Below are 57,671 nucleotides of genomic sequence, written 5' to 3' on the forward strand. Positions count from 1 at the left end.
TTCAAAGTGCTGCCTGCCGGGGCGATCAGGGCTACCGATGTATTGGCTGGGGTGGCCTGGCTGCCATCGGAAAGATCATCGTTAGCCAAAAGGTTTACCACTGCATCGCTGCCAGGCGTGTTGCCGGCGTCTGAATCGTCGGTGGCAACCGGAGGAAGCTGGCTGATCCCGAAGTTGAAACCTACCAGATTATTATTGTTGGCATCGGCTACGGTCACCGTCTGCAACAGATTAGGCGAATTGTCGGTTTCCGACACTGCAAACCAGGTCGGTGGTAACCCAGGTGCAGGCGGAGCGGCCCCCACCGTGCCAGCGGTAGTGCTGAGGCGTACCGAAAAATTGTCGGAGGTGTAAATGTTATCGGTAAAGGAATAGCTTCCATCTGCCTGCACCGGCACAGAGGCGAATACGGTCCCGGCAGGGCCCACCAGTATAGCATGCAGCTGTCCGGTAGCAGACCCCGAACCTCCGATTGCCGCGCCATTCACCCCTCCCGTTGGGCCATCGATATCGTTAAATACGTTACCGGAAATGCTGGTCGGACAGCTTTTAAAACTCACAGATCTTACGCTATAGTCATCCCCGCCATCCCCGCCGGGAGAGTTTACTTGATACTGCACGCTAAAAGTACCGGTATTAGGAATACTCGCCGGCAGAGTAATGGTGACGGTTGTAAATACACCATTAGCAGGAATGGTCGCGTGTGAAGAGGTAGCCCCCGCAGCGGTCGCAACAGTAGCATTAGTCGTTTGCCCTACCACTGTCAGGAAAGTAGCATAGGTAACCCCGCCGTAAATAATTCTGAAAGAAGCTGGCTGTGAATTCGCAGTGGTACCTACACCATTGATCCCGTCACTAGGCCGAATACTAATGGTTACTACAGCCCCATTGCCATCCAGGTTAGCGTCTGCTACCGGACGGCTTAACGTCTGGGTTACCACTTCGTTATTGAACTGGGTAGAAGTCGATGTGGCAAAAACTGAACCCGTTCCTGAACCCGTCCAGCCCAACCCTCCATCAGTTCCCGTAGCAGGAGTAATACTGGATACCGGAAAATTCCCATTGGGCGATGCCCCGTTAAAATCGTAAAAATTAGTGGTTGGCGTTATTTTTTCCAGCTGCAACGCAGGTACACACTGTGCAAAAGAACCTGACGTCCTCAATACTGCCAAAAACAACCCAAGAATAGCTGTAAAGGTGCTAAATTTCATTTTTCATCATCATTAAGTGTGACATAAGATTTTGTTAATAGCCTATTGCCCGATACCCGGGCGCACTTCAGAGACGTTGCTTCTATGTATTTTTGAAAAGCAACCGTAAGAATTAGGAAGGGTGTAAGGTTTTCCACCGGGTTGAATGTAAACTCTGCCGCCGCGATCGGCGGTCAGGGCAAAAATTCGAGCGTTACCCCGCAGACATTCATGGATCGGTATATTCCTCGTAGTCAAAAACAACCAGGATTCGGGTGCCTGGAAAAATGCTGGCAAGATCCGCCAACTACCTCGATTACACCTGACTGGCAGCAAAAACGGTCAGCCATTAGGCAATTACAATCGTCAAGCTTTCTTCATTTTGTTGGAAAATTAAGGGGTTAGGAAAAATCTACATAAACGGTCGTTACGGCAAAGAAGCACGCCACAAAGGAAGCTCATAAAAAAAGCAACCGTCGTTTAAGATTTTTCATTCTATGCCTTAATTTTTGACATCATGCGATAGAATTAATTACTGCCTCCAAACACGTGTTTCGCATTTGTTCGGACTATTTCTACTAACGATACCATATAAACGCAGACTGTTAGAGATTACCGCCACATGAAGGCCCCCTCTAACTTTGAAACAGACTTCTCTTCACGGCTCCGCGGATTCTGCCAAAAGGTCATCCGTCATTTTGTGCATTTGCATGCAGTGGTGACGAAGCATAGCTATGCTCATATCGGAGCCTTCGAGCAGAGTGAGCAGTATTTCATATTCAGCAATGATCTTTTGATGGACGCTTACGATTTCTCCTAATATCAGAATGATGTTGCCTTCCCAATCAATGGTGATGGCTGCCGTGCCGTCGGGACGTATGATGCCAGTCATACAGCATTTGAGCGCATCATAAAGATTTGCGATCTCTTTCTTCAGTACAGAGCAAATCATATAGTCCCGGCTTAGCAACTGTCGCAAGGGAAAAGGAATTTCCTGACGCATGGCTGTGCTCAGCAGTTGTCGCTGCGTTTTATAAAGTCGCCAGACATTCAGTACATGCTTTACAATCTCTTCCACATTCTCCATAATAGATCAACCTTTCGGGATTGGAATTGCATTATTTCGGCCTTCTCAGCAGCTAATTTCCCGCCGAAGGAACGAGCTGTCTTAGTACGGCGATACTGGGGACATTCAGTTTCCTGAGTATCCGCTCCTTAATGTCGGTGATCGTACTGGGGTTTCGCTTGACGGTCCGGGCTATATTCTCATAGCTTTTTCCCTGTATAAGCATTTGGGCTACCTCTTTTTCGACCGCCGACAGTGATGCGATCAACGTCGTTACTACTGCTTGCCTCCCTGGCCCGATATTGGCTGACAATTGGGTAATCACATGGGTTTCGACGTATTTGTTGCCTTTTTGCACGGTCCTGAGGCATTCAAGCAGGTCTTCTAATCTCGCATCTTTGGACAGAAAGCCTTTTACCCCTTTCTTGAGATAGTTTCTCACCATGTGTAGAGGCTGTTCACTATAAACCACCAGTCGGCTTGCCGGAAATAACTCTTCAAGTGACCCAATTTCAACCCAATGGCGCCGTTCCGATGAGCGGTCCCGGATCAACAGCAGGATAACGTCCGGCGAGTACCCTGGTTGCTGTTTTTTCAATTCCAAAATATCTGTCGCCACCACGGATTCAATCGGGTCTGGTTGCCCCTTGAGCACCAACTGCAACGAATCTGTTAAAAGCCAAAAGTCGTCGATAATCAATAATTTCATCACTTGCCCTGGTTTTTTGTTTCATAAACACTTCGGAGAGATTCCGGAAAGACTTCAAACCGGCGGCAAAGGTCTGACAATACCAGTCTACGAGCCTATCCCAACGGGTTGTCGAAACTTCCCCGGCTGCGCCTGTACATACCCATTCAGCACAGGCGTAGCTTGCTTACAAAAAAATGGGAGCGGATCAGAATAACATACTTAAATTATTCAGTTTTATATAAAATTTATTCTATAAACATGATGTTGACTTTTAGGTTTTACTTATTCCTGTTCCCCACCGGGTCCGCACCCTACCGGTACAAGTCCTTTCATTAATCTCTACCAACATTTGCTGTTGTAACTCATAACCCTTTTTCAGCCAGCATGGCAATGGCCCTGCGACTCAAAAAAGCATCTCATCTATTTTTGCAACAAGTTCCCTTCGACCGCCCACTGAAACGATCGCCCGGAGTAGTTATGCATTCACTTTCCGCTTCAACTCCATTTAGTTATTCCACGGGCACCAAATGTCTTCGGCCCCATTAGCACTGGCCAATTGGAGGTAGAATTACTACCCAAACAAGTGTGAATTTTTACATTCAGGTAAGCAAAAATATTAACCCGGTCGAGCCGCGTGGCATTGATACTTTTGACCAGCCGTTTAACCAACCTGCCCCCTTTACATCAACCTTCGGACTACGGTCTCCCAAACAGAATAAAATCGAGACCATTCCGAATGCCGGAGGTTCGCAGCACTTCCGATCACTGATGAAACGCGACCGGCGGCGTTCCCGGCTAACTCAATGCAAATCAAAAGACCAAATAAACCCATCTTTATGAAACAAACATCTACAATCCAAGCTGGTAGCCATGCAGCCGTTCCTCAGGGATACATCTCCGGCACGCTAAATCCGTCAAGAACAAAAGGGTCTCTGAAAAGTCTGCTCTCTGTTTTTCTGATGGCCATGATGGTAACACGCGCCTTCTCCGCAGTTCCTATTGTTCCAAACAAATCAAGGACAATCACCGACATCGGTACCGCCGCAGCCAATACCGGCAGCGTGAATAACCTGCTGAGCGGAGTGACCGATCCCGACGGCGGCACCAGCTTCAGTATAACCAGCTTTACCGTTAATGGTGTTGCCACCGCTGTTCCGGGCAGTTATGTGATACCTAACCCCAACCCCTCTTTCCCCGGTACCAACATCGGCTCCATCACGATCAACGCCAATGGTACCTATACGTTTGCACCTGCCCAACTGGCGGCATCACCGGGAACAATGCACTACAACAGCAATTACGGCCCCGTTCCTCCCATTACGTTTACGGTTTCGGACGCTCAGAATGAGACTGCAACCGGAAATTTGCTCATCACAGTCAATCCATTCAACGAAGGCCCTGCCAACATTATCCCTTCTTACGCCACAACTGAAGATACCCCACTGACCTTAAATACATTACAGACAAATGGAATACCCAAGTTGTCGGAGATAGACGATGCCGCGGAAATCAATGGGGTGATAACCGTTTCGCTTTTTATTTCCCAGGATGACCTCTCCTTCGCAGGTTCAATGGGCAGCATATCGGCCACCGCCGGCCACGGGCTGACCGTCACCGTCAGAAACGACAATAACGGCCTGACGGACGGCAAAGCAGATACGGTCGGCGTCACCCTCACAGGCCCCATCAACGAGGTGAATGCCTATCTCGCCGATCCGACAGGTAACGGCATCATCTGGACTCCCCCAAGCGACTACAATACTTCCACCGGATGCATACCGCCTTACCGGCTCACCATGCTGTCCAACGATCATGGAAACACAAGCAACGGAGCGCCCGGCACCCCAAGAACAGACCGGACAACCAGAATAATCAGCATTCCATCCCGGGTCGACATTACCAACGACGCATTGGTCACAACATACAATACGGCAAAATCTTTCAATGTACTCACAGGAACTGACGGGGCGACACCGGATAATTTCGAAAACCCTGACAGGTATGTGAGCCGCATCAATGGCACCGAAATAACCGACGGCCAAACGGTCGCGCTGCCCAGCGGTAACAGTATTACGATTAACCAGAACGGCGAGGTGGTCTTTACGCCAGCCGCGGGTTACAGCGGAATGGACAGTTTTCAGTACAGCGTGCGATCGGGTCCCTGCGAAGAAACCGCCACGGTCACGATCGATGTCGGACCTATGCCGGTTAAACTCATTACCTTCCGGGCGGAGGCTGAGCAATCCGCTGTGCTGCTTTACTGGTCTACCTCGGAGGAAATAAACAGCGCCTTTTTTGAAGTACAACGGTGCAGCGACGCCGTGACATGGAAAGCGGTAATCCGTATCAATGCTGCCGGCGACAGTAAAGCGATCATAAACTACTTTTATCAGGACGTTTTACCACACCCCGGAACCAACTATTATCGACTGAAAATGGTGGATGTCGATAGCAGCTTCACTTACAGCAGTATAAAACCTGTGCGTACTTTTCAAAAACAAGCCATACAACCCGCGTATCCCAATCCTGCCAATGCTTTCTTAAAAGTACCGGGTATTTCTTCTGGGACCTTACGGCTGCAGAATATGAACGGGACGGCGTTCGAAGTCAGTGTCATCCAAGAATGGGCCAATATAGAAACCCTCCCTGCCGGGATTTATGTGGTGAGCATACCGATGACCGACAAAACGTTTGCTCCACAACGGCTGGTCATTGCCCGATAGTTCAGCGCGGTTAAAATCGACCTGAGGTAAAGGGGTTTGCATGTGCTGGTATGGGCAAACTTCGCAACAGGGCGTGTTAACCCAAAACCAGTTGAATCACCGTGTTCTTTTCACCGGGGACCTGTACGATGATTTCGATTCCAAGCAGCACGCACAGGTCTTTGACGATAACCAATCCAACTCCCTTTTGCCCGGGATTTTGAGAGGCATGCATCCAGTCTTCGTAGGACCTGTAATTTTTATTCAGCCAGCTTAGCTGGTCCTGCGGGATGCCGCCTCCATCGTCCTCGATAGTGATCTGTGTTCGCCCTCCATCCATGCCGGCAGTTATCCTGATTTGGGACTGACTAACTTTTAACGCATTGTCGATCAGGTTATGAATAATAATAGAAAGCAAGTTCGGATCAGTATATACGGTAAGGGCCGGATCGATCACCTTTTCAATTCTTACTTCCCGATGTGCTGCAATTCCGGAAAACAATTCCGTCACCGAACGTACCAGTTCATCGACATGAACCCCATGCATATCCCGGCGCTCCGCAGGCGATTTGCTTTGCAGTTTAATGTAATTCAGAATGTTTTTGGTAAGGGTGTTCAGCCGCTGGGAAGTGTCCAGCGTCTCATCGCTCATTCGCACGATCAATGGGTCAACCCCGGTTTGTTTGTGTACAAATGCATTGAATTGTCTTAGTGAGAAACCGATGTAATGCAATGGCGTCTGAATATCGTGATTGACAGCCGCGATGATCTGACTGATCACCCGGTAATGTCGTATCAGGCTCGCTTCCCGTTCTTTTCTGACGAGATGTGCCGATCTCCACCTGACAGACATCAGGAACAGGCCAGCACCAGCCATCACCACCAGTGCCCGAAACCACCACGTTTCATACCAGGCACGCGGGATATGCAGATGTACGGTTTTATAGGTATAGTCATTTGTACCAAAACCCGCTACATTCCTTATTTTTAGTGTATAATCGCCGTGGGGAATTCTGGGGACTGTAATGATGTAATCCTGGTTAACGGGTAGCCAATTTACGGTCCTGCCTTCCCCGGCCAGTGAATAATACATCCGGATATTTTTCTGATTACCCAGATATGGCGTGGTGACCGATAACCGCAGCTGCTCGAAATCACGCGATATTTCAAGCGTGTCTTTCACCTCCAATTCTTTGGTATCCTCCTGAACAGCGCTGACAAATATATTATGGACGGGAAGCGCTGCGCTGATAGCCTCGGGTTTATACCAAACCAGACCGTCCATGGAAGGCAGCGACACTGTTCCGTCCGGCAAGGTAAGCGCGCATGGTTGGCAGCCACCATTAAATTCATTCGTTTCAAAGCCATCTCGCTTGTCATAATACAGGTAGTACACCTGCTCGCTCTTACCGGAAGCATAATCCAATAGCTGTTTTTTTGCCACCTGGAAAAGCCCGCGATTGGTGCTTATCCAAAAAAAGCCCTTTTTATCCTCCACAATACAATGCGCCGTAGCCAGGATGCGGTCATGATCCAGCGGAAATTTAACTACTTTGTCTTTCTTCAACAGATAAATGCCGTTTCCATAGGTAGTTATCCAGCTACCGTCACGGGTTGTGTAAAAGCTTCTGACACCTATGTTCTCAAAGGGCTTGACGGCCTGAGAAGTTCCCGTGTGCATATTGAGCCTGAAAAGACGGTCCTCCGTCCCTACAAGCATCGTTTCGGGATCTTCCCTACCCATGATCCATATCCCGCTGACCCCTAATCTAAACATCCGTCGCGGTATATAGCTCGCCCCGGATCTGACGATCGTATATATTGCATCGGAGTCACATCCAACCCAGAGCTTGCCCTCAGGGTCGAGAAAAAAGGATTTCGCCTTCTCAGGCATTCTTACGTGCTCAAGTACCCTTCTCCCCGTTTGATCCAACTTGTACAGATCAAACCCGATCCCCATCCATAAGGTCTTGTCCTGATTTTGAACCAGGGCAAATTTGTACCCAAATTTCTCCATAAACGGTGATACCCTGCTAGCAGAAATGTGAGTCTCCCCTGCAACAGATGAAAAAAGATAACCCTGTGACGTAAGTACAGACCGGCCAGGGCCAGCTACCTGCGCATAGTATACGTTGTCGGCGTTATCCTCATTTAGCCTTTGTGTATGAAAATCATTCTTTTTAAAAACCAGCAATCCCTTTGTGGTGCTTCCCAAAAAAAGGACCCCGCTGTTCTCATCGAAGAGTGCAGTGATGATACGAAGGTCATCGAGGTCAAAATCCTTCAAGAGCAGGCTGGTCGTCAAATGGCCCGATGGCGAGGGCTTCAGACTATAAAAGCATTTGTTCAGGTAAAGAAACGCCTGGCGTGAAACGTTATTCCAAAACAATTCAGGAATACCCTTTTTGGGAAACTGGCTGTTCGTCAGAATGTCTCCCTCTATAATAACATCCCGTTTTTTTTCACCTACTGTCGTGAATTTCCCGCTGGCATCTACCGCATAGGGCAGTGAGCCGATCAGGAAAAATTGCCGGAACGGCCCCTCAGACGTAAAAGACCGTTTGCCGCGTTGATAGCAGGTAATACCCTTTTTATGCCAGAGATAATAAGTGCCGTTATCCGATGGGGTAAAGTAATGTTCCCTGGAAGGATCTACCGGGTACTGGGCGGGAAGGCTGGCCAGAATGCTGTTATACCTGAATTCATTTCCCGCAAAGGGGTTATATTTTTTGTATTTGCTATAAAAATTGGTGTCTACACGAACCAGTCCGTTTCCAAGAATGCCGATACATTCGTTTTTCTCCGACAAAGCATAAAACTGGTAATGGCTGTTCCCCTGATCTTGCCCGACAGCCGGTACGAATCCGCGGATGCGGTTGTTCGTGATAGGAATTACCGACTTTTCAAAGGTCAGAAAACGGTGTCCGTCGAAACGGACCAGCCCGGCTTCGGTTGTCAGCCATATGAAGCCATTGCCGTCTTGCGCAATCGCTTTGACACTGTTCTGGGGAAGCCCATTTTCGTCGGTGAAGTGTTGCAGCCAGTACCCGGCTGGCTGCTGTTGACCCATTACCGGTAAAAGCGACAGCCAAACCATGCAGAGCAATACCATAGAGGGGAGCAAGTCCGCCTTCTTTCTGTCGCATGAAAAATACCTTGGGAGTTTACTGGCCACGGGAAGGCAGACTATTGGTTCACTTGAAAATACTTTGTCAGCTCGATCACATTGTTGATCCCAAGCTTTTCGAAGATTTTGGATTTATAAATACTGACCGATGAGGCTGAAAGGCTAAGCTGTTCCCCAATTGCTTTGGTGGATTGCCCTCTCATCAAAAGCTGGGCTACATCGAGCTCCCTTCCCGAAAGTTTCTCAGCAGCCGTATCCTGGCTCTCTTTTGAAAATAACAGCTGCCGAAATGTCTGTTGCATCACCTGTGGGCTTGCATAGGTGCCTCCACTCAGCACTTGATCCACCGCCTTCGTAAAATCGTCGTTGAACGCCGTTTTTGAAATATAACCATTTGCACCCGCTTTCAGGAAAGGCAGCGCATACACCTGCTCGTCGTAGCTTGAACAAACCAGGATTGGGATCCCGGGCTGTCTTAGCCTGGCCGAATGGATCATCGTAACCTTGTCGCCACCGGGAAGGTTAATATCCATGATCAACAGATCGAACCTGCGTTTTTCAAGCATGGCAATGGTTTTGGTAAAATCGCCTGCGCCGGTAATTTCCACCTGGGGTATATGCTCCATCAGCAAAAACTGAATGCCCGCCAGTACCAGCGGATGGTCTTCTGCAATGATGATCTGAATGCTCATGCTAAAAAGATAAAAAACGAACGCCTGGAAATTGTGCGGGACAATATATATAAAATCATTATAGCAATACTTCTACGGAGCATTTAATTCATTTAATTAAACATATAATTTTTTAAATGCCAAAATTCAAACATTCGCAATGTCGGCCCTGCTTATACGCAATACATTTGTTCTACAAATGATCCTGAATACTACGTAATGCTAACATATTTGAAAGGATTTGTTGTGCACAATTAGTCATTCCAGGCTAGCCATGTGTTGCCCGCAAGTTCAGAAAGGCATTCTTTGAAAGAAAAACATACTGCGATCCAAAGACACCTGGCATAGCAGCTTATTCGCAATAAAAAATATAACCCTCCGGCATAACCCTATTTACATGTGTCAAAGCGCAATAGAGTCCTATTGACATGGTTTAATCTCCAATCGTTTTCGGCTAATAAAAAATCTACCACATGAGAATGAAACTTTACCACAACTTTATCGCTATTCTGGCGGTGCTTAGCATTCAGAATGCAACCGCCCAGACCGGATTCTTCTTGCCGGCGGACGCAAATGCACGGACCAGTCAGTCTGTTCCAAAAAAAATCTCCAGGCTTTCTTTTTACCGCTTAAAAACGAACGACCTGCGAAGCTATTTGTTCAGCGCTCCTTTGGAATTTAAAAATAAGCAGGCCCTTGGTTTAGCGCTTGAAATTCCGCTGCCCAACGGCTCTTCCGAGACTTTTTCCGTGTTTGAATCACCCATTCTAGCGCCTGAAATCGCCGCCAAACACCCCGAAATAAAGACGTATGCGGGGCAAGGAACGACACACAAAGAATATTCGGTCCGCATTAATCTCACTGCCACAGGATTTAATGCGATTATCCTGGGGGTTGAAAATGACGCCGTCTATTTCGAAAAAATAAACACCGATACCTCGGATCATATTTACAGAAGCTACTTTTCCCGGGATGCGGTCAGTCCGAAAAGTGACTCCCTGAAAACACCGGGCAACCGCTGTGGTACGCTCGACGGCGAAAGCCACAGGAGCCCGCTAAAACCAGGCGGAAAAAACGAAAGGAGTAACGCAACAGCAGCAACTGGCGCCACTTTGAGAACATTCCGGCTTGCAATGGCAGCTGACGCGGAATTTACGGCCCAAAAAGGCGGAACAGCCGCACTCGCCTTCGCTGCGCTGACCAACTATGTCAATAACATGAATGCCGTATACAGGAAAGAGCTGAGCGTATCTTTTGTGCTGGTCAGTGACGAAACGATCGTTTATACCGATCCGCTGACAGACCCTTATACCAACAACGACCAGGGAGTGATGCTCGACGAAAATCAGGCAAATCTCGATAACGTGATTACAGCCGGTTACGACGTCGGTCACGTACTGGGATATCTGGGAGGTTCTGGTGGCGGAGTGGCCGTAAGGGGCTCGGTCTGCGATCCGGGCACCAAAGGACAGGGTGTTTCTGGCGTGGGGGATGGCTCTTATGCCGATGTGTTTGATCAGCAGCTGATCCAGCACGAAGTTGGGCACCAGTTCGATATGAGCCATAGCTATAACAGCAATGTCCCGGTGTGTACCACCCGGGCTCACGATACCTCAGTTGAACCGGGATCAGGGACGACCATTATGAGCTATGGGTACACCTGCAGCAACAGTACCCCGGGAGATGGCCTGGTAGGCAATGACGACTATGAAGCACCTTACGCGCCGATCCTGAATTTTCACACGGTCAACTATGATCAGGCCAATGCTTTCATTGAAACACTCTCCTGCTACACCGCCACGGCCACCAATAATGCAATCCCGGTTATCAACACCATGCCGTCAAGCTGGACGATCCCGAAGTCGACCCCTTTCGCGCTTAGCGGTTCAGCTACAGACGCCGATGCGGCGGATGTGTTGAGCTATTCCTGGGAAGGAACAAACATCAGCAACGAACCCGACAAAGCAGCACTCACCGCCGCAACGATTTCCGACCCTTCACGGCCGCCTTTTTTCAGGTCTTACGCGCCGGTTTCCAACAGCGGCACACGGTATTATCCCAGATTAGCGTCGATCCTCGATGGTTCGAACTATGCCATAGGCGACAAATTGCCGTCTGTGGGTGTCGCCACTACGCACAAACTTACCGTCCGGGACAACAATAGCGGCGTGAGCGCCGCCGAAGTAACCGTCAACATCGATGGCGGCTCCGGGCCGTTTTTGATCACAAATGATACGCCGGGCAGTTTGCTTGGACCCATTGGAAACTACCCTCTTGGTGGGGCGATGACTGTCACCTGGAGTGTCAATGGCACAGCGGGTGCACCGGTTAATTGCACATTGGTTGATATTTTCCTGTCAACTGATGGCGGACTGACCTTTCCTACAACCCTGGCGACCGCAACCGCCAACATCCTGGGAACGGCGGCGGTCATTTTACCGCTGATAGACACTGACAAGGCACGGATTAAAATCGCGTCCAGCACCAGCACCGCTCTGGGTAACACGCCAAACATCTTTTTTGATATCTCCAACGTCGATTTCACTATCGGCACCCCGATGCCGGTGACCCTGATATCCTTTAATGCAAGTCTGAATGCCGAAAATTCCGTACAGCTTAACTGGGAGACTTCCGAAGAAACGAACAATGCCGGATTTGATATTGAAATGAGCCTGGATGCCCGGAAATTCGTCAAAGTAGGTTTTGTGGATGGCAATGGCAATTCGAAATCGGCCCACCAGTACCGGTATTCTGTTTCCGACCTTCCGGGCGGGACCTACTATTTCCGTTTGAAACAACTGGATTATGATGGTGAATACGAATACTCGCAGACTCGTGCGGTCGAGCTCAAAAGTGCCAAGGATATCCTGGCAGTCTATCCTAACCCGACCAGCGGAAAATTGAAATTTCACCCATTGCTGCATCAGGGTCAGGCATTCGACATCCGGATCATCGATCAAACCGGGCGAATCGTAGTATCGCTTCCCCCGAGCGATAAATACGGCAAAGGTTATGAACTGAATACCGAAAGGCTGCCTTCCGGGCTATACAATGTCATTTTAAGAGGCGCAAACTTTACCGAGAATCTAAGATTTGTCAAACAATGACCCGAATGCCGGTTTTCAGAACCAATATCACCCACGAAGGGGAGCCTAAACTCTCCCCTTCGTGGGTTAAGAATTTGGTCCCTTGCCAACCATTGCATTTGAGGCTATTAATATAGCAGGCATTTCACATCGTGATGTACCCACCCTAAGACCAGGCTCGTGGACAAAGATAGCTTTCCGGACTTCCTTTATCGCCCAGACGAAATTTTAAGGTTCATTCAGGTAAATGAACTTTTTACCTGTTTAATGACCAATGGTCGCGTTGTCCACTTTTGCCCGAAAGATGTAGAGTCGTTTAAGCGCTGGCTCTCGGAAAATGGGATCGAGGGCGATCCGCAATCACCCAAAGGTCTTTAACCAAAACTTCAAGGAGCGAAACTACCCGGACAAATGCCTGCCAAGCCAGCAAATGAATAAGGGATTCCGGTACCTTTTCGCCGCTCTGTTTAAAATAATCTCAATCCGAGGCCAGTTATTTAAATGGGTTGTAACCGGATGATGCCAGAAAGGTTTTCGCATTGTCGTCCGCCGGATGCAGGTCAGTCATACATATGAGATAACGCCTCATTTTTCTCTTCTGCTTTATCCGTAATAATCAAATTGAAAATCCCATACGCCCGCTGACTCCGGAAAAAAACTATCGCCCGACGGCACGGCTTTTTTGCCGGATCACACGAAGCTACCCAGCGGCTGCCCTGATTTATTCCTTCTTTGCTATCCGCAGAAAACACGATGTCAATTCCTACAGTTGGCAAAAAACTTGCTAAACATCTCCACAATCAACCATAAAAACATCAGCGAGCTGTATCCGCAAAACTTTAACAAAGTCCCGCAGTCAACAAATAAATTGGCAGGCCGGATACCTTGTCCCGGAATCCGGATATTGAACATTGTTTGAGAAGCACGTCACCTGCTGGCACGTATAGGCTTATGGAGTCGAACAACTATCACAAGCAGTCCGGCAAGAATGAAAGGAATGCTCAGTATTTGCCCCATGTTCAGCATCATACTGTTCTCGAAGTCTTCCTGATTTTCTTTAAAAAACTCATCTAAGAAGCGGAGTAAGAAAAGAACCGCCACCATTAGGCCGGATAGTGTTCCGCTTTCCCATTGATTGTGTTTGCTACGCCAAAGGTAGAAGACAAACGCAAAGAGCAATCCGCAATAAATAGCTTCATATAGCTGAGCCGGGTGCCTTGGAACGTCATCGACGTCCGCGAATACAAATGCCCAGGGAATATTGGAGGGCACCCCGATCATTTCGGAATTCATCAGATTCCCCAGACGAATGAAAGCGCCGCATAAGGGAACAACCACGGCAATCCGGTCTAAAAGCCACAGAAAGTCTATCTTTTTCCGCCTGGAAAAAATAAATGCCGCAGCTATCAGCCCCAATCCGCCCCCATGGCTTGCCAGTCCTGCGAAGCCTGTAAAATGAAATGACGGCGTTAACGATACAGGCAGCAGTTCGATTGGATGCTGCCAATAGTGCAGTGGTTCATAAAACAGAACATGTCCCAGCCGCGCACCGATCAAAGTGCCGACGATCAAAAAGATGGTAAGTTCATCTATTTGATCCTGATCACGCTTTTCGACTTTGAAAATATAGCGAGCAATGGAAATACTCAGAAAGATGCCCAGTACCCAAAAAACACCATACCACCGCGGTACATCTAGTCCGGGGAACACTTCCGGCCGGACATCCCAGATAATGTAATGGAGCATCAGCAGGTTTGACAAAAGGTAAATAAAAACAGGAATATCGAGCTGTTGTAAAGTAACCGCCGGATTTTCGCCCGCTTGCCAAAATCCTGGTGTATCGCGAATAAAATATCGTCCTCGGAGATTTTTTGATTATCAAAATACTCTTTCTGCTGCTCCCAGGCACTTTTTAGCTCACGGGTGTTCATTGAAACAACGGTTTTTCAGTTTATGTTTTAGCCGATTTAACCTTGTGCTCACATTGGTTGTAGTCAGGTCGAGTATTACGGCAATTTCCTTATTTGCATATCCTTCCACCAAAAGCATCACAATGGCCTTGTCGCAATCGTCGAGTTTGCTGACAAGCCAGGAGAATTCCTGTAAATCATCCACAGCTACATCATCACCGGAAGATATTTGATCAGCATGCGCCTGGGATATTGGCTCCTTTGCACCAGTGTAATGTTCCTTTTTACTCTTGGCTAAAATGGTGTTCAGGGCCACTTTGTAAATCCAGGTACTGATTTTTGACGCCCCACGAAATGTCGGGAAAGAACGCCAAAGCTGTAAAATAACGTCTTGCTTCGCATCCTTAAAATCATCGGATTTTGGGAAATAAGTGCTGCAAATGCTGCTAATGATCCCGGAATGTTGCTGTATGATCGTAATGAATTCCTTTTCAAAAGACATAAGTAATGAAGCTTAAGGTCATTTATCACATTAGTATGCAAACGCACGGGATTTGTCACAGTCTTATTCTTTTTATTTCATTGGATTTTTGTCAGACTTGAAAATGTCTACACTAATCAAATACGTTCGCCCGTTTGGTCTCCCGTTTTCGTGGTACTATTTTCACCTATCGGCGAACTCGAAATACTACATTCCATGCACACGGGTGTTGACCGTACAACTCTCCCGATCGGCATCGCTATCGCCCATTTCTGATTAAAAAAAGATCATATCCGAAGTCCAGCTGATTATACACGTTCAAACCGAACTTCTTATACCACGGAATGTTCTTCAAAGTTGATGTTTCCAGATAGATCGGTCTGTTCATCCGTTCAGACTCAACGAGCAGTTCGGCCATCAGCTTCTGCCCCACCCCGCTGTTGCGGCTCTCCGGGTGTACACCGATGAACCATAAGTACAGGAACGTTGAGGCCGGATAGTTTTTAGAAATTTCCTTCTCGCGGTTGATGGCCTTCGTAATGTTTCCGAAGCCAATTGAGGTAAAAATCAGTTTCACTTCCAGCCACAGTGATCTGAGAGTAATTTTCTTCTTCTCCGGAAAGGACACGAGCGCGCAACCTTTGTTGTCGTCGGAAACATACACTTTACCGAAGAGCTGACAAGTCTCGAAAGAATAATCCATCAATGCCCGGATCCGATTGATTCTCTTCGCATCGGAAGGGATGAGATAATTTACACTTTGATTGTCTTGAAATGACCTCGTAAGAATGTCGACAACCAGGCCTTTGTCCCTTGCTGTGGCTTCTCTCATAGTTTATGGAAGTGGTGGAATAAAATTCTAATCGCTAAGAGTGAAGCAGGCTAACTTAGTAAAAAAGTGATGAAGAGCAGATTGAAAGAGATAAAATTTTCCGGCAAACTCCCTCGCTGCCGGCTGAAAGTCCCGACCCGCAGCCCAAACTGCCGCTTTTCAGTCCTTTAATTGACGCAATCACACCCTCGAAGGAGGGGAAATGTTGCCGAGATTTGCATTGTAACCAAACCAGAAACCAGACATGAGCAAGCACATTCTCTCCTGCCTTTTTCTCGCGGCGACGGTAATGGCCGTATCCTGCCGTTCGGAACAAAAAGACGGACAAAACACTTCAAAGACCGACACCGCCGCCAGCCCGAATGCGAAGGCTGTTCCCGCCGAAACAGGCTATGTGGATGTAAACGGATTGAAAATGTATTATGAAGTATACGGCAGCGGCAAGCCTCTGGTGCTCCTGCATGGGTCGTTTATGAACATTCCCATGAACTGGGCGCATATTATTCCCCTGCTCGCACCCGGCCGCAAGGTGATTGTAGCCGAAATGCAGGGTCACGGCCGCACCCGCGATATTTCACGTGACCTGAGCTACGAAGGCATGGCCGACGATGTTTCCGGTTTGCTCAAACACCTCAAAGTCGACAGCGCCGACATTCTCGGGTACAGTATGGGCGGAGGCGTGGCATATCAGCTGGCGGTGCGCCATCCCGGGCAGGTACGCAGGCTGGTGATACTCTCCGGCGCGTATGCCCACGACGGTTGGTGGCCCGATACCGAAGCCAGTTTTGCCACCATGACTGTGGATATGTTCAAGGGTAGTCCGATCGAGAAGCAATACGACAGCCTCGGAAATGACCCGGCGCGTTTCGGCGATTACATCAAGAAGGTGATCAGCATAGATTTGAAGCCTTATGACTGGTCCAAAGATGTCAAAAAGATCAAAGCACCGATGTTCCTCGTCATAGGTGATGCCGATGGCGTGCGGTACGAGCATGCCCTGGAACTGTTCCGGGCGAAGGGTGGCGGCAAAATGGGCGATGTGCACGGGCTCCCCAAGTCGCGACTGGCCATTCTACCCGGCACGACACATATCGGCATGATCCAGCGCACGGGTTGGCTGATCCCGATGGTCACCGATTTTCTCGATTCCGACCTCAGCAGCACACCACCGACATTCTAAATCGCCCCGACCGTTTCCGTCTCTGGAAATGGTCGGAGTTTTTTATACATGATGACTTTGCCCGCCTTGACGCTATTGCCATTGGATGTAATCCGAATATTATACAATTCAGGCAACAGCTGGTGCTGTTAAGGATTAGTTCAGAAATGTTATTGCTTTTTCAGCATTTTCACGCTGTTTTTTTACGCTTTCGCCCAGAAACCTCCTTCGTCCGAAAAAATAAGACAGGACTAAAAGCCCTGCCTATCCTTTGACCTAACTAATTACTAAGCGTATGATTAACTCGAATTTTGCCGCCTATTGCCATCGTTCTGTTTGAGTTCGGGGCTGTTGCGGTCTATTTCTCTTTTGGGAGCCGCCCAAAAACCATCTTGTGCGCGGATATTGCCGGAAAGGCGCAATATCCCGTCATGCCGGACCACCATTGCATTTCCCCCCAGATCGTTAGTGAGCTTTTTGCGAATGGTCTTTCATCTATGAACCTGCACCATGGAAAGCTACCCGTTGAAAGCGTGAAATCGTGTGCCTGCTGATTCGATCGGTTCAAGTGGCATGTATGAAGCGATGTCAATATGATATCAGCCATGCACTTGTCAAACTCCGGGGTTTAATGAAATGAGTGCTGATCAACAATAAACCCATACTGGGGGACCATAGCATTATCTTAGGCATTTGATATGCAGAAAGGCATACCGAGCTCGGGTACTATTTTAAATAGAAATTACATTATCACAGATTATGTACAAATTTATAACTGATTAATCCATTAAATTAATGGTTGATTGATATTTTACAGTACTACATTTGCACAAATAGTCTCAGCAGATATATGTTACTTCCATTCTCTCCGAAGAGCTTCCCGAAGGTGCTTTAACGCCTTCGACATGTGCACTTCGACCGTTTTCGGAGAGATGCTCAGCTCCGTGGCTATCTGATGATATTTTTTGTTTTCAAACCTGCTTAACTGAAATGCCTTTCGGCATTGCCTTGGAAGCTGATCTATCACCTGGTCGACTTTTCGTAGCAACGCGAGATAATGAAACTCTTCATCCGGCTGCTGGTGAGACTTAATAGTGGAATATTCGTCAATCACGTCAAAGCTGCGCATACCGGGCGCCTCGCTACGCAAATAGGTATAGCACTCATTACGCACCGAGCGAAACAGGTAACTGCTGTACGACGATGTTATATTCCGGTAAGCTTTCGTGCGGCACAACTGAAAAAACACCTCTCCGACAAGGTCCTCCGCGACCTGCCGGCACCCCACAAATCTGATTGCATGGCTACACAACGGATTGTAGTAGGTCTTAAACAGCATGGTCAGGCCCTTTTCAGGATTAAGCTCGAAGATTGCTTTCGTAAAGCGGACGGATTCGCTTTGACCAACAATAGCTGCGTCTTCGTGTATAGTTGACACAAATAAGTTCAGAGATTCTCCATGAGGTACAGATACCGTTTCTTGCATGAGGCTACATATTAAGCGATAATTCCTTTCACCAGGTTACCAGCAACATCCGTCAGCCTGTATCGGCGTCCCTGATGCCTGAAAACCAGCTTTTCATGGTCGAGGCCCAGCTGATTGAGGATCGTAGCCTGCAAATCATGGACATGTACCGGATCTTTCACAATATTATATCCGAAATCGTCGGTTTCTCCATAAACCAGTCCGGGCTTGATCCCTCCGCCCGCCATCCAGATCGTGAAGGCCCTGGGATGATGATCCCTGCCATAATTATCCCTGGTGAAGGCCCCCTGGCAGAAGTTGGTACGACCAAATTCACCTCCCCAAATGACCAGGGTCTCATCCAACAGTCCCCTTTGCTTCAGATCGGTGATCAACGCGGCCGAAGCCTGGTCAACATCCTGGCATTGCCCGCGAATTTCCTTAGGCAGACCGGCATGCCCGTCCCAGCCCTGATGATACAGTTGGACAAACCGAACCCCTTGCTCCGAAAGCTTTCTGGCTAAAAGGCAATTGGCCGCATAGGTGCCAGGCACAAGGCATTCAGGGCCGTACATTTTCACAATCGACTCCGGCTCCTTGCTCATATCTGTGATCTCAGGCACGGCAGTTTGCATTCTGTAAGCCATTTCATACTGCTGAATTTTAGCAGTAACCTCGGGGTCGCCAAACTCATCATAAGTCCCCTGGTTGAGCGCTGCCAGCTTATCGAGCATCTTCCGGCGTTCGGGCCGGTCCATTCCCTCCGGGTCTCCCAGATACAGAACCGGGCTTTCCCCGCTGCTGAACTGTACACCCTGATGGACCGAATCCAAAAACCCATTAGTCCATAACTTTGAATACACCCCCTGTCCGTTTCCCTTTCCCCGGGACAGCAACACACAGAAACTGGGCAGGTTCTGGTTTTCACTACCCAACCCATAGCTTAACCAGGAGCCCATACTGGGCCTGTTGCCAACCTGCGCGCCGGTCTGAAAGAACGTCAGCGCCGGGTCATGGTTGATCGCATCGGTATTCATCGACTTGATGATACAAATGTCGTCTGCGATACGGGCGGTGTGAGGCAACAACTCGCTTATCCAGGCACCTGAACTTCCATGTCGCGCAAATCTAAACACCGACCCTGCCAGCGGAAACCTGGTCTGGTTGGAGGTCATGCCCGTGAGTCGTTGTCCACCTCTGACCGATTCCGGCAAATCCTTCCCATACATTTCGTTCAGTAGCGGCTTATGGTCAAAGAGCTCAAACTGAGACGGAGCTCCATTCTGAAAAAGGTAAATAACACGCTTGGCCTTCGGGGCAAAATGAGGCAGGCCGGAGACAATGTCGTTCACGTTAGTTCCTCCGCCCGACTTGAAAATATCAGGAACCAGCAGCGACCCCAGGGCTGCACTTCCAAGGCCCAAACTGAGTTTCGACAGAAAGTGCCGTCTATTGGTATTCATTCGGAAATCAAACACCGGCTTCTCCATATTTCTCCGCAAGTTAGTTTTGCAGTCGTGCAGACGACCGCGATCAGCTTTTTGTGATCGTTTCTTCCATATTATAAATGGTGTTGATCACCCGCATCAACGCCGCAGCGCGGCCCGGATCTACGCGCTCTTCATGCGCGCGATCTCCGACATTCAACACCGTCTGAGCTTTCCGCTTATTTTTCGAAAACGTGATCAATTCTTCGTTGTAGTAATCAACAAGCAGCCGGACCTCTCCTGAATCGGGATTTCGGCAGACGATCCGTTGAAATAACTCCGTGACCTGCTTGTCAATCGAACCTGACCGCGAGCTCATCCGCTCTGCAAGCACCCTTGAAGCTTCAAGCACCATCGGGTCATTGAGCATAACCAGCGCCTGAAGCGGAGTGTTCGTCTTTTGCCGCTTGACCTCGCAATGATCCCTGTTACTGGCATCGAAAATAATCATTGCCGGCGGCGGAAGTGTCAATTTGATAAATGTATACAAGCCCCTGCGATACAGCAAACCGTCCTGGTCTTGTATATACCTCGCAAGGCTGCCTCTGTTGGCGGTGGTCGCTTCCCAGATCCCCTTGGGTTGATAGGGTTTAACGCTCGGTCCACCGATTTCCGGGTTCAACATTCCGCTGGTGGATAGGACAATATCCCTGATCAACTCGGCGGGTACGCGGGAGCGCACACCTCTCGACAGGTAAATATTTTCCGGATCTTTCTCCAATTTCTCCGGGGTTAGTTTGGAGGATTGTCTGTATGTAGCCGACATCACAATCTGTTTAACCAGTCTTTTGATATTCCAGCCATGGTTCATGAAATCGACTGCAAGCCAATCCAGGAGTTCCGGATGGCTTGGCAAATCCCCCTGCATTCCGAAATCGCCGGTGCTTTTCACCAGCCCCCGTCCAAAAATTTCCTGCCACACCTGGTTGACAAACACCCGTGCGGTAAGCGGGTTTTCTTTGCTCACTGTCCAGCCGGCCAACCCCAGCCGATTTCTTGGATATTTGGTTGTGTCAAATTTCATCACAGCAGGAAGCGCGCTTGCAGTTACCACCTTGCCGGGAGCATCATACACCCCCCGATTCAAAACATGGGTAGCCTGCGGGGTTTCATTTTCTCCCATCACCGATACCACAATTTGGCTGGTGTCTCTGCTGTTGATAAAAGTAAGCAGGCTCTTGACCTCCGAGTTGGAAATGGTCAGAACAGGTGCCTTGGCCGGGCCGCTCCCCGCGCTGCCGTCAAAACCCTTTTCCTTTGAAGTGTTGAAAAAACCGAATAATCTGTAATAGTCCTCCTGGGAAACCGGGTCATACTTATGATCGTGGCACTGGGCGCATTCGACAGTAAGGCCCAGCAAACCCGAACTGAATGTCTTCGTCTTATCGAGGTGGTATTCAACGCGGTACTCCTCGGGGATCACACCATCCTCTTCGGTTATTTTATGATTCCTTAAAAATGCCGTTGCAAGGATCTGCTCTTTACCCGTATTGGGAAGCAGATCTCCCGCAAGCTGCCAGACCAGGAACTTGTCGTAAGGCATATTCCTGTTGAAAGCGTGAATAACCCAATCCCGCCAGGCCCATTGAGTCCGGACGTCGTCGTTTTGATAGCCATATGAGTCCGCAAAGCGGGCTACATCGAGCCAATGTATCGCCATTCTCTCTCCATAGGCCTTTTGTGAGATCAGCTCATCGACGACTCTCTCATAAGCATTTTCAGAATTATCCCCCATGAAGCTCCTTTGTAATTCCAGGGAGGGAGCCAGCCCCGTAAGGTCAATCGACAGTCGTTTAAGTAGCTGCTCCTTACTCGCTTCGTCGTTGGGAGCCAGCCCAAGCTGCTCCATTTTGGAAAGTGTAAAACGGTCAATCTCGTTTCTACTCCAGTCCGCGCAGCGCACAGCTGGCAAAGCAGTTTGCCTGGGGGCAGTAAAGGCCCAATGCGGCTCATACTTAGCACCTTGGGAGATCCATTTTTTCAACAGGGCGATTTCATTTTCGTTCAACAGGCCAAGGTGAGACTCCGGTGTGGGCATCTGGTAACCGGGATCTGGCGAGGTAATCCGCTTATATACCTCTGATGCCTGTGGGTTACCGGGAACGATAGCGAAGCCTTTTCCGTCCCTTAGTCTGGAATATGCACTTTCTGCGAGATCCATCCTGAGTCCCGCCTCCCGCTTTTTAGCATCGGGACCGTGGCAGGCAAAGCATTTGTCGGAAAGTATTGGCCGGACCTGAAAGCTATACGATATCCGTTCGCTATCGGACTCTTTGCCCGCAGAAAACCGTTTGGAAAGAGCAATTGAAACCCCAATTACACTGAAACTAATAAGTAAAAGCCACAAATACCTTCGCATATTCCTGGGTGTAAATTCTTTAAAATCAGCCAGCGCCCAATGTTATTTATGGTAAATCCGGCAAGTCAGCAATTATACACATGAAAGAATACAAAACTATTGCAGTATAATCTCATTTAATAGTTATTCGTTGCCTAGTTGTAATACTATGTTTGCATATGGTTTCAGCAACCAAGCCTGCATTTCCAAACGTCCAAATATAGGCAATTTATTCATTATCAATTATTTGAAACGAACACAGTCTCTCTCCTCGCACCTTTCCAAATCATGGCCCGGTAGTCTTTGGGAGAAATTTGGGTAACTTTTTTGAAAGAACGATTGAAATAGCAAATGCTCATATACCCGCATTCATAGGCAATCTGAGCGACTGGCAACTTCGTCTCTGCAAGCAGTTTTCGTGCGTAGCTGATGCGCGTCTCATTGATAAAGTCTGAAAAAGTCCTGTTTGTCAGAGTTTTAAAAAACCGACAAAAAGCATGCAGTTGCAATCCCGAGATCGACGCTGCCTTCTGCAATGTAACTTCGTCCTTAAAATTCTCCTGGATATAGTTCATAAGTCGGCGGACCCGACCAGGCGGCTCGTTGGAATAGGGTGCAAATATATCCGGCGAATTCAACCAGAGAAGGTCATTGCTATCCAATAATTGATCCATTATCTTAATGAATGATTCCAACAATTTGAAACTCTGCTGGGAAGGCATTTGCTCCAATATCTCGGTCATCAGCACCTTTTTCGCGCCGCAGATCTTGATTCCACGTTCCGAGTGTTTGAAAAAATCACGCATTCCTTCTACATCGATAAGCCCGCTCAACTTTTCTGTGATAAGGTCCGGATCAATGTACAGCGCCACGGACACAGATTCCCTGCCACTTCCCGAAGTATCGCTGCACCATACGTGCGGAACATTAGAACCTATAAAAATGAGGTCACCTTCCTGGTAGGATTCTATGGATTGGCTGACGATCCGCGTGCCAGAACCGGACAGAACGTAAACGAGCTGGCATTGCTCGTGAAAATGAAATTCCCGCGAAAAAAAGGGCGCAGCAGTTCTTTTCACAAGGAATGGCATTCTTGACTGCGCAAAATCCGGCAATAGCGTATAAACCGCCTTCATATCAGGTAAATAGGAATACTTTGGCCGTAAGATTTTCAGTACAAACGGCCGATCTATCCTCTTTTATACCATTATTAAACGAATAAATAAAATTTGATCCACAAAAATACAAATTGTTTATTTATATTAAACAAAAGTTTATATATTTTCAGCCAATTGGGTGGTCATCTTGTATCGCGCATAACCCACACCACCTAACGCTTACATATAAACGTATAAAACATTAAATCAACTTGTCCCGGGCGCTTCTGGCGAAATTAGCCCCTATGGAAATGCCGGCATGTCCTTTGAGCTTCTGATTACCTCCTTTCCATTCAGTTTTTCAACTAATGTTGAAACAGCTTGATCAGATTTCAAACCATCCACATCGGAGTATGACTTATTTATATGAAGTTGCTCCTGACTGGAAACAACAGACAAGTACGCGGGTTTCTCTGCGTCCAATTCCACTGAGAGCCGAAAGTCTCCTATTGAGAATACATGATTGTCTTTCATTTCAACCAGCGGAGTTTCAACACCCGCATCGCTCATTTGGAGAATGGCCAGGAATCGCGCTTTGTTCGTTGGACGTTTAGTGGTATAGCTGATGTGAAACTGGTTAGACAAATTTTTATATTTCTTTTTAATATCGACCGGCGGTGAATAGAACTGGTCGGTCAGACTTGGATCAAGTTCGGACGACCCCGTCACAAAACCGTAAACACTGTTTTTGGGCGTTGTCAATTTTAAGCCGCCGTTATGCAGGAGTTCCGGCTTTTCTACACTATGAAGCAAAAAACTCCAGCTCGAAGGAGCCTCGGACTCAAGCACATCATAAATGATTACAACATCGGGCTTCACATGAACAACGTGCCGCTCAAACAAAGTCAATTTTGCGTCGCCAAATCCGGATTCCGGTGTGGCGGGTATGCCATTTTCTTTCAATAAGTTTAAAAACTGAGTGTCTACGACTGGCCTGTATGCCATGGTTGCATCGCCCGACACATAGGATATGTTCTTCCCGCTGATAAAACGTTTGATCCAGCCATATCCCTCATGCCCGAATGCCTGCCCAATACCGTTGACCAGAATGCCATTATGAGCACGTGTATGACGATAGGATGTCAGACTGTGCGGATCAGCAAAGGTGGTGTAGTAGCCCGACGAATAGAACAAGGGATCGCCCCTGCGGGAGAGATTGAAGCAGTTTTGATTGGCATGCATGTGTCCTTTCGCTCCAAACGGCGATGCTCTGAAATACAGCGCCGTGTTACGATCGCTGTGAAGCGGATCTGTGTGAAATGACGCGATTCCGACCCCCTTGAAAAGCCTGTCATTCGGAAGATTCAAAGGCTCCGCCAACCGGTCGGCGTCAATTTTGAAATCATTGATAGTCTGATACCACGGCTCCACCAGTGACAGCTCCTTTTGATACCAATCTTCCGCCTCTCCCATGGCCTTCCTGGCTTTCATCAGAGCCGCTAGCCTATACAAAGCCTTGTCATCTTTATTTTCATTGCCAACAACCAGCATCATGGAATGTCCTACATTCCCATTGCCTACACGGTCGTGCATGTCGCCGAATCCGGAAATACGCCCATCCACGGGGGCAAAATATAAAAAGTAGTCGGCCAGGTTTCTGTACCAGCTCATTTTAAATACATCGCAGCCTCCCACTTTTTTCATCAGCAACGCCATGTCCACAATGGCCGACTTATTAACCCCGAAGTATCCTATGCCTTCGGCCCATCCTCCCTCCTCTGTGGCAAGGTTCGGAAAGCGGGCCAGGAACAGTTCGTAGGTATACTCCAACATTCTTTTACTCACATCCAGATCATTGACAGTGGCGAGTGAGGCGACGAAATTGCCGGAAATCTCCATCTGCCAAAAATGATTCTCGACGTGCCGGGTCTCAATTTCTCCCTCCCATTTACTCAGGCCGGCATTCAGCTGCCTACCGATTACGGCAAGCACGCTTTCCTTTACCGGCTGTTTGAGCTCGTCGAAGAGTGCGTCATAGGCCATCGCCAACGAGGTTAATACCTGAGATCCAAGCAGGTCGTTGGTTGGCCATCCGAGTAATACGTCTATTCGATCCATCAGTGCAGCCAACATGGCTTTGTCTCCACTGATGACGTAGGCTTCCAGCAATCTGTTGAACTTCGCTACTTCTTTGCCTGTAATAATCGATAAGGCCTTGTCCTTCGCGGGGTCCTTGTCTGTCACGGGCCCTTTGTAAACAGGAGACCTGAGCGCATCCATCCCGCTTTGCAGAATCACACTGTACAAGGGATGCCCCGGCGCTTTTTTTCTGATACTGCCGATGTCTTTACCCTGATTCATCACACGGGGGTGATGTTTGCTCACATTCATAAGAAACGCTTCAAATGAAGGGGTTTCAAACGTCGGGGTGTCTTCCTTTACCAAAAATGAAAACGGTCCCCGGGAGGCGACTTTTTGATCCCTATCAATAATATCATATTTCCAGAACCATTTACCCGAGCTTACAGGAGCGTGCAAATTGTAAAAGCAATACCGTTTCTTTTCGCTGATCATTGTCGTAGCATCCGCAAACAGGGAATCCCTGCTCACATACACCTGATAAAGCACTTCTGCACCCCGCCAGTGCTTCTCCGACGGCCATAACAGCGATGTCGGGTTCGTCGTTACGATCTGATTGTTACTGGGTGTGGCTGTCAGGCGCCATTCCTCATAGATGGTATCGGGCAGCTTGCGCATGGGCGCCTGCCCTCGCAGCACGCCGGGGATAGCCAGCACCACAAACACAGAACAGATCGATAAAACAGATCTCTTCATCAATCGGCATTCCGATAAAAATAGAGCATTGCAGTTCATTACTTTTCCAGAGTCTAATTATGCCGAAAATCCCAATCCCGAGCGAAATGCAGGATGAAAATTAGTCCAAAAAACACTGTTGATTGTTACCAATGCCACCGCAAACTTAAAATGTAGCCTGGGCCTTGCATTAATGAAACATCTCATCTGCGCGACCACTATGCCCTTGCGCTATCTTGCCGGTGCCGTGTGCTGTCGAAGTTTATTTTCAACCATCCAAATTACTATGAGACTATTCACTACAAACATATCTTACTTGCTGACAGTATTGTTTATCTGCTCTCTCTGCGGGCCATTAAAAGGGAACGAACGACCCACCGATCCTGAAAAGCCCAATTTTTTGTGGGTAACATTTGAGGATGCAAGTCCTTACGGATTTAGCTGTTACGGAAATAAAACATTTCTAACCCCAACAGTAGACAGTCTGTCCAAAAAAGGAACGCTGTTTACGAATGCCTATTCAACAGCTCCACACTGCTCCCCCTCACGTTCGACGCTCATTACCGGATCCTTTGCCACTACTTACGGAATGGATATTCACCGGGAAAAATACGAGACTCCCGGCAACATTTTCTACCCAACTGTACTACGGGCTAACGGCTACTATTGCACAAACAACAAAAAGACGGACTACAATACATTGACAGATGACCAGCCACTGTGGAACGAAAGCGGTGCCAACGCCAGCTACAATAGCGATAAGCGAGGGAAAAATCAGCCGTTTTTCGCCGTTTTCAATGCTACCGCAAGCCACATGAGCAGGGTCAGAACAGTCACCACGGAGGGGCGTGGCAGGTACAGGGGCATGGGGATCTCGCCGGATAAATTGATTTTACCCAAATATGTCCCCGACCTTCCGGAGGTCAGGTCAGACTATGCCGTTCATCTGGAATCGTATATCGAAATAGACGAATGGCTTAAAACGATCCTGGAAGATCTGAGACAACGGCATCTTGACGAAAATACGATCATATTTTTCTTCAGTGATCACGGGGGCTGTCTGCCGCGCGGCAAAGGATATCCCTATGAATCAGGACTCAAAGTGCCGCTGATCGTTTACATGCCCCCCAAATGGCAGAAGAAGTTTCATGTGAAGGAGGGCAGTATCAATAACAACCTGGTAGGATTTGAAGATTTTGCACCCACTGTGTTTGAACTCGCCGGCATCAAAATTCCCGATTTCATGCAGGGAAGGCCGTTCCTAGGTAGTCGTTCAACTGAGAAAAAGGCATATCAGTTTTGTTTCAGATCCAATCAGGAGAACTACCATTACGACCCTTGCCGGACTGCATCCGACGGCCGATACAAATACATCAGGAATTACCACCCCTACAAGCCATTCGCGCTTCGCAACCTGTACCAGTCAGGAATGCCGTCAAACATTGCCTGGGACGAATACGTCCTCTCCGGCAAATGCACCAATCCGGATTGGCTGCGGCAGTTCCAGGCTAAAGAACCAGAAATGTTGTTTGACCTGCAAAATGACCCGGACGAGCTGCATAACCTGGCCGGCAATGCCGAGCACGCTACCAAGTTGCGGGAGTTACGCGGCGCCGTTGCTGCACATATCAGAGAATCGCAGGATCTGGGCTTTTTCTACCGGGATATTCGGAAGGAAAAACCGGGCGGGTTATATCAATGGGTCCGAAATAACCGATTTCCGTTATCAGAAATGTATACGGCAGCAGAAAAAGCCAGTATGCCAGCGTTAAGGGACACTTCCTATTTCACTTCTTTGCTAAAAAGCAACCATCCTGAACTACGCTACTGGGGAGCGGTTGGTTATGTAACGTTAGCTTCGAAGAATGATCTTAAAACCATACCCGAAGCGCTCCGGCAGGCTATGGCAGACCATTCAGCGCCCGTTGCCATCACTGCGGCGGAAGGGATATTTCGCGTCAGCAAGGATGATCAGGCCCTTGCATTCCTGTTCAACAAGTTTAGCGAAAACGACAATTTTGCCTATTCCGCGCTGGAAAACCTCACTTTGCTTCCTGAATATAAACCTCAACTGCTGGCTTACACCCACAAATTGGAAAAATTATTGGCTGGAACCGGACAAAATGGGCATGACAGAATGAGTGTGCATTTGAAAATACGTTCGTTGCTGGTCAATTTGGGTGTTCTGCCTGTCCGGCAGTTATTTCCGGACAGTGATATACAGGAGGGCAAAAAAGTCAATGCAAAAGATTGGAAGGCCCAGTACCCTAGAGTGCACTAGTCCAGATAGTTGTACACCGAATCCAACTTAAAAATCCGTACCGCTTCTTTACTCGGGCGCGGCGTTTTGTCGATCTCACTGAAGTAATCGGCGGTATCCCAGATTTTAACGTCGCCTCCGATCGCCCGCGGGTCTTGTGTTCTTACCAGGTAGCCCTGCATTTTCCCGGCCAGTTTTTGCTTGATCGCTCCATATGTGCGATCGGAGGCGACATTATGCATTTGATAAGGGTCCTTTCTTAAATCAAAAAGCTCTTCCGCCGGACGCCTTCCCATTCCCAACTCAAAAAAAGGCTTTATTTGAGGGTTGCTTTTATTCGCGATCATGTAAAATTTAGTTGGCCCGGGATAGTTGAGCATATACGGGTCGATATCTCCAAAAAGGGGCGGATCGCCGGCCGGCCATCTGCCGGGTTCATAATTGCGGATATAAAGAAAATCCTTCGTCCGAATGGCTCTTCCGGGATAGCCCAGACCATGTTTTCTTACAAAAGCATGACGCTCGCGGCCAAGCACGACATAATCACGCTGAAAGGCATTACCCGACTCTTTTCCGACGATGGACAGCAAGCTCTTACCCGTCATATCAGCAGGCACCTCCACTTTTCCCAATTCCAAAAAAGTCGGAGCCAGGTCACTCAAAGAAACCAGCTGATCGGCCACCACATTTTGCCTGAATTTGCCGGGCCAGGAAATGATCAGTGGGACGTGTGTGCCGAAATCATACAAATTCGCTAAACCCCGGGGCATTTGCCAGCCGTTATCGCTGCACACCACGATAACGGTATTCGCTATTTCACCACTCCTCTTCAACTCATCCAAAGCGCTTCCGAGCTGACGGTCAAAATCTTCAACGGCCGCATAATAGTCTGCAATGTCTTTTCTTACATCCGCGTGATCCGGCAAATAGCCTGGCACTGTTACTTTACCGGGATTAATGCCCGCCTTTTGCCCCGACCCAACCACATAGGGCCGGTGCGGTTCATGGCTGCTGATCCAATAGCACCAGGGTTGGTCTTTTTCCTTCTGGTCTAAAAACTCGCCGAAAGTACTGTAAGGATTTCCGGCAGGGTTTCTTTTCCGGCCATTAGCCTGGAAACTACCCGGTCCCCAGCCCTTCCCCTGAAAGCCAACCTGATACCCGGATGCCTCCAACAGATCCGGATAGACTTTATATTGTGTAGGCATGATGCCCCACAGGTTACCGGCTTCTCTTAGCCTCCATGTGTCCTGCCCCGCCAGCATGGCAGCCCTTGATGGCGTACAGGATGGAGCGCTGCAGAACGCATTGCTGAACCTTACACCCTGCCTCGCCATCCGGTCCATATTCGGAGTCCGTACTGTACTATCCCCATAACAACCCACATGGTTCCATGACTGATTATCGGACATGATCATCAGGATGTTCGGTCTAACATTAGCAATTTTGTCTTTCCCTTTACAAGCAAGCAAAAGGGAGAAACCGGCACAAATCAAAGCAAATTGTATGCTGATTTTCATTGAGAAAAGATCTGGAGTGTTGGAAACAGATTGAGCGGAAGAGCGTCCGTTTTGAGTAGCGAACCTACCCTTTGGACAAAACTAATTCCGGACATTGTCACCTGCATCGATTCATGTTACAAATAATGCCCGTTGTCGTCACATAACCGTGCATTACCCGGCTTCGGAAGAGGCCTTTTGATACATGAATAAATGTCTGTTGAAACATTCTGCCCAACCACCGTTAAATACTGATGTGTGTTTGACATAAATTATCGTCTTTTAGGCTGCGAAAACCTGAATCCGCACATGGCGAAAACTTGGAAACATATGGCTCGGCTGCAGGCTGTCATCGTTCTGGCAATTTGCTCTGTTACGGCAGGTGCTCAGATTCCGACGGCTGGCATCTCTTTCGATAAATTGTCTGTCAAACACGGGCTTTCACAGGTCAGTGTGCTATCCATTTTCCGCGACAGCCACGGCTATTTGTGGTTTGGGACCAGAGACGGCCTGAACCGGTATGACGGCTTGGCCTTCAAAGTGTTTCGATCCAACGGGAAGGCAAATTCGATAAGCAATAATTTCATCCGTTCTATGGATGAAGACGCTAATGGCCTGTTGTGGATCGGTACGGAAGGGGGATTGAACTCCTTTGATCAATCGACGGGCATCTTTAAAACATACTCAAGTGATCTGAATAACCCTGATGCGATTTCAAATAACCGGGTTCTTTCTGTACTATGTGCATCGAACGGCGACATTTGGGTTGGGACGGAGAACGGCCTCAATCTTAAGAAGCGAAATTCCAATCGGTTCATTAAATTTTTCCTTGACAACAATGGGGCGCAAGTTCTGAGCGACAATCATATCTATTCGCTTTTTGAAGACAAAGCTCATAACATCTGGATAGGCACCCGCTTCGGCGGACTGTATCGGTACGAGCCCGCTATCAATCGGTTTACGGGTTACGGGCACGATCCGGCCGACACCAGTACCATTTCAAGTAGTTTCATCACCTCCATCGCCGAGGACCGCACGGGTGCTATCTGGGTGGGAACATCCAATGGCCTGAATGTGATCAGTCTCAACGGATCAATACGGCATGTTAAACACCAGCCAAACGATCAAAACAGTCTGTCAAACGATTTCATACGGTCTCTTGCCTTCGATCATTCCGGTAACCTCTGGATTGCGACTTACAAGGGTTTGAACTACCTGGATATCAGCAGGAGAAAATTTCAGGTTTACGAAAAGGAGAACTGGAATTCCAGGAGCCTGAGCGATAACTCGATCCGGTCACTTTTGTATGATAAAAATGGTTTTCTGTGGATTGGCACTTATTTTGGCGGGATTAACATTGTCAACCCCGCCTCGTCATCGTTCCTGCTTGTTGGCGCCAGTCCCTCCAATGACAACAGCCTGAGCAACTATGCGATAGGGAGCATGGCGGAAGACAAAAGCGGAAATGTGTGGATTGGATCCGAAGGAGGCGGCCTTTTTTATTATGACAAAAAAAGTCAGAAGGTTGAAACAATCAGTTCTTTTAACGGTAAAACCCTCAATTTATATACCATCAAATCCTTGTTAGTCGATTCAAAAGGCAATCTTTGGGTGGGCACTTATTTAAACGGCCTTTTTTTACTCGATCATCATTCACGAAAACTGACAAGGTTTACGAGTACCGAGGGGCCCGGTGCTATTCGCGATAATACAGTGCTGGCGCTCCGGGAAGATCAGTGGGGAAACGTCTGGATTGGGACAGATGCGGGCCTTAATAAATATGATCCCAAAACCAGACTTTTGAGCGATGTCAACCTGAACAACGATCCCACGCACGAGGAACCCAGTATTGCCTGTTTGTTTGAGGATACCATGAACAACTTGTGGATTGGAACAAAAACTCACGGGCTGATCAGATACTCAAACGGAACCATAATCAGTTATACCCACATTCCCAATCACAAGGCCAGTTTAAGCAGTAATGCGGTTTACAGTATCAGGGAAGATCTGAACAAGAATCTATGGATCGGCACTTACGGAGGCGGACTCAACCTGATGAACCGGGAAAAAGGCACTTTCAAGAAACTCTCGCAAAAAGACGGCTTGCTGAATGAAATCGTATATGGCATTCAGGAGGATCACCGAAACAACCTCTGGATCACAACCCCGGCCGGCATTTCAAGATATGATCAGGTATCCGGCACATTCAGGAATTATACGCCGGGCAACAGTATTCCGATCGATGAATTGAATGAAAACTCGTTGCTCAGGCATTCAAGCGGACTCATCTTCATCGGCGGTTTGAAAGGATTGCTGATGTTTCACCCCCAAAAGATTACTGAAAACCGGATTGAGCCTAAACTGGTTTTTCACAACCTGAAAGTGTTCAGCAAATCAATTCTGCCCGGTGACGAGACCCAACTTCTGAAGGCTTCTCTGGACAAAACCACAAGCATCGAACTCTCGCATGATCAGAATGTTTTTACAATTGAGTACGGCGCCTTCAGTTACCCCAATACCGGCACTAACCGCTATGCGTATATACTCGAGGGTTTCGATCGTGAATGGAACTTTACCGGTCCTGTCACTTCCGCCACATACACCAATCTGGATGCCGGGTCCTATATTTTCAAAGTCCGCGTCGCAAACGGCAACGGGTTGTGGAGTGGTAACATAAAAACGCTGAAGATCAACAAGCTTCCTCCCCCGTGGAAGACCACCTGGGCTTACCTCGCCTATGCCTGCCTGGGTGTCTTGCTTTTTTGGGTAGTGCGAAAATATCTGATGGTCAATCTCCAACTGGAGAACAAACTGGAACTGGAAAAACTGGAAAAAAAGCAGATAGAGAAGCTTACCCAGATGAAGCTGGATTTCTTCACCAACATATCACATGACTTCCGGACTCCATTGACCTTAATTCATTCTCCGCTGGACGACATGATCCGAAAGACCCGTGACGCCGAACTGCAGAAAGGGCTCATCTCCATCAAACGCAATTCGGGTTTCATGCTTCGCCTGATCAATCAGCTGATGTATTTCCGGAAGATCGAGAATGAAAACACGCCCCTGAATGTGATTAAATGTGCCATCACACCGTTCGTCAGGGACATTATGGGTTCTTTCCAGGACCTTGCCGTATCGAGGCGTATCCATTTCAGTATACACAGCGAGATTACTGAACAAAAGCTGTTGATAGACAAAGAGAAAATTGAGAAAGTTCTCTACAATATCCTTTCAAATGCATTCAAATACACGCCCGATGGAGGGGAAATTTCGGTCACCGTTCAGCTCGCATCGGTAGCGCACGAGCATAGCCAGTCATTGCAATATGTTGAGGTAAGTATCAAGAACTCAGGGATGGGAATAGCCGAGACCGATTTAAAAAATATATTCAACCGTTTTTACCAGACCGACAATCAAAACCATAACCATTACAGCACCGGGATAGGATTATCGATCGCCAAAGATCTTGTTGAATTGCACCAGGGTTACCTGAAAGCAAAAAGCGAGTATGGTCATTACGCCGAGTTTTTGATTGGCATTCCCGTAGATGGCAGTTATTCCAGGGATGACAGGGCGGGAATCGTTCCAAGGGCTACCGGCGAAGTGAATAAAAAGTGGTCCGGCCGGAATGAAGCGCTTCCCTCCGGCAACTACTCACTGTTAATCGTCGAGGACAACCTTGAATTAAGAAGCTTTTTAGAGGATAAATTTAAAGGAGATTTTAGCGTCGTCACGGCGGGCAACGGAGAAGAGGCATTGATCTCGATTGCGAACGCACTTCCTTCCATCATCATTTCAGATATTCTTATGCCAAGAATGTCGGGCCTTGAACTGGCAAAAATTGTCAAATCCGATAAGCGAACGTGCCACATTCCTGTTTTACTGCTCACTGAAAAGGGTACGGCCACGACAGAAATTGACAGCTATCGTGTTGGAGCAGATGATTTCATTTCGAAACCTTTCAACCTGGACCTGCTGCGACATAAGATCAGCAACCTGATCTCTTCCAAAGAAAAGCTCAGGGAACATTCCCGAAAAGAGGTCTTACTAAAAGACAATCAGGTGAATTCCGGCTCTTCGGATCACCGTTTTCTGCAAAGGTTTTCCGACTATCTTCGACTGAACATAGCAGATCCGGAACTATCCATCAGCAAGGCAGGACACGATCTTGGTTTAAGCCGCGTGCATTTATACAGAAAAGTCAAAGCTGTTTCAGGAAAAAGCCCTATTGAATTTATCCGTGATTTCCGACTATCGGTCGCAGCAAAACTCCTGGAACAAAACAACCTCAACGTCAATGAAATATGCGACGAAGTGGGTTTTCAGGATCTGGGCTATTTCCGGAAATGCTTCAAGCAAAAGTATGGGGTAACGCCGAAAGACTATGCATCCAAGGCAGACAAAGCCCGCCATTAACTACCTGCCAGTCAGGACACGCTATTTGGAGCATTCCGCTACGTTTTATGAAACATCTCTTCTACTTATCCGGGTAGCTCTCCGGTATTTTTGAGAAGATTTACAGTTCAATCAGCCCTGCGAAAATCAAGCACTTTGTATTCATTTTGGAAAGTCTAAAATGATGTGCCTAGACGTCATGCGTGCGCTGGTCTGACAGGACAGCTTCGTCACTTAGGTATAACAAAATCATCAGGCAACAACTTCGCTTGCCGGCCACGGCTCGCACCCATGCCTCATGCAAGGCTGCCGTTTGGTGACGTATCCGCTGTATGCACACGACCCGTGAAACGATTCAGTTACGAATGAAACCAAACCCCCAAACATATGTTCCAACGCTACATTCCCCACTCGTCAAGTCAACACAGGAGCCTTGTCAGAGGCTGTATCCTGTTTTGCTGTCTGCTCTTAAGCGCGCCATCCAATTTGTCATTTGCCGGAGGATTTTCAGGAAAAAAACCCGGGAACAAGGCATTATCGATGCCTGAAAACCCGGTTGTTGAAAATCAGTTAAAGGGCGTAGTGAAAGACGATCAGGGCCAGGTACTTCCGGGAGCCAGCATTCTTGAGAAAGGAACTACCAATGGCACACTGACAGATGCGAACGGTAATTTCACCATCATAATCGCTGATGTAAAGGCCGTGCTCGTGGTGTCCTATATCGGATATGAAACCGCGGAGATCTCTGCCACGTCAGGTTCGGAACTTACGGTTCAATTAAAGAAGAACACCACTACGTTAAAAGATGTGGTTGTTATCGGATATGGATCTGCTTCGAAGAAGAATCTGGTGTCGTCCGTGGCAACGATAGGTTCCGAGCAATTGAAGCATCAGCCAGTCGCGCGACTGGACCAGGCATTGCAAGGAAGGGCGGCTGGGGTGCAAATCACTTCTAATAATGGTGCCCCAGGAGCTCCTGCTACGATCAGAATCCGGGGATCCAGCTCGATTAATGGAAATAACAACCCGCTTTTTGTAATAGATGGCTTTATCGCTGGAGAAGGATTTAATTTGAATAGCCTTAATATGAATGATGTGGAGTCCATTCAAGTCCTGAAAGACGCCACCGCATTATCCATATACGGTACCCGCGGAGCGGCAGGTGTCGTCATCGTAACGACGAAAAGCGGTAAATCCGAAGGATTGCATATTGGCCTGAATTACTACTCTACGGTACAAACGCTGGTTAATAACGTCAAACCGCTTCGTGGCCAGGATTACCTCGACTATAAAAATGAAGAATCTCAGTTTGTACCGGGGCCAAACGGGTTCGGCGCAACAGACCCTGGCAGGCCGGTTCCGTTTCCTGCCGGCGGCAATTATCCGAATACGGACTGGATCGACGCCATTTCTAGAACGGGATCAATAAGCAACGCTGACCTTTCGCTTGATGGTAAAGCTGACAAGGTTAAATACTATGTGTCTTTCAACAGATTCAGTCAACAGGGTGTGATTGACAATTCCGGTCTGCAGAGATACCTGATGAGGTCTAATCTGGATTTTAAAATATCGGAAAAGATCAGAACGAGTCTGCGGATGAACCTATCGAATGTCCGTACCGAAAACAACAAGGTCGACTTTTACTCCGCGCTTTTTCGCGCTCTGCCGATCCGGGCGATCTACAATCCCGACGGATCATACAATGGTATCAATCCCGAAAGCTCACGGACAGAACGAAACCCGGTGGCTGACGTCCATTTGCGCCAGGATTACAGTCGGGAAACCAAACTTATGGGAAACTTCAACCTGGAATATGAGCCTTTAACAGATCTGACAGTGAGGTCATCCTTTGGTATTGATTTAACCTATAACCGGAGTAATCAATATCTCCCCGGTCAGTTGCCCGAAAGAGTCGTATCCAACCTGGGTGGCCAGGCCAATGTCGCCCAAGACCAGTACAACAACCTCCTGAACGAAAACACGATCACATACAGGCGTCAGTTCGGCGATCATTCCCTCACGGTTTTAGGTGGTGCGACCTGGCAAAAATATGTAGTTGAAACCACTTCCATGAGCGCAGGAGGCTTTATAAATGACGCCGTAGGTTTCAACAATATTTCATTTGGCTCTGACCCCGCAACCTTCCAAATCAATTCAAATTTCGTCCAACGGACATTCGCGTCGCTTTTGTCACGCATAGATTATGCTTATAAAAGTAAATACCTTCTTACGCTTGTAGGCCGCCGGGACGGTTCCTCCGTTTTCGAAAAAGGGAACAAGCATGCCTTCTTTCCGTCCGTTGGCGCAGCCTGGAATATTGACCAGGAACCTGTCATACAAAATTCAAGTGTGATTTCGAGCATGAAACTCCGGTCCAGCTACGGGCTTGTGGGCGAACAGGGTGTGAGGCCTTACAATTCCATTACGACCTTTGGCCGAACCAACACCTATTTTAATGAAAAGCTTCAAAATGGCGTCGTCATCGGCGATCTTCCCAGCAGTAACCTGACATGGGAAACAACGAGACAGCTCGACATCGGTCTGGAACTGGGGCTGTTCAATCGGCGGGTGACAATAGAAGCAGACTATTATCAAAAGAGAACAAAAAATCTTTTGCTGGAGAGAAAAGTACCGGGCACCGTCGGCAGCACCCGATTGCAGAATATCGGCTCGTTACAAAACAAGGGTCTGGAACTTTCCATCAACACCGTCAATATCAGGAAGCCCGATTTCTCCTGGGAGAGCACATTGACTGTATCTGGAAACCGGAACAAAGTATCGGACCTGGGAGGCGTGGACTTTATTGATCTCCGAACGCCGCCATCCGACCTGACAAGCAGCGGTGTTTCCGGAGCAGGGATCCGGCTTATTCCGGGTGAAGTTTCTCCGTCATTTGTTGGGGTTACCTATTTGGGAACCTACAAATCGGCTCAGGAAATCGAGGCTGACGGGATGAAAGGCAAAGCATTTCTGGGCGGCCCTCGTTACAAGGACGTAGATGGCAACGGTGTTATCGACAATTCCGACAAAGTAACCATTGGCAATCCACAACCGGATTTCTATGGCGGATTCAGGAACCTGCTGAAGTACAAAGGACTAAGCCTCGACTTCTTTTTTCAGTTTTCCGTTGGCAACGAGATTTTCAACGCCGCAAACTCCTCCGCAATTTTTGGACGAGGGGATGAAAACCTCTCGACAAAAGTGAAAAACAGATGGATCGAAGGGGTGAATGAATCATCTGATATTCCAAGGGCGGGTACCTCATCGAATATCTGGAATCCGGTAAGCAATTTATGGATAGAGGATGGCTCCTTCTTAAGGCTACGATCCCTCACATTATCGTACCAGGTACCAACGGCAACGAAGGGAGCCAGTCGAATATTTAAACGTATAAATGTATACGTGACTGGTACAAATTTATGGCTGCTCAGCAAATTTTCATTAGGTGACCCGGAGGTGAACAACTACGGAGGCAATTCCCTGGAACAGGGTGTTTCATCCGGTCAGTATCCTTATACGCGTTCATTTACCGCAGGCATTTCAGTGGACCTTTAACCTAATACCCGTGATGAGAACTAACATTATTTCAAAAATACTTCTTTGTCTGTCGCTGCTGTTACCGGCCAGCTCCTGCCGCGATTTTTTAGATGAGAACTCAAAAAGCCAACTAACGCCGGATACTTTCTTTAGAAGTGATGCGGAAGCCCAACTCGCTGTAAACGGTATATACCAGATACTTCACACAAAATCTCTTTACAACGACGTTGGATTGGACAAATTCTACCTGCACGGAGCCGATGAAGTGGCCGCCAATCGTGCCGAAGACGGCGATGTGCACAACTACACGTTCAATGAAGCATCTCAATTTATTCTGGATACTTACAACGACTTGTATGTTCTGGCGCGCAACTGTGCACTCTTTCTAGAATCCATCGAAAAAAGTAAGGGTATCAGCGACCATTACAGAAAGCAGGCCGTGGGTGAAATCCTTTTCCTGAGAGCCCTTACCTATTTTCATCTCACTAATATCTGGGGCGATGTTCCCTATTTCAGGACGTTACCCGATATTGATCAGCTTGCTACGATCACCAGGACCGATAAAAGCATTATCCGGCGGGAAATGAAGGCTGATTTGGAAAAAGCATTTGATCTGCTACCCGGTTCCTATTCGGGAGACAATCTCGGGCGGGCAACCAAATGGGCGGCAGCGACCTTAAAAGCCAAGTACCATATGATGGCAGGTGAATGGGAAGGTATGAGAGACGAGTCTGTCAAGGTAATTAACAGCGGCGAGTTTACTTTGCTCGAAGACTATGCGGCGGTATTCAACCAAAAAGACCCGTTAAAACAGTACAACAGAGAGATCATATTTGCCATAGACTTTACCGGCAAAAACAGGGTTATCAACATTCTGTCATCTTTCAGAGTGAACAATTACAATCCGAGGGTCGGGCGGGACGAGCCTTTTGATATGACTCGCTTGCAGGAATTTCAGGCGGCATTGGCAGCCAGGAATGAAAACATGACTGGGTACGGCAAGGCGATCCCGCTACCGGAACTGGCCGATAAGTCTACCTGGGAAGAGGGGGATCTCAGATATGAAAAAAGCATTGTGACGAGTTATCTGGGTTTCAGATTACGCTGGCCATACTTCTCGAAAATGTGGAATCTGGATCAGGCAAACTCATCCCGGGATAACTCTACCAACAACAATGTGGTTTTTCGCCTTGCCGATCTGTACCTGATGGCTGCAGAGGCTGAAAATGAGCTAAACGGGCCGGCGAACGCTTACCAATACGTGAACAAAGTGAGAGAAAGGGCATTCGAGGTCGACAAGCCGTGGACCGGTCTGACACAAGTCGAATTCAGACGTAAAATAAGAGCCGAGCGAAAATTCGAACTCGCCGGCGAAGGCGGAAGGAAAATGGACCTTGTGAGGTGGGGAATACTGGTCGAAACGGTGAAGAAGACGATACACAGGTCTTTTAATAACCCTCAGGACAACATCGTCGACCGGCATATACTGTATCCTATTCCTCAGCAGGAAATATTGCTTAATCCCAGGCTGCTTGACACGGATCCCACCAATAACGGTTATCGGACGCATTGAGCCAGGGGCCTTCCCGGTGCGCCGCAATCGGGAAGGCCAATATTCGAACTTAACCGCGACTTCAATACGGTGTTATAAAATCCGCTGCAACTGAATAAACGTCAGACGAAGCTGTGCCTTGCCACCGCTACGGCACAAAAGGGAAAGCTAATCTGCACGTAGTCTTTCTATGGGATTCGCTGTGGCAGCGCGATAAACTTTAGAACCAATGATGAAGCAGCAACAGAGCAGAACACTCAGAAATGTTCCAATATATGGCTCCGGCCCCGCATCAGGATGATATTTGAAAATAAATTGAAAAATGAACTTGCTGGTAAACAGGTAACCGAAAATAGACCCAATTACGAATGCAACCAACAGGATACGCACGAACCGTTGATTGACCGAGGCTATTATCTGCAGCACCGAGGCGCCCAAAACTTTACGCATGCCAATTTCCTTACTGCGTTTGTCTATGTTCAATGAAATTTGCGCAAACAAACCCGACGCCGAAAGAAGCAGGGTGACAATCGCGAGAAAAAATGCAATTGATTTAAAACCTTGCGTCATGCGGAGTTCTTTTTCGATCAGATCTGATTGGAGGAAGCCCCGATATGGCAGGTCGGGAGCCACTTTATGCCACGCTGCCTGCAGGTAAGTAGCGACCAGGGGTAATTTGTCTTTATTGGCTCGCACGACCATATACTTATACTCGTCTGGTTTTGCCATGCGTAGTATGCATGGTGGAACCAGGTCATGTAAGCCATATTCTTTGTAGTCACTTACAACCCCCACAATCGTATATCTGACACTGTCCAGGGTAACTTGCTGACCCAGAGGCTGGTTCAGCCCGGATCGTTGTACAAAAGTCTGATTGACCAGTATCGATGCATCCACATCGGCTTGACCGTCATGAAACTGACGTCCCTGAAGCAAAGTTATCCCCATGGTATGAAGGTAATCATGGCCCCCGACCTGTGCCACCTGGGCTTGCAGTTCGCCGCTCTCCGTTTTTGCGGTTAACGTGAATGTTCCTTCGCCGATCTGCTGCGTGGTTCCCGCAACACTTTCAATTTCAGGATGGGTTTGAACCGCCTGGCTTAAAACGCTGAACTGCTGCGGGCTGTTGATCGCTACAACCGCAACTTCGTTGATCGCATAACCAAAATCCGCTTTCTGCTGAAATGCCGCATTTTGGGTCATGACAATGCCAACTACCAAGGCAAAACAAGAGAGGCTAAATTGTGCAAGGAGCAGGAAGCGTGTAAAGCGGTTTGAGGAGCCAAGGGATGTTTTCCCTTTAAGAATACGAACCGGCTGGAATGAACTGACATATACGGCCGGGTATAAACCCGAACAGATAGCGCTGACAACCGGAACGAGTACCAGAAACAGCCAAAAACCATAATCCTTTGTGAAGTCTGGTGAGAGATCAACACCGGTAAATTCAATCATCGTTGGCATTAGCAGATCAACAAACAACAAAGCCAACGCTGACGCTAAAAGGCACAGTATGACATTTTCAGTTAGGAATTGCCAGATTAGTTCGCTTCGCAGGCCTCCGATCACTTTCCGGACACCTATCTCTTTTAATCGGGCACTGGCAAATGCAATGGAGACATTGGTGAAATTAAAGCAAGTGATTATTAAAATAAATATCGACATAATAGCCGGGACAATAACAAGAACGCCGCGGGGATTGGCAGTCAGCTGACTGCCATACACGTACCCTGGCATATCGATATCGGAGCTGATTGCCAACTCTGAAAAAGGCTGGAGTGAAAAGCCTTCTATTCGCCAGTCGGCGCGACTACTATTATGGGCCGCCACGTAGGACTTAAGATTTGAAATTATGAAACGAGCCGCATGCTCATTTTTCAACTGCACAAAGGTAGTAACGAGCGTCGGGTCGGCCGGGTCGTCAGGAGACGTCCTGCTATTTGTAAACCCGTTCCCGAACGATGTTAAGATGGCAAATTGAATGCTTGAGTTTGCAGGAATTTTCCCGGTCACGGCAGCAACCGTGTAGGTTTTTTGATTGCCGTCAGGCCCGACTATCGTCAGGGACTGGCCCACCGGCATTTGGTTTGCGAAATATTTCTCTGCAAGAGTTTCACTAATAATGACCTGATTGGCTTTGTCAAACGCGGACAGGTTTCCAAATTTCAAGGGGAGTAAAAAAAAATCAAACAGATGTTTGTCGCCATAGTGTATACGCTCGTCGAAAGTGCTCTCTTTATACTTTACAACGACAGCAGCACTGCTGAGCCGTGCGATGCGGTCCGCCCCGGCTAGGTCTTTTTGCATTGCCTCGGCCAACGGTAACGGTACGACGCCCCAAGTCTGCTTTGTTCCTTCTACCAGTCGCTCACTGTTTAACCGGTAAATCCCATCCGTACGGGAATGATTCAAATCGAACTTAGCCCTATAATTGTAGTTAAGGTAAGCCAGAATGCAGCAGGCAATGGCAAAACCCAATCCTACGACATTGAGAACCACGTAAATCTTATTACGCCAAAGGACACGGAAGGCGATCTTAAAGTAATTGGAGAGCATAAAGGATTAATTCAAATGATAGTACAGTCAACCCAACTTTGAGACTTGAGCGCATCAATGAGGCGTTCAGTCGGGAATCACAATTATTGTACCACTTACAATAATACTGTCATGGATGAATTTGAAGGACATTTCCAGCAATCATTTGTGCGTATATGGACACTTGTGTTCGGTTTAAGTTCAAGATAACCCGCTCATTTTGCCGATCACCCGCCACGCATTTTAGTAGTCTGTATGTTTTTGCAACTTTTTGATCACAAAGCTGTCCAACCAGTAGCAATGGATCAGAAAGAACAGCAAAAGCCGACGGACCGCATACTGGTGGAAAGGGTACTCAGTGGCAACACGAGGGCCTTCGGTATGATCATCAGACATACCGAAGGCTTGGTCGCGCAGATTGTTTTCAAAATGATTTCCGATCGGGAAGAGCGCCGTGACATTGCGCAGGATATTTATTTAAAGGTTTTCCAAAAACTGGGCGGCTTCCGTTTTCAAGCCAAACTCTCGACCTGGATTGCCCGGATCGCATACAATACCTGCATCAACCATTTGGAAAAGCAACGCTCCCAGCCCTTCCACCGGGTCGATAATCTGTCGACAGACCACGAAACGGAGCATTCCGGACTGGAATACACCGACGGCAATGATATAGAAGAAATGATTCATACCACAGAATTCAAGCTGCTGCTGCAATCGGAGCTTGAAAAGCTGCCGCCCCTGTACAAATTACTGGTTACGCTTTTTCACCACGAGGAACTGAGCTATTCGGAGATCGCGCAAATCGTGGAACTGCCGGAAGGGACGGTCAAAAGTTATCTTTTCCGGGCGAGAAAAACATTAAAGGAGCGACTACAAACGATTTATAATAAAGGTTTATGAAAAAGGAAGGTCATTTATCAGATGCTGAGATCCAGCAATATGTATCCGGAGAGGCATTCGCGAATAAGGATGTCTCCTCGCATATTGCGCAATGCGCGCATTGCTCGGGCAGCGTCGAACTGTACCGCGAGATGGCGGTTTTGATAGCGAAAACCGCTAAACCCACATTTGATTTTGAACTGGCACCGGCTGTGCTGGCGAGGCTTCCAGCGCCCAAAAACCGCCGTGTGCCAGTCCTGGCATTCGTTATGGGCGTTGCGATATCCGGCATACTGGCCTGTGCCTTCATTTTTTATTATCTGAATGTGAAACTGCCGCATGGGGTAGAAAAGTACGGTGGTACGGCCGCCTATTGCTTTCTGGCGATTTGCGGTCTGCTGTTTACTTTCTTAACCGCCAATCTCTCTTGGGTACACCTCCGTAAAATTCACAAGCTGAATGCCCTGGCAACATTGCAACAAAACCTTCATGGAGCGGTCTAATCCGGAAACGTGCTAATGCTATGAAAAAGATTTTATCGATACTGCTCATCACTTTACTCCCCGCGCAGGGCAAGGCCCAGGCTGCCGGGAATACTTACATCGACCGTGACCAGGTTGCATTGGCGGTCACCATACTGTTGGTTGCATTCGTACTCATTTTTTTACTGGAACTCATCAAACGATATCTGGATCACCGGCTTAAAGAAAAAGTCCTTGAATCGGGCGCAAGCGAACAGCTTGCAGCGCTTTTACTACAGCGGGACGGACAGGACCTTCTGCGGGCCTGCATAAAATGGCTTGCGGTTTTTCTGGGGCTGGCCTGCGGCTTCGCCATCATCGCCATAGGAGGTCTTTCGGTTTCGGCCGGGCTGGCTGTCATCGCTTTCTGCCTGTCCGGCAGCTTTCTGAGTTACTATATTTTTCTAAAAAGGCCTGTTCGCTAACACTTAACAAAATTCAACGCATGATGCTATACGCAAAAACGCCCATTCAATGGGTACGGGTTCTTATTGCCTTCTCTTTCCTGCTTTCGCTTTTCACCGACACATTCGGCCAGGTAACTCCGGAACCCGGTTATCGCCGTTTGCTACAAACCGCTCAGCTGCGGGAAGATTTTCAGATTTTGCGATCGGTTTTGAGCGAAAACCATCCCGACCTTTATCGTTACCGACCGCAGCAGGCCCTGGTGCGACTGCTCGATAGTTGTCAGGCAGGCATTGATCGCCCCATGGACCTGATTGCATTCGGCAATTTGGTGCGGTTTGCCGTAAGCGCCCTTGAATGCGGCCACACAAGCGGCAGTCTGCCAGGTGAGATCATGGAACAATATGCCGCTTCAGAGGCGATGTTCCCGCTCAAACTGTGGTTTGCCGAGGGCCGTGCCTTTGTGCTGTGCAGCAAAGAAGCTGATGCGCCTGCCGGATCGGAAGTATTGTCTATCGACGGTAACCCTATTGGGCAGATCCGCCGGAAGCTGTTTGATTACCTGCCTTCCGACGGGAAAATCCAGACCAAGAAAAACGCCACATTGAACAATGACGCTTTCCTTTTCCTATACAATTTTATTTATGGTGAGAAAAAACAGTTCAAAATCAGATTGGTTATGCCTGAGGGCCACGTCCGGGATGTAACATTGCCGGCAGCCCGTTTTGAAAGCACCCCATGCCCGGTCTATAAAACCGGAAACAACTCAAAGCCGCTGGAATTCATCCTCCGTGACAGCACGCGTGCATTACTGACGATCCGTACATTCAGCAAAGACAGAATTTCAGGTGCCGGTCAGGATTTTCCAGCCTTCCTGCAAGCCGCGTTTGCTCAGCTGGCGCAGCAAAAAATTCAGCAATTGTTGATTGATTTGCGGGGAAATGGAGGCGGTGACGATGTTTACGGCTCGCTGCTCTATTCCTACCTGACCAGCCAGCCATACCGCTATTTCTCAGCCCTCCAATCGAAATCGAAACCGGTTATGACCGCTGACGACCATCCGGGCCTGGCAGTTCAGCAACCGGCAAACATTACGTTCACAGGGAAGGTGTATGTGCTCATTGACGGGCGGACATTCTCCACCGCGGCAGACTTTTGTGCCATTACCAGAAGCAATGACAGAGGCATTTTCATGGGAGAAGAAACCGGCGGAGGGTATGAGGGCAACAATTCGGGAGGAACTGTCAGAACGAAGCTCCCGCATTCCGGGATCCAGCTATCGGTACCCACCACCAGGTATTCCAATGCGGTAAAGCCGGGCCCTGAACCAGGAAGGGGCATCATCCCCGACTATGCCCTTACTCCTTCTATTTCGGATATTCTGGAAGGAAAGGATATAATACTGCAAAAAGCCTTGGAAATGAGCCTTCGCGATTGATAATAACCCATCTGCTATTGTTCAGTCGCCTCCCTCCTAATCGCCTTAACAGAAGTTCCTTTTCTGATTTTGGGAATAAGAAAACCCGAAAACAGAAACAAGACGGTAAAAACTGAAATATTGATCAGGGATTCAAGATAATGTGTCAGCCGGAGTCGGGGTTCGACATAATGAACGAAAGCCCACAGCCCTACGACGTCCAACAGAAGAAACGACAGAAAAAACATCCTGAACATATCTAGCCAGCTAGCCGTGTATGATTGTCCGCATATCCACCTTCCTGTATAAAAGCTGCTTAAAAATAGAACATAGCCAAAGACGGCGCCTGACCGGCTAATGATGGACTGGCCCATTAAAAGCAACAAAGTCACCAAACAAAAGAGGATATGCGCTATAATACCTTTTAACATAATTCTCGGATTTCAGGTACTCAATATATCGAAAACCGCATTGAAAAATCAAACCCAGCGCTCAGATATTTCCCCGAGATCGTATTTAAGACTGACCTTTCTATGCATTCCTAATATTATCCTTTTAGCCATTACACAGATATAACAAAGTTTCCTTCACAACACGCCAAATTGCGCATTAAAATAAATCTGTCGCTTACTTTTACGCTAGTCAACCAGCATAGTAAAACCTCAATGTATTATTTCAAGCGTTTTTGGTGGAAAATTCTAACCATCGCCATATTATTCTATGTACTGATCGCCGGTTTGGTTAACCCGGTTCCCCGCCTGCCGATCCTGAATGAGACGATACGGAATGCCTTCTATCACCCGCCTTTGTGGATTGCAATGATGACATTGCTGCTGTTATCTGCCATTTTCTCCATTCGTTACCTGAGTAAAGGAAAAATAAGGGATGATTTGTGGGCGATTGAATTTGCTAATACAGCCATTCTGTTTGGGATACTGGGTTGCATTACCGGTTCGGTCTGGGCTTATTTTGCCTGGGGGGATTTCTGGCCAAACGACCCCAAAACCAATGGCGTAGCAGTGGGAATGTTACTTTATCTGGCTTATTTCATTCTCCGCGGGTCATTTGAGGATGAATTAAGGCGTGCTCGGATTTCTTCGGTTTACAACATTTTCGCTTTTGCCATGTTCATTCCTTTGATCATGATTCTTCCACGCCTTACCGACTCGCTGCATCCCGGAAATGGCGGCAACCCTGGTTTCAATCAGTATGATCAGGACAAAAGCATTACGGTGATTATCAGACCCGCATTCATCGGATTCACTTTATTAGGGCTGTGGATTACCCAGCTTCGGTTTCGTATGAGGCGAATTGAAAAAACATTTGAAGAGCAAGAGTCCGGTCAAAAAGTAAACAATACCTCAGTTACCCCATGAAAGCACTTTTACACAACGCATTTAGACTATTTTTTCTGCTTTGTTTAGCATTTCCCCTGGCTACTCATGCCCAGTCACAGGGTCCTGTCTCTGATCTGCTTCGGCAAGACGGAAAGTTATGGGTGGTAATCACGGTCATTGCCGTCGTCTTCACCGGGTTAATCTTATACATAAGCCGGTTGAACCAGCGGACCGATCGTATGCAAAACCGCACGAAATCCGGCCAACGGCAGAATTTTTAACAGCCACTACCCAATTCGCTTATATAGGGCGTCTTTGTAGTAATCACCAACCGGAATGTCTGTTTTTCCGATGTAAATGCGGTTGCGTTCTATATTGTCGATCTTTCCGAGGGCTACAATAAAGGACCGATGAACACGGATAAAACGTTCCACCGGTAGCTTTTCCATTAAAACACTCAAAGGCTGGTGCGTAGGAACCTCCTGATTCTGCAAGTGGATCAACGTGTACTCCTTCTTTCCCTCTATAAAAAGAATCGCGGCAAAGTCGAGCCGGACCGTTTTTGATCCGGATTTGATAAACAGGTAATCCGCGGCCTGAACGTTTTGATCTGGTTCAGGATTGGGGGCCGGCGGTGGGTTTACGAGCGATTGAATTTTCTGCACTGAGGCCAGAAACCTTGGGAAAGGGATCGGTTTGAGCAGATAATCGACCACATCCAATTCAAACGCATCCACGGCAAACTGGGGGTATGCGGTCGTGAGAATGATATGGGGAGGGTTTTTGAGCGTTTTGAGCAGTTGAAGGCCATTGAGTCCGGGCATTTCAATATCCAAAAACAGGACATCCACGGTATTGCGGGAGAGATAATCCAATGCATCCAGAGGTGTTGTACACAGCTGCTCTAAATGCAAAAAGGGCACTTTCTCGATATAAGCCTCTATTACCTCGAGGGCCAATCGCTCATCATCGACCACCAGGCACCTGATCTTCATATTTGTTCTGTACATAGGTTATGCAAAGTATCGCTGTATATACCTCGTTATTAAATCCACAAGTAAGCCGGTAATGGTCCGGATATAGAAAGGCCAATCTCTTTTGCAGGTTTACCATTCCGATGCCACCGCTTGTTTGCGGTGTGGCTGCATCAACACCATTTTCCGTGCGTAGTATCAGCTTGGTTTCGGTTACCGTCAGGATGATGCGAACGAACCCTGCGCCGTGCTTAAAGATGTTTTCAATGAGCGGTAATAAAAGCAACGGCTCTAATAATACGTCGCTGGTTTTCCCATTGACCTCAAAATGCAGCGGAAAATCAAGGGGCAGCCTGAGCCGTTGCAGTTCCAGGAAGTTTTCAATCATTTCCACCTCTTTTGAAAGGTTCACACGGCCGTCGTTGGCTTCGTAAAGCACATACCGCATGAGCTGTGACAGCTGCATGATCCCCGCCGATGTTTCGGAGGCCTGCCTGATTGCCAGCGCGTACAACGCGTTAAGTGTGTTGAACAGAAAATGGGGATTGAGCTGCGACCGGAGGAAAGCCAGTTCCGTTTTTAATTGTGCATTTTCAAGATCCCTGGCCTTTTGCTGGAACTGGAACCAATCTACTGTAAACCGGACGATGCATGCAAACAGGACAAACAAAAGCAGCTCGAAAAACCGCAACGTAAACTGCTCCGGATATGAGAGCGGTAAAGGGTTTGCATCAGGCCCGAGGTAATAGTTCCGCAGCAAATGGTAGCAAGGTATGAATACCGACACGAGTGCAGCGGCCATTGCGACATTCAAAAAAATGAATTTCAAGGGGCGTTTCCGGGCAAGTACCGATGGAATGCAATACCAATAATTAAAATAGAAAGTAATTGACTGGGCAAAAATGTAAATTCCCGGATGCCCGGCAACGAAGTTGACACCCTGATAATTATTGACGTAGACAATTAAGGCCAGATAAAGAAACCAGCCAACGCAGTGTATGAGTGCCGGGGTGAATCGGGGGAGTCTCGCGGGATAGTTCTTCTGCATAGCCGGGAAGATACCAAATTTAAGTAAATAGCTTTTGCCTTGTCCGCCAGACTGCACGATCGAGGACTTGGAAAGCCCGTTTCAGACCGTAAATACTGACAGCCTGCTCCCAAGAGTCTTCCACGGTAACACACAAGGTTTCTCGGCAAACCGGTTTGCCGACGAGATCGTCGTAAGTTGATTTGAAACAAATCAGACAATATGGCTTTCGACATCATTCAAACTATTGATCTTTCCCATTCATATTGCCGACGACTTGTCCTGGATCGGGTAAGTCTTGCCGTGCCTCCGAGGTGCATTTTTGGCTTTCTCGGACCAAACGGCTCCGGCAAAACGACAACCATCCGTCTGCTGCTTGGGCTTATCCGCGCTCCGGCGCAAACGGTGAAGTTGTTCGGTCAGGATATTGGTACACACCGTTTGCCGATACTTGCAAGGATTGGCGCATTGATCGAATCACCCACGCTCTATCCGCATCTTTCAGGTCGTGATAATTTACAGATCAGCCGCATTGCCCGTGGCCTGGCGCCAGCCAGCGTGGAAATGGCATTGTCAGCAGTGGACCTTCAAGCTGACGCCGCACGATCTGTACGCACTTATTCTTTGGGTATGCGCCAAAGGTTGGGTATTGCATTGGCACTGCTTGGCGATCCCGAACTATTGATATTAGACGAACCTACTAATGGACTCGACCCCGAAGGTGCCTATCAGGTCCGTATGCTGCTGACGAAACTTTGTAATGTTCATGGCAAAACCATTTTCGTATCGAGCCATTTGTTGAACGAAATGGAGAAAATGATCACGCATGTAGCCATTCTGGATAAGGGAAGGCTGCTTTTTCAGGGACAAATTGGCACTTTAAAAGAAACCATTGCTCCCATAGGCGACAACGAAAATACATCCCGGATAACCTCAACAGCAAGTTTGGAGGATATCTTTCTGAATTTAACCCATAGATAAAAACATGCGCCGTCTGACTTACCTAAAGAGAAGCCTCATCATGGAGCACATCAAAATCAAAAGCACTTTGGTACCCTGGCTGGCGTTTTTTGCGCCCGCGTTTGTGGTCGTGGTCGCCTTCGTGGCAAGTTACACCGGTGGGGATAAAGTTTACAGGTCTGGTGTAGATCCCTGGATCGATTTTACAGGTCATATCCTGGTCGGCTGGTCGTTATTTGTCTACCCCATCTATGTTTCATTGCAATCAGCACTTTATGCCGGAATAGAACACCAGAACAAGGCATGGGCTTACCAATGCAGTCTGCCAGTACCAAAATGGTCCATTTATGTTAGCAAGTTAATCACCCTTAGTTTGTTAATTGCGATCAGCCATATCGTTCTTCTCGGACTGTCGCAAGCCGGGGGACTGCTGTTAGCAGCCATGAAACCGCAGTACGGGTTCCAGCATTTTTCGATGCATCGCGTCCTCGTGGTCGGAAGTGCCTTGTTATTTTTTTCCGGTTTGGGAATGGCTGCTATTCAGTTGCTGATCAGTATCCGCTTTGAAAATTTCCTAATTCCCGCTTCGCTGGGGCTATTTGCCACCATGGTCGGTGCCGTATCCAGGGGATTCTCCATCAGTAATGGATCACCGTACCTATGGCCTACCAACCTTCTGAATGGCACATTGGAAATGCACGATTGGCAATATATCTACCTGCTGGCAGCCGTTGGCGCATACGCAGTCATAGGTTGCGCAGGCGTTGGGTTGTTTGGGCAAAAGCCGGTCCGCTGAGCGGCACGGCAGCCATCCTTCCAATCAACTCTTTTACAGCATCCTCAGAACGGGAAGCGACCGAGTTCGACGGGTCTGCCAGCTGCTGTTGCAGGGCGACGATTTAGGCGATTATCCGTAAGCGAACCTCAAATAATATAGTTTTTTGTAGCTTGCGAAGTCTCCGGCACCTTCCGGAATCTGATTCCCGCGGCCGGTTACCGGAGACATCGTTGCTTCTTTTTCCACTTATTTCCGCCCATTTAAAAACAGACAAATGGAACCTACTGATCTCTTAAAGCAGATTGACTTCATCAAGGAAGTGGATAAGCTTAAGTACATTCTTCGTAAAACAAAGCTAATAAACAGCGATCGAAACGAGAATGATGCGGAGCATAGCTGGCACCTATCCCTGATGGCCCTCGTTTTGGCCGGGCATGCCAACTTTCCGATTGATTTGCTGAGAGTTATTAAGATGCTGCTGATCCATGATATAGTCGAGATAGATGCCGGTGACACCTTTATTTATGATACCCACAAAAACCACAGCAATACAGAAGAAGAAAGAAGGGCTGCCAACCGAATATTCGGATTATTACCCGATCATCAAGCCGCTGAGCTGATAGCCATATGGGAAGAGTTTGAAGAGGGGCAAACAAATGAAGCAAAGTTCGCCAGAGCGATGGACCGCCTTGAACCTCTTCTCCAGAATACGTCTAACAATGGCGGTACCTGGAATGAGTTCGGTGTAAACTATGAAAAGGTGTATACCAAAAAGCAAGTTATTCAGCAGGGCTCCGATTCAATCTGGCGGTACGCGGAGCAGTTGATCAATGACAGCGTTGAAAAAGGCATTTTAAAAAAGTAGCGGCAGCACGCTTTATCGAAGACTATCCAGGTACTGCCTGACCTCGTCAAAGATGTGCTTGTTGCCTTTGTTAGGGACATTACATTCGAGCAATTTAGTCAGAAGATCGATAGGTTTGAGGGTCAGAGTTTCTAATTCATGCACCAAAGCCAGATTGAGCCGTTCCGAGCTCAGATGCCTGTTACCGTCCATGATTGGATAAACCTTGTTAGCTATTTGTTGGGACAATTTCATACTATTTAATTTTCGTTCATTCCCGGAATTTCCTTAAGGGCAAGCACATTATCGACGCCCAGTTTTGCAAAAATCGCAGCTTTAAACGTGCTGATTGTGGATAAATGCAGGCCTGTTTTTTCAGCAATGGAAGAGGTTGTCATTCCCTGTACCAGGTAATCAGCCACTTCTTTTTGCCTTCTCGTAAGCAGGTCCCATCTTTTTTGGGGGGTATGACTTGCTATCAGGTATTCAAATATAAATGCCATGTGCTCAACGCTCAGATATCGCTTCCCACTCATTACCGCAGTAATGCAACCCAGCATCTCCGACATGTCCGCGTATTTGGACAGGTAGCCATTAACCCCCTTCTTAAAATAATCAATGATGACCTCCGGTTGCATTTCCGGACCATACACGATCACCCGGGAACCGGAATATTTCTGTCGGATTTCCGAGATAGACGGGTATCCCTCTTCCTCAAAGTCCGCATGGAGAACATAGATGACCAGATCAGGCTCCGGCCGCCCGGCGTCCTGCCCATAGTCACTCATATCCTTTGACTCTACAATCTCCGCTTTCTTAAAATTTTCCCTCAGAAGAATGGCTAACCCCATACGCATTACCGGATGGGTATCAAAGATTGCAAACGTCGGACGGCCAGGGGCCAGGTGGATATTCATAAATAAAGGTAGCTGCAATTAGCATAGCAATCACCTTTTCACCGGGCTTATTAAAAGGGTTTGTAAGTTTAGAACTGCGTTGATAAATTCCTCCAATTTGTTCGAGAAAATTCTACAATAAATATTGATTTTCAGCGTTTTACAACAAACGGCCCACGCCAGAGCAGATTTAGCATCCCTGTATCTTCCAAAGTCTTTTTATCACACGGACTTAAACAGGAAGGCCATGAATACAGAGAAAAAAATCAAATTTGTTGCTATCAACAAAACCCTTTTCTTCCCCACACTAAAAAAAAGGGTTGAGCAATATTTCACGGAAAATCACAAATCCAGACATGCAAACCGTCCGATGGTTCTGAAAACCATCATTTTGTTGGCTTCCTATGTGCTGCCATTTCTGGCAATACTGCTGATCACCCCTCCTTTCTGGATTAGTATGCTCCTGTGGCTTGTGATGGGCGCCGCTATTTCAGGGATTGGAATGAGCGTGATGCATGACGCCAATCACGGCGCTTTTTCAAAAAATCCCTTGGTGAATAAATGGCTGGGCTTTACGATTTGTCTTGCGGGCGCGGGCGTATCCAACTGGAAATGGCAGCATAATGTCCTGCACCATACCTACACCAACGTCGCCAACCTGGACGAGGACATTAAAGATCGCGGCGTTATCAAGCTGTCGCCGCATGAAAGCGTACAGCCCCTTCACCGCTTTCAGTGGCTGTACGCCTTCTTTTTTTATGGAATTCTAACGCTCTACTGGGTTCTGCTAAAAGATTTCATCCAGTACGCTCATTTTATAAATTCCGGGCTGAACACCCAGACAAAACGCGAAAACCTGCAAATGCTTGCCGGGATGATCATGATGAAGCTGGTTTATTTCGGCATATTCTTCGCACTGCCCACGCTCGTGTTTCATATTCCGTTTGGTTTCATCCTCACCGGTTTTTTGCTGATGCATTTTTCCGCGGGTCTGGTCCTGACGGTGATTTTCCAACTAGCCCATTCCGTGGAAGGTACCCAGTACCCGCTCCCCAATGCAGACGGCATTATCCAGAAAGACTGGGCTGTGCATCAAATGGAGACCACGGTCAATTTTTCGCCACGGAACAAATGGCTAAGCTGGTATATCGGCGGCTTGAACTTCCAGATCGAACACCATCTTTTTCCTAAAATATGCCATATCCACTATCCGGGAATCGCACCCATTGTCAAAAAAACAGCTGCGGAGTTCGGATTGAATTATATGGAACACCGGACCTTTGGGATGGCATTAAGATCGCATATAGCTGCACTGAAAAAATTCGGAATACCCCGTTTTAATGAAGGAATTGTTTAACTTCAATGCCCTCTCATTATTCTCGTCCTTCCAGTATCTGCTCTTAAGATGGAATGCTTGCAGGGCGGCGGTCATTTTTCTACTTCCCTACCTTCGCTAACAGATTGGTATGACATTGATAAGCATAATCCATAAAATCCGTATACGACTACGACAGACCACATTCCATCAGCAACGGTGCCCGTTTGTACGAAAATACAGTTTCACCGCCTCGATCCTTTGAAAGCTTCCCATTCAAAATAAAATAAGTTAACCAGGGGTACAGCTTCTGCCTTTTAATTCAACCCATATGAGCGAGCATCATCACATAATTTCGATTGGTGCCTCCGCGGGCGGTATCGAGGAAATAGCTTCTTTTTTTGATCAGCCACCCCTTGCCGGCGTGTCCTATATCATCATCCAGCATTTATCTCCCGATTTCCCTACGAGAATGGCAGAACTGCTGGCCAAACACCTGCATCTGGTAATCCGGGAGGCAGAAAATGGAATGCTGGTTGAAACGGACCACGTTTACATTATCCCGAACGATATGTATATGACCATTCAAAAAGGAAGGTTATATATCATTGGTAAAGGAAGCGGTCATCATCCGCATCTTACGATCAACAGGTTTTTCAATTCCCTTGCTGCAGATCAGGGAGAAAAAGCGATAGGCGTCATTCTTTCGGGCATGGGTAATGATGGGACCGACGGCATCGTTGCTATTCGGAATACAGGCGGAATGACCATTGCGCGCAATCCCGAAACAACTCAGTTTGGCAGCATGCCCTCCAACGCCATCGCTACCGGCATGATCGATTTCGTAACGGAGCCTGAGTTGATGCCCGCAATAATCGAGGATTACGTGGTTCAAAACCGCAATACCCTTTTCGACCAGAACGAAAAAATGACCATGCAGATCATCCTGGACCTTATCCGTGACAACACTGCATTTGATTTCTCAGGCTACAAACAGGGTACTTTGTCACGCAGGACCCGAAAAAGAGCTGTAAATCAAAACTTTTCCTCGCTGGCCGACTACTTGTCTTTCCTCAAAGTGACACCTCAGGAAATGAGTGCGCTTGCCAGGGAGTTTCTCATCAGCGTTACCGCGTTCTTTCGCGATGAGGATGCCTTTGATTATTTGGGAACAAGCGTTATCCCGGGTATAATCGAAAAAATTGCTGAGGATGGAGAACTGAAAATATGGGTGGCTGGCTGCGCGACCGGGGAAGAGGCCTACTCAATAGCCATGCTTTTGTCCGAGCAATTGAGTGATATTCCCAAACACATCACAGTAAAGATATTCGCAACCGATATCGACAGCGCCGCATTGCTACATGCTGGTAAGGGGGTATACAGTGCCGAAACGCTCAGACACGTCCCATACGATCGGGTTAAAAAGTTTTTTACCAGGCAGGGCGAGCATTACAAAATCAAGCCTGAGATTCGCAAAATGGTCATTTTTGCCCAACACGATCTGGTTAAAAACCCGCCTTACTGCAACATGGACCTGATCAGCTGCAGGAACCTGCTGATCTACCTGGCGCCGGCCTTGCAAAAGAAGGTATTTGGCCTGTTGCTTTTCGGCTTGAAAGTAGATGGATACATCCTGCTGGGATCGAGCGAAAACCCATTACCGACCATAAAGAACCTTCATACACTCAATAAAAAATGGAAGATTTACCAAAAACTAACCGACATGCGATTGGTAAACTTTGAGACTTTCACATTACCCGAATTTGCAGATACAAAAAGAGCAGGCTCCAAAAAAATCTGGGACGGATATATAAAACCCGGAAACGGCCCGCTACCGGAAGCAATAAACGTTGCGCTGGCCAATGAAGTCGACGGTCTGATCGTCTGCATAAATGCCGATAATCAAGTCGTCAAATCTTACGGCGACACCTCAGGATTTCTGCTGCAAAAAAATTTCAATTCCAATCTGACAGACCTGTTACCCAAACCTCTCCTGTCCGCATTCAATACTTTAAAGATCGCAGCACTTCAAAGTAAGAACAGAGAAGGGGTCAGAGGTATCAGAATCCAGATAGGCGATCCAGTGACGATCGTGAATTTGTCGCTGACCCCATTGCTTGCATTTAAAGATGATCAGGGGATGTTCCTGGTAGTTTTTAGCAGGGACAATGACATCAAGGCGGGAACACAGGATCGTGTTTTTGATGAGCGGTTATACCATGACCAGTATACGAGCAATATCGAAAAGGAATTGAGCGACTTGAAAGTCACGCTGGCTGCGACCTATGAACAATTGGATGCTTCGCTGGAGAACCTGCAGTCCTTCAACGAGGAGCTGCTTTCTGCCAACGAAGAAATGCAGAGCACCAACGAAGAGATGCAGTCGGTAAACGAGGAACTCGACCTGATCAACAAAGAGTTGGTCGAGAGCAATGATGATCTGAACAACTTTTTCAGAAGCAGCATCCATGGACAGCTGTTCATCAGTAATGAGCTGCAATTGATGAAATTTTCGGCCGGGGTCCCCGATCACCTCGGGCTGTCGGAAGGCGACATCGGCAAGCCGATCCTTCACATCCCCAGCCTTACGCAGTTGGAGACGATCGTTAAGGACTGCTCGCAGGTGATAGGCCTGGGCGGTGTTGTTTCCAGGGAAATCCAGATGCACGACGGTAAGTGGAGCCAAGTCGTGACCATGCCCTATTTACGGCAGAACGATCTGGCGAGAAAGGGGGCAATCATCGTCTTCAACGATATTTCCGAGCTCAAAGAGATACAGATCGAGCTGGACATCAAAAACAAAAAATTGATCGAGGTAAATGAGGAACTCGACAATTTTGTCCATCTCGCCTCCCATGACCTGATAGCACCGCTCACGCAGATCGAGGGAAGTATCGCGGTGATGAATGAAATTGGTGTGACCGACACTCATCTCAGTGAGTTTTTAGGCATCATCAATACCTCGGTGAAGAAATTCCGTGCGCTGGTGCAGGATATCGGTACCATTGCAAAGGTTGAACATGACCTGAGATCCAGAGAAAAGATCGATATAAATGAAGTTGTACAAAACGTCTTATGGAGTCTTGAAGACAAAATCCATCAAACCGACGCCAAAATAACGGTGGATCTGGAAGAGAAATCCATATTCTTTTCCAAGAAGAATCTGCGGAGCATTTTATTCAACCTGGTATCCAACAGCCTGAAGTACAATAACAGTGGACATCCTACTGTCCAAATCAGCACAAAAAGGATCGACCCTCACGTCATTCTCTCCGTACAGGATAACGGAATCGGAATCCCGGAACAAGAACTCGATCAGATCTTTAAATTGTATGGCAGATTAAGGCGCGACATCGAAGGAGACGGCATCGGTCTTTACCTTACCAAACGGATCATCGACGCATCGGGAAGCAACCTGGTCGTGGAGAGCATTCCCGATAAAGGGAGCAAGTTCAGTATTTACTTCGATGGGAGTGACTAGTAAGGCAGCAACTATTTCAGGATACATCGAACTGCAAAACCCATATCCTGGCTTTCGGAACTCATGCCCGCGTAGCCGAATCGTTTTGCGACCGACGATTCGCCAAAATATAGCGCTCGGGAATTCCACCTATATGCGCTTGGTGTGGATGTCCACCATTTACTCTTCCCCTCGTTCTCTTTGAAAGCCCCGTAGTTCAGTACGATGCCTGTCGGTAAGTAGCAAAGTCCATATTCATCGGTCCCGGCGCCAGTCGAATCAGAAGCCCAGGCAACCTTGCTTTTCATTCTGACACCGGCAAGATCACCCCCCCCCAGGAAGCGTATTAGTTGATCATAGTCCGACTCGGCCGGAATCCGCCAACCGACGGGAGACAGGCCTCTGGGGTCATTCACTGTGAACCAATTATAAAGCTTCCCGATCTGCGCATTTCCAGAGTCAAAATTGGCATAACACCAAACCGGCTTTTTTTCAATCATGCTCAGATTTTTCCACTCCGAGATCGACCTTGCCTGCTGAATACTGTCACCATTCCTGAAAATAACCACAGCCAGGTCCTTTTGCATCCACACTTGCTTGCCAATATTAATGCCCGGGATGGGCTCTTTCTGCCTCGTTTGTGAATTGTTCTTGCTGATACCTTCGCCAAAACCAAACAATGCGATTGTTAAGGCCAGTGTGCCTGCCACCAGAATGGGCGACCTCGCTATCGCATAGTCGTAGTAATCCTTCACTTTCATAGCTCGGTTGAGTTTTCTCTGTCAAAAAAAGCATACTCCTTTCCTGGTCCATCCGGGATCCGGTAACAACAGCGTTTAGTGATAATTCGGCTGGGTATGATGATTTTGTGTCGTTGAAATGTAATTTTTCTTTAAAGCCCGGCTTTTATACGTCTGCCGTGACTGGATAATGCGCTACGATCAACTCGTTGTAAACGATC

39 protein-coding genes and 2 pseudogenes (1 of these 41 running past the window's edge) are annotated in these 57,671 nt (G+C 47.8%); 20 read left to right on the forward strand and 21 right to left on the reverse strand.

From position 1 onward, the window contains the following. From BP71_RS10355 to BP71_RS10365, 3 genes and pseudogenes are all read right to left on the reverse strand, one after another. Nucleotides 1-1,211: pseudogene (locus BP71_RS10355) on the reverse strand (hypothetical protein); the annotation flags it as partial. 637 nt (nucleotides 1,212-1,848) lie between these two features. Next, complete coding sequence (locus BP71_RS10360) at nucleotides 1,849-2,277, reverse strand: hypothetical protein (RefSeq protein ID WP_496378789.1); 429 nt, start codon at nucleotides 2,275-2,277, stop codon at nucleotides 1,849-1,851. A 52-nt stretch (nucleotides 2,278-2,329) separates the two neighbouring features. Beyond that, a complete protein-coding gene (locus tag BP71_RS10365) occupies nucleotides 2,330-2,965 on the reverse strand; it encodes a LuxR C-terminal-related transcriptional regulator (protein WP_496378791.1) in 636 nt (211 codons plus the stop codon). A gap of 818 nt (nucleotides 2,966-3,783) precedes the next feature. Here BP71_RS10365 and BP71_RS10370 point away from each other — a divergent pair. Then, nucleotides 3,784-5,670: a cadherin-like domain-containing protein gene (locus BP71_RS10370; protein ID WP_496378793.1), complete on the forward strand. Its 1,887-nt coding sequence runs from the start codon at nucleotides 3,784-3,786 to the stop codon at nucleotides 5,668-5,670. A gap of 76 nt (nucleotides 5,671-5,746) precedes the next feature. Here the strand turns inward: BP71_RS10370 and BP71_RS10375 are convergent, their stop codons facing one another. Further along, nucleotides 5,747-8,824 (reverse strand): sensor histidine kinase, encoded by a 3,078-nt coding sequence (locus BP71_RS10375; RefSeq protein WP_496378795.1) that lies wholly within the window; start codon nucleotides 8,822-8,824, stop codon nucleotides 5,747-5,749. 11 nt (nucleotides 8,825-8,835) lie between these two features. Further along, complete coding sequence (locus BP71_RS10380; RefSeq protein ID WP_496378797.1) at nucleotides 8,836-9,468, reverse strand: response regulator transcription factor; 633 nt, start codon at nucleotides 9,466-9,468, stop codon at nucleotides 8,836-8,838. Between the two features lie 452 nt (nucleotides 9,469-9,920). Between BP71_RS10380 and BP71_RS10385 the strand changes: the two genes are divergently transcribed. Together BP71_RS10385 and BP71_RS10390 are read left to right on the forward strand one after the other, a co-directional pair. After that, nucleotides 9,921-12,554: a reprolysin-like metallopeptidase gene (locus BP71_RS10385; protein WP_496378798.1), complete on the forward strand. Its 2,634-nt coding sequence runs from the start codon at nucleotides 9,921-9,923 to the stop codon at nucleotides 12,552-12,554. Between the two features lie 654 nt (nucleotides 12,555-13,208). Further along, a pseudogene (locus BP71_RS10390) lies at nucleotides 13,209-13,383 on the forward strand (IS66 family transposase); the annotation flags it as partial. Between the two features lie 77 nt (nucleotides 13,384-13,460). Here the strand turns inward: BP71_RS10390 and lgt are convergent. From lgt to BP71_RS10405, 3 genes are all read right to left on the reverse strand, one after another. Next, entirely contained in the window at nucleotides 13,461-14,279 is an 819-nt protein-coding gene (gene lgt / locus BP71_RS10395; protein WP_496378800.1) for a prolipoprotein diacylglyceryl transferase, read from the reverse strand. A gap of 171 nt (nucleotides 14,280-14,450) precedes the next feature. After that, entirely contained in the window at nucleotides 14,451-14,945 is a 495-nt protein-coding gene (locus BP71_RS10400) for an RNA polymerase sigma factor (RefSeq protein ID WP_496378802.1), read from the reverse strand. Nucleotides 14,946-15,183: 238 nt separating this feature from the next. Beyond that, nucleotides 15,184-15,756, reverse strand: coding sequence for a GNAT family N-acetyltransferase (locus BP71_RS10405; RefSeq protein ID WP_496378804.1), 573 nt, complete (start codon nucleotides 15,754-15,756; stop codon nucleotides 15,184-15,186). A gap of 244 nt (nucleotides 15,757-16,000) precedes the next feature. On the opposite strand from BP71_RS10405, the gene BP71_RS10410 reads away from it, so the two are divergent. Then, nucleotides 16,001-16,936, forward strand: a complete 936-nt coding sequence (locus tag BP71_RS10410) for an alpha/beta fold hydrolase (RefSeq protein WP_496378806.1) — start codon at nucleotides 16,001-16,003, stop codon at nucleotides 16,934-16,936. A gap of 832 nt (nucleotides 16,937-17,768) precedes the next feature. On the opposite strand, the gene BP71_RS10415 is transcribed toward BP71_RS10410, so the two are convergent. The 5 genes from BP71_RS10415 to BP71_RS10435 all read right to left on the reverse strand — a co-directional run bounded on the left by BP71_RS10415 (nucleotide 17,769) and on the right by BP71_RS10435 (nucleotide 26,137). Continuing rightward, a complete protein-coding gene (locus BP71_RS10415; RefSeq protein ID WP_496378808.1) occupies nucleotides 17,769-18,401 on the reverse strand; it encodes an RNA polymerase sigma-70 factor in 633 nt (210 codons plus the stop codon). Nucleotides 18,402-18,412: 11 nt separating this feature from the next. Continuing rightward, nucleotides 18,413-19,870: a DUF1501 domain-containing protein gene (locus BP71_RS10420; protein ID WP_496378810.1), complete on the reverse strand. Its 1,458-nt coding sequence runs from the start codon at nucleotides 19,868-19,870 to the stop codon at nucleotides 18,413-18,415. A gap of 43 nt (nucleotides 19,871-19,913) precedes the next feature. Next, nucleotides 19,914-22,226, reverse strand: a complete 2,313-nt coding sequence (locus BP71_RS10425; protein ID WP_496378812.1) for a PSD1 and planctomycete cytochrome C domain-containing protein — start codon at nucleotides 22,224-22,226, stop codon at nucleotides 19,914-19,916. A gap of 218 nt (nucleotides 22,227-22,444) precedes the next feature. Next, entirely contained in the window at nucleotides 22,445-23,341 is an 897-nt protein-coding gene (locus BP71_RS10430) for an AraC family transcriptional regulator (protein ID WP_496378814.1), read from the reverse strand. Between the two features lie 264 nt (nucleotides 23,342-23,605). Beyond that, nucleotides 23,606-26,137 carry a DUF4962 domain-containing protein gene (locus BP71_RS10435; protein WP_496378816.1) on the reverse strand — a complete coding sequence of 844 codons (2,532 nt, stop codon included), beginning with the start codon at nucleotides 26,135-26,137 and terminating at the stop codon, nucleotides 23,606-23,608. Nucleotides 26,138-26,402: 265 nt separating this feature from the next. Here BP71_RS10435 and BP71_RS10440 point away from each other — a divergent pair, with 265 nt between their 5' ends. Beyond that, nucleotides 26,403-28,397, forward strand: a complete 1,995-nt coding sequence (locus tag BP71_RS10440; RefSeq protein WP_496378818.1) for a sulfatase family protein — start codon at nucleotides 26,403-26,405, stop codon at nucleotides 28,395-28,397. Here the strand turns inward: BP71_RS10440 and BP71_RS10445 are convergent. Then, on the reverse strand, nucleotides 28,394-29,896 hold the full coding sequence (locus tag BP71_RS10445) for a sulfatase family protein (RefSeq protein WP_496378820.1): 1,503 nt from the start codon (nucleotides 29,894-29,896) through the stop codon (nucleotides 28,394-28,396). The two genes, BP71_RS10440 and BP71_RS10445, sit on opposite strands and share 4 nt — an antisense overlap. A gap of 309 nt (nucleotides 29,897-30,205) precedes the next feature. On the opposite strand from BP71_RS10445, the gene BP71_RS10450 reads away from it, so the two are divergent. The 3 genes from BP71_RS10450 to BP71_RS10460 all read left to right on the forward strand — a co-directional run bounded on the left by BP71_RS10450 (nucleotide 30,206) and on the right by BP71_RS10460 (nucleotide 39,383). After that, nucleotides 30,206-34,294, forward strand: coding sequence for a two-component regulator propeller domain-containing protein (locus tag BP71_RS10450; protein ID WP_496378822.1), 4,089 nt, complete (start codon nucleotides 30,206-30,208; stop codon nucleotides 34,292-34,294). Between the two features lie 366 nt (nucleotides 34,295-34,660). Beyond that, entirely contained in the window at nucleotides 34,661-37,828 is a 3,168-nt protein-coding gene (locus tag BP71_RS10455; RefSeq protein WP_496378824.1) for a SusC/RagA family TonB-linked outer membrane protein, read from the forward strand. Nucleotides 37,829-37,841: 13 nt separating this feature from the next. Beyond that, nucleotides 37,842-39,383: a RagB/SusD family nutrient uptake outer membrane protein gene (locus BP71_RS10460; RefSeq protein WP_496378826.1), complete on the forward strand. Its 1,542-nt coding sequence runs from the start codon at nucleotides 37,842-37,844 to the stop codon at nucleotides 39,381-39,383. 147 nt (nucleotides 39,384-39,530) lie between these two features. Here BP71_RS10460 and BP71_RS10465 read toward each other — a convergent pair whose 3' ends face one another. Further along, nucleotides 39,531-41,840 (reverse strand): ABC transporter permease, encoded by a 2,310-nt coding sequence (locus BP71_RS10465; RefSeq protein WP_496379022.1) that lies wholly within the window; start codon nucleotides 41,838-41,840, stop codon nucleotides 39,531-39,533. On the opposite strand from BP71_RS10465, the gene BP71_RS10470 reads away from it, so the two are divergent. From BP71_RS10470 to BP71_RS10500, 7 genes are all read left to right on the forward strand, one after another. Then, complete coding sequence (locus BP71_RS10470) at nucleotides 41,766-41,960, forward strand: hypothetical protein (RefSeq protein ID WP_496379031.1); 195 nt, start codon at nucleotides 41,766-41,768, stop codon at nucleotides 41,958-41,960. The genes BP71_RS10465 and BP71_RS10470 overlap by 75 nt on opposite strands. 237 nt (nucleotides 41,961-42,197) lie before the next feature. Next, the gene (locus BP71_RS10475; protein WP_496378828.1) at nucleotides 42,198-42,797 is read left to right on the forward strand and encodes an RNA polymerase sigma factor; all 600 of its coding nucleotides are present in this window, start codon (nucleotides 42,198-42,200) and stop codon (nucleotides 42,795-42,797) included. Beyond that, nucleotides 42,794-43,279, forward strand: coding sequence for an anti-sigma factor (locus BP71_RS10480; RefSeq protein ID WP_496378830.1), 486 nt, complete (start codon nucleotides 42,794-42,796; stop codon nucleotides 43,277-43,279). The genes BP71_RS10475 and BP71_RS10480 overlap by 4 nt, the downstream gene beginning before the upstream one ends. 20 nt (nucleotides 43,280-43,299) lie before the next feature. After that, nucleotides 43,300-43,722 (forward strand): hypothetical protein, encoded by a 423-nt coding sequence (locus BP71_RS10485; RefSeq protein ID WP_496378832.1) that lies wholly within the window; start codon nucleotides 43,300-43,302, stop codon nucleotides 43,720-43,722. 20 nt (nucleotides 43,723-43,742) lie between these two features. Continuing rightward, nucleotides 43,743-45,140 carry a S41 family peptidase gene (locus BP71_RS10490; protein ID WP_496378834.1) on the forward strand — a complete coding sequence of 466 codons (1,398 nt, stop codon included), beginning with the start codon at nucleotides 43,743-43,745 and terminating at the stop codon, nucleotides 45,138-45,140. Between the two features lie 599 nt (nucleotides 45,141-45,739). Further along, nucleotides 45,740-46,495 (forward strand): cytochrome c biogenesis protein CcsA, encoded by a 756-nt coding sequence (gene ccsA, locus BP71_RS10495; RefSeq protein ID WP_496379024.1) that lies wholly within the window; start codon nucleotides 45,740-45,742, stop codon nucleotides 46,493-46,495. Further along, the gene (locus BP71_RS10500; protein ID WP_496378836.1) at nucleotides 46,492-46,737 is read left to right on the forward strand and encodes a CcmD family protein; all 246 of its coding nucleotides are present in this window, start codon (nucleotides 46,492-46,494) and stop codon (nucleotides 46,735-46,737) included. Before ccsA ends, BP71_RS10500 begins: the two co-directional genes overlap by 4 nt. 6 nt (nucleotides 46,738-46,743) lie before the next feature. Here the strand turns inward: BP71_RS10500 and BP71_RS10505 are convergent, their stop codons facing one another. After that, nucleotides 46,744-47,451, reverse strand: coding sequence for a LytR/AlgR family response regulator transcription factor (locus tag BP71_RS10505; protein ID WP_496378838.1), 708 nt, complete (start codon nucleotides 47,449-47,451; stop codon nucleotides 46,744-46,746). Then, a complete protein-coding gene (locus BP71_RS10510) occupies nucleotides 47,423-48,478 on the reverse strand; it encodes a sensor histidine kinase (protein ID WP_496378840.1) in 1,056 nt (351 codons plus the stop codon). The genes BP71_RS10505 and BP71_RS10510 overlap by 29 nt, the downstream gene beginning before the upstream one ends. 201 nt (nucleotides 48,479-48,679) lie before the next feature. Here BP71_RS10510 and BP71_RS10515 point away from each other — a divergent pair, with 201 nt between their 5' ends. From BP71_RS10515 to BP71_RS10525, 3 genes are all read left to right on the forward strand, one after another. Continuing rightward, complete coding sequence (locus tag BP71_RS10515; RefSeq protein ID WP_496378842.1) at nucleotides 48,680-49,438, forward strand: ABC transporter ATP-binding protein; 759 nt, start codon at nucleotides 48,680-48,682, stop codon at nucleotides 49,436-49,438. A gap of 4 nt (nucleotides 49,439-49,442) precedes the next feature. Next, on the forward strand, nucleotides 49,443-50,213 hold the full coding sequence (locus tag BP71_RS10520) for an ABC transporter permease (RefSeq protein ID WP_496378844.1): 771 nt from the start codon (nucleotides 49,443-49,445) through the stop codon (nucleotides 50,211-50,213). Between the two features lie 256 nt (nucleotides 50,214-50,469). Then, nucleotides 50,470-51,060 (forward strand): HD domain-containing protein, encoded by a 591-nt coding sequence (locus BP71_RS10525; protein ID WP_496378846.1) that lies wholly within the window; start codon nucleotides 50,470-50,472, stop codon nucleotides 51,058-51,060. 12 nt (nucleotides 51,061-51,072) lie between these two features. Here the strand turns inward: BP71_RS10525 and BP71_RS10530 are convergent, their stop codons facing one another. Together BP71_RS10530 and BP71_RS10535 are read right to left on the reverse strand one after the other, a co-directional pair. Then, the gene (locus BP71_RS10530; protein ID WP_496378848.1) at nucleotides 51,073-51,294 is read right to left on the reverse strand and encodes a hypothetical protein; all 222 of its coding nucleotides are present in this window, start codon (nucleotides 51,292-51,294) and stop codon (nucleotides 51,073-51,075) included. Between the two features lie 5 nt (nucleotides 51,295-51,299). Next, nucleotides 51,300-51,956: a LuxR C-terminal-related transcriptional regulator gene (locus tag BP71_RS10535; protein WP_496378850.1), complete on the reverse strand. Its 657-nt coding sequence runs from the start codon at nucleotides 51,954-51,956 to the stop codon at nucleotides 51,300-51,302. Nucleotides 51,957-52,182: 226 nt separating this feature from the next. On the opposite strand from BP71_RS10535, the gene BP71_RS10540 reads away from it, so the two are divergent. Together BP71_RS10540 and BP71_RS10545 are read left to right on the forward strand one after the other, a co-directional pair. Next, on the forward strand, nucleotides 52,183-53,292 hold the full coding sequence (locus BP71_RS10540; RefSeq protein WP_496378852.1) for a fatty acid desaturase family protein: 1,110 nt from the start codon (nucleotides 52,183-52,185) through the stop codon (nucleotides 53,290-53,292). Nucleotides 53,293-53,581: 289 nt separating this feature from the next. After that, nucleotides 53,582-56,731: a CheR family methyltransferase gene (locus BP71_RS10545; protein WP_496378854.1), complete on the forward strand. Its 3,150-nt coding sequence runs from the start codon at nucleotides 53,582-53,584 to the stop codon at nucleotides 56,729-56,731. A gap of 11 nt (nucleotides 56,732-56,742) precedes the next feature. On the opposite strand, the gene BP71_RS10550 is transcribed toward BP71_RS10545, so the two are convergent. Both BP71_RS10550 and BP71_RS10555 read right to left on the reverse strand, forming a co-directional pair. Next, on the reverse strand, nucleotides 56,743-57,471 hold the full coding sequence (locus BP71_RS10550; protein WP_496378856.1) for a fibrobacter succinogenes major paralogous domain-containing protein: 729 nt from the start codon (nucleotides 57,469-57,471) through the stop codon (nucleotides 56,743-56,745). A 145-nt stretch (nucleotides 57,472-57,616) separates the two neighbouring features. Beyond that, a protein-coding gene (locus BP71_RS10555) for a BON domain-containing protein (protein ID WP_496378858.1) crosses the window boundary here: on the reverse strand, nucleotides 57,617-57,671 show its end. It continues 623 nt past the right edge of the window; the window shows 55 of its 678 coding nt (coding positions 624-678); its start codon lies off the right edge, out of view; the stop codon is at nucleotides 57,617-57,619.

This window comes from Dyadobacter ginsengisoli DSM 21015 (genome assembly GCF_059568735.1).

Excerpts from the sequence above, each read along its gene's own strand:
- BP71_RS10360 (WP_496378789.1), bottom strand. The coding sequence starts at position 2,277 with ATGGAGAATGTGGAAGAGATTGTAAAGCATGTACTGAATGTCTGGCGA.
- BP71_RS10365 (WP_496378791.1), bottom strand. The coding sequence starts at position 2,965 with ATGAAATTATTGATTATCGACGACTTTTGGCTTTTAACAGATTCGTTG.
- BP71_RS10370 (WP_496378793.1), top strand. The coding sequence starts at position 3,784 with ATGAAACAAACATCTACAATCCAAGCTGGTAGCCATGCAGCCGTTCCT.
- BP71_RS10380 (WP_496378797.1), bottom strand. The coding sequence starts at position 9,468 with ATGAGCATTCAGATCATCATTGCAGAAGACCATCCGCTGGTACTGGCG.
- BP71_RS10385 (WP_496378798.1), top strand. The coding sequence starts at position 9,921 with ATGAGAATGAAACTTTACCACAACTTTATCGCTATTCTGGCGGTGCTT.
- lgt (WP_496378800.1), bottom strand. The coding sequence starts at position 14,279 with ATGCTCCATTACATTATCTGGGATGTCCGGCCGGAAGTGTTCCCCGGA.
- BP71_RS10400 (WP_496378802.1), bottom strand. The coding sequence starts at position 14,945 with ATGTCTTTTGAAAAGGAATTCATTACGATCATACAGCAACATTCCGGG.
- BP71_RS10405 (WP_496378804.1), bottom strand. The coding sequence starts at position 15,756 with ATGAGAGAAGCCACAGCAAGGGACAAAGGCCTGGTTGTCGACATTCTT.
- BP71_RS10410 (WP_496378806.1), top strand. The coding sequence starts at position 16,001 with ATGAGCAAGCACATTCTCTCCTGCCTTTTTCTCGCGGCGACGGTAATG.
- BP71_RS10415 (WP_496378808.1), bottom strand. The coding sequence starts at position 18,401 with ATGCAAGAAACGGTATCTGTACCTCATGGAGAATCTCTGAACTTATTT.
- BP71_RS10420 (WP_496378810.1), bottom strand. The coding sequence starts at position 19,870 with ATGGAGAAGCCGGTGTTTGATTTCCGAATGAATACCAATAGACGGCAC.
- BP71_RS10425 (WP_496378812.1), bottom strand. The coding sequence starts at position 22,226 with ATGCGAAGGTATTTGTGGCTTTTACTTATTAGTTTCAGTGTAATTGGG.
- BP71_RS10430 (WP_496378814.1), bottom strand. The coding sequence starts at position 23,341 with ATGAAGGCGGTTTATACGCTATTGCCGGATTTTGCGCAGTCAAGAATG.
- BP71_RS10435 (WP_496378816.1), bottom strand. The coding sequence starts at position 26,137 with ATGAAGAGATCTGTTTTATCGATCTGTTCTGTGTTTGTGGTGCTGGCT.
- BP71_RS10440 (WP_496378818.1), top strand. The coding sequence starts at position 26,403 with ATGAGACTATTCACTACAAACATATCTTACTTGCTGACAGTATTGTTT.
- BP71_RS10445 (WP_496378820.1), bottom strand. The coding sequence starts at position 29,896 with ATGAAAATCAGCATACAATTTGCTTTGATTTGTGCCGGTTTCTCCCTT.
- BP71_RS10450 (WP_496378822.1), top strand. The coding sequence starts at position 30,206 with ATGGCTCGGCTGCAGGCTGTCATCGTTCTGGCAATTTGCTCTGTTACG.
- BP71_RS10455 (WP_496378824.1), top strand. The coding sequence starts at position 34,661 with ATGTTCCAACGCTACATTCCCCACTCGTCAAGTCAACACAGGAGCCTT.
- BP71_RS10460 (WP_496378826.1), top strand. The coding sequence starts at position 37,842 with ATGAGAACTAACATTATTTCAAAAATACTTCTTTGTCTGTCGCTGCTG.
- BP71_RS10470 (WP_496379031.1), top strand. The coding sequence starts at position 41,766 with ATGATTCAAATCGAACTTAGCCCTATAATTGTAGTTAAGGTAAGCCAG.
- BP71_RS10475 (WP_496378828.1), top strand. The coding sequence starts at position 42,198 with ATGGATCAGAAAGAACAGCAAAAGCCGACGGACCGCATACTGGTGGAA.
- BP71_RS10480 (WP_496378830.1), top strand. The coding sequence starts at position 42,794 with ATGAAAAAGGAAGGTCATTTATCAGATGCTGAGATCCAGCAATATGTA.
- BP71_RS10485 (WP_496378832.1), top strand. The coding sequence starts at position 43,300 with ATGAAAAAGATTTTATCGATACTGCTCATCACTTTACTCCCCGCGCAG.
- BP71_RS10490 (WP_496378834.1), top strand. The coding sequence starts at position 43,743 with ATGATGCTATACGCAAAAACGCCCATTCAATGGGTACGGGTTCTTATT.
- BP71_RS10500 (WP_496378836.1), top strand. The coding sequence starts at position 46,492 with ATGAAAGCACTTTTACACAACGCATTTAGACTATTTTTTCTGCTTTGT.
- BP71_RS10505 (WP_496378838.1), bottom strand. The coding sequence starts at position 47,451 with ATGAAGATCAGGTGCCTGGTGGTCGATGATGAGCGATTGGCCCTCGAG.
- BP71_RS10510 (WP_496378840.1), bottom strand. The coding sequence starts at position 48,478 with ATGCAGAAGAACTATCCCGCGAGACTCCCCCGATTCACCCCGGCACTC.
- BP71_RS10515 (WP_496378842.1), top strand. The coding sequence starts at position 48,680 with ATGGCTTTCGACATCATTCAAACTATTGATCTTTCCCATTCATATTGC.
- BP71_RS10520 (WP_496378844.1), top strand. The coding sequence starts at position 49,443 with ATGCGCCGTCTGACTTACCTAAAGAGAAGCCTCATCATGGAGCACATC.
- BP71_RS10525 (WP_496378846.1), top strand. The coding sequence starts at position 50,470 with ATGGAACCTACTGATCTCTTAAAGCAGATTGACTTCATCAAGGAAGTG.
- BP71_RS10530 (WP_496378848.1), bottom strand. The coding sequence starts at position 51,294 with ATGAAATTGTCCCAACAAATAGCTAACAAGGTTTATCCAATCATGGAC.
- BP71_RS10535 (WP_496378850.1), bottom strand. The coding sequence starts at position 51,956 with ATGAATATCCACCTGGCCCCTGGCCGTCCGACGTTTGCAATCTTTGAT.
- BP71_RS10540 (WP_496378852.1), top strand. The coding sequence starts at position 52,183 with ATGAATACAGAGAAAAAAATCAAATTTGTTGCTATCAACAAAACCCTT.
- BP71_RS10545 (WP_496378854.1), top strand. The coding sequence starts at position 53,582 with ATGAGCGAGCATCATCACATAATTTCGATTGGTGCCTCCGCGGGCGGT.
- BP71_RS10550 (WP_496378856.1), bottom strand. The coding sequence starts at position 57,471 with ATGAAAGTGAAGGATTACTACGACTATGCGATAGCGAGGTCGCCCATT.